We start from the raw sequence: 57,444 nt of genomic DNA on the forward strand, positions 1-57,444 counted from the left end.
GGAACGGCGTGAAGTTGGTGTGCCGGTCGAACCAGTCCTCGTTCTCGGCCCGCTTCAGGAAGCCCACCACCTTGTAGGTGACCGGCGTCATGACCACTTCCCAGGCCGTCTTCAGCACGTACTGGGCCACGGCCACCTGGATGACCTTCTCCAGCGGCCAGATGCCATAGAAGGCAATCACGTAGAACAGCGAGGAATCGACCAGTTCCCCGGCCAGCGTGGAGCCGATGGTGCGCGTCCACAGCCAGCGCCCGCCGCTCCACAGCTTCATCTTCGCCAGCACGTAGCTGTTGGTGAAGCTGCCGCAGCAGAACGCGATCAGCGACCCCAGCGCGATCCGCCACGTGTTGCCGAACACATCCTCCAGGCTCTTCTGGTAGTCCGCCATGAACGGCGCCACCGGCATCTTCAGCACCACCAGGCTCATGAACGTGGCGAAGGCCAGCGCGGTGAAGCCGGCCCAGACCACGCGGCGGTCGCGGCCATAGCCGTAGACCTCGGTCAGCACGTCGCCAAAAATGTACGAAATCGGGAAGAACAGCACGCCGGCGCCGAAGGTGACCGGGCCGATCACGGGTAGCGTGACCTGCGCCGCCTTGGCCGCGCCGATCAGGTTGGAGCAGAGCAGTACCGTGACGAAGGCCACCATGACCAAGTCGTAGTAGCGGTAGACGCGACCAGTGTGCGCGGCATCGACGGCAGGGAGGGGCGTGGCGTGAGACTCGGGCGAGGACAGGGGCGGGGGCATGGGCGGGAGCGCTTCCGGTGCGGGGGTTCGCGCGATTATGCCAGCGCGGCGCCACACGTGTCGGCAAGCCGGGCCCGCCGGGCCCGCAAAAGAAAACTCCCGGCCGGAGCCGGGAGCCAACACACCCTGGAGGATGGGAAAACCAGGTCGATCAGAGCGACAGCTTGCTGATCTTGGAGCCGTCAATCGAGGCATCGAACATCAGCCCCGCGTTGGTCTGCACGAAGCCGATCACCGGCTGCTGGCCCGTGACGGTATCCAGCTTGCCGTTCGCGCCGATCTTGGCCAGCGCCACGCTGCCGTCCACGCCGGCCGTCCAGCCGCTGGACTGCACGAACTTGTTGTAGGCCTCGGGCGTCATGAACATCAAGATCACCGCTTTCGACTGGCCGCCGGCGGTGAAGCCGAACGAGGCCGAGATCGTGCGGTAGTAGCCCACCGTGGCGCCCTTCGAGCGCAGCGCGCCGTCGCCGTACTCGCCGGCCACGACCAGCCCGCCGCCGATCACGCGCGGGAACACCAGAATGCCCTGGGAACGGTTGGCCAGCTCGCGCGAGCCGTCCACCGAGGCGTAGAGCCGGTTCAGCGCGCCGTCCACGCCGGCGTCGATTTCCTGTTTCTTGGCGGCGGCGTCCTCGGGCGTCTTGGGACCCGTGGTGGTGCAGCCCGCGGCAAAGGCCGTGGCCACGAGCAGGCCCGATCCGGTCACCCGCGTCACGAAATGGCGTCGATTCATATGCAACCTCCTGATGGGGAAAAGTACTGCATTCGACTCTTTCCGGTGGTTCGGACCGGACTTCAGCCGGCGTTAGGCGACTTCACGGTGATGGCGACCACCTCACGCACGACGATCTTCGCCATCTGGCCCTGCTTGATCTTGGTGAGGTCGATGTTCGGGTCACGGACCTTGACCGTGCGCAGCGTCTCGCGCGGGCCACGGAAGGTCACGGTGCGATTGGCGGTATCGATCTTGGTGATCTGCGCCGTGATGGTGGTGGTGATCTCGCGCATCACGCCGGGCTTGCCGCCCTCGGCCGCGCGCGAGGTGCGCTCCACCTGCTCCACCAGCGGGGTGTCCTTGCTGTCGAGCGGCTCCAGCGCCGCCACCACGGCCGCCGCGCGCGTCAGCGTGACGATGTCACCCTTGCGCACGTTGCCGATATTCTTGGCCTCGTCGCCGCCCACGATCTCGACGATATTGCCCTTCGGCCCCTGCACGAGCACGGCCTTCGAGTTGACATCGACATCGACGACCTTGCCGCTGATAACGGCTTCCTCGGCGATGCCGACCGGCGCAGGCGTCTTCTGCGCATGCACGGCGCCAGCGGCCAGGAGCAGGCTGGCAAGCAAGGCAAGGGTCGGGATGGGTCGCTGGATCATGGCTCTGAGTCCTTTCTGGCGCAATGGGCGCTGTAAGTGGAAACTGATGGAGCCATTGTGGACAACCGGCCATAAGCGGGCAATCCACTTCGAAAAAATTTGGAGCGGTGCGCGAAAACGTTTAACTGGCGGGGGCGGGCTGCAATGCGCGGTCGTTGCGCACTGCAGCAGGCCGGATTCGGCTGATTTTGTCTGGGGAGAGGCTTAGGGGACGCTCAGCGGACGCTTAGGGGACGCTTAGGGGACGCTCAGGGCGTCTCAAGCAGATCGCTGCCGGAGTCGTCCTGCGGCGTGGCGAGCCCGAAATKCCGGTACGCCGCCGCCGTCGCCACCCGGCCGCGCGGTGTGCGCTGCAGGTAACCCTGCTGGATCAGGTAGGGCTCCAGCACGTCCTCGATGGTGTCGCGCTCCTCGCCGATGGCCGCCGCCAGGTTGTCCACGCCCACCGGGCCGCCGCCGAACTTGTGCAGCACGGCTTCCAGCAGCTTGCGGTCCATCAGGTCGAAGCCGACGCGGTCCACGTCGAGCATCGCCAGCGCGGCATCGGCCGTCTCGCGGCTGATCGTGCCGTCGCCCTTCACCTCGGCGTAATCGCGCACGCGTCGCAGCAGCCGGTTGGCGATACGGGGCGTGCCGCGCGCCCGGCGGGCTATCTCGAGCGCACCCAGGGGCTCGATCACCGCGTTGAGCAACTGGGCCGAGCGTGTGACGATGCGCGCCAGTTCCTCGGCCGTATAGAACTCCAGCCGCGCCACGATGCCGAAGCGGTCGCGCAGCGGGTTGGTCAGCATGCCGGCGCGCGTGGTGGCACCCACCAGCGTGAACGGCTGCAGGTCCAGCTTGACCGAGCGGGCCGCCGGGCCTTCGCCGATCATGATGTCGATCTGGTAGTCCTCGAGCGCCGGGTACAGGATTTCCTCGACGACCGGCGAGAGCCGGTGGATTTCGTCGATGAACAGCACGTCGTTGGCTTCGAGGTTGGTCAGCAGTGCGGCCAGGTCGCCCGGGCGCTCGAGCACCGGCCCGGAGGTCTGGCGCAGGCTCACGCCCATTTCGCGCGCGATGATGTGGGCCAGCGTGGTCTTGCCGAGGCCCGGCGGGCCGAACAGCAGCACGTGGTCCAGCGCCTCGCGGCGGTTGCGGGCCGCGTGCATGAAGATGTCGAGCTGGCCACGGATCTTTTCCTGGCCGACGTACTCGTCCAGCAGCTTGGGCCGCAGGGCGCGCTCGAAGGCCTCCTCGCGGGCGGAGGCGGGGGTGGCCGAGATAACCCGTTCGGGCTGGCGCTCGGCGCCGGTGAGCTTGTCGGTTTCGATCATGGCGGTGGAATGCGGGACAGCCGTCATTCTACGCCGGCTGCCTCTCACGCTAGCCCTTCGCTAGCCCTTCGAGAGCGACTTCAGCGCCAGCTTGATGCCGTCGGACACACCCGTGCCGGCCGGCACCTGCTTGATGGCCAGCGCGGCCTCTTTCTCGGAGTAGCCCAGCGCCAGCAGGGCGTTGAGCACGTCCACGGCGCTGTCGGCGACGGGCGTGGCGCCCGGCGCGTGGCCCAGTTCGGCCCCCAGCTTGCCCTTGAGTTCCAGCAGCAGCCGCTCGGCGGTTTTCTTGCCGATGCCTGGAATCCGCGTCAGCCGGCCTGCCTCCTGCAGTGTGACGACCTGCGCCAGTTCGCTCACGGACAGCCCCGACAGCACGGCCAGCGCCATGCGTGCGCCGATGCCGGTGATCTTGATCAACTCGCGGAACGTGTTGCGCTCGGACGCCGAGCCGAAGCCGTAGAGCAGGTTGGCATCCTCGCGCACGATCTGCTGCGTCAGCAGCGTCACCGGCTGGCCCACGGCGGGCAGGTTGTAGAACGTGCTCATCGGCACGTCGATCTCATAGCCCACGCCGTGGCAGTCGACCAACAGGTGCGGGGGATTCTTCTCAAGCAGGGTGCCGGCAATGCGACCGATCATGGTGGGCAGGGTGGGGTGACGAAATTGCCGGCAAGTGTAGCGCGTGCGGGTGGCGCGCTGGCGGTTATCGCTGCGGGTTATCGCTCCGGTGCGCTGTCCACGGCGCGGCGGCCCAGCGCCGGGTCGTCGGTGAAGACGCCATCCACGCCGGCGGCCAGGAAGGCCTGGATCTCGCGCACCAGGCCGTTGGGGCTGCGCGTGGCGTCATCGCCGGCCACCCGGAACGGCTTCGGCAGGAAGCTGTTCTCGGGCCGGAACGTGTACGGGTGGACCGTCAGCCCGGCCGCGTGGGCGTTGGTCACCAGCGCGGTAGGGGCGGCCAGGGCGCCCTGGGCGTCGCGCGGCACCACGTTGCTCTTCTCGGGGCCGATGCCGTTGGCGTAGGTCGCCACTTCGCGCAGGCCCAGTGGCGTGAGCATCTCGGCGTAGTTGCGCGTGTCGCCGGCCAGGCGCCAGTCGGCGGGGCGGCTGGACGGGCTGCCAATCAGCTGTACGATCTTCACGTTCGGCATCGAGGTGCCCAGCAGCCGCTTCATCGTGCGCAACGGGCCCACTTCGAACGACTGGACGAAGACCGGCGCGCTGCGGGCGTAGGCGTTGGCCTGCAGCGCGGCGGCGACTTTCTCCTCGAGCGGCAGGCCGATACCCCGGAAGTAGCTCGGGTGCTTCAGCTCGGGGTAGATCCCCACCGGGCGGCCGCGCTTGATGGCCGCCTGCGAGGCCAGCCGCAGGATTTCGTCGAAAGTGGGAATCTCKAACTGGTCGTTCAGCTTGGCGTTGAGCGGGCGCAGCTTGGGAATGCGCTCGCGGGCGCGCAGCGTCTTCAGCTCGGCCAGCGTGAAGTCCTCGGTGAACCAGCCGGTCAGGCGTTCCCCGTCGATGACCTTGATGCGCTTGCGGTCGGCAAACTCCGCCACTTCGGCCACATTGGTGGTGCCGGTGATGTCGTTCTCGTGGCGGGCGACCAGCACGCCGTCGCGGGTCATGACGAGGTCCGGCTCGATCACGTCGGCGCCGTCCTCGATGGCCTTGGCGTAGGACGCCAGCGTGTGCTCCGGGCGCAGCGCGCTGGCGCCGCGATGGGCGATGACCAGCGCTTTCGGGGCCGGCGGGGCGGCCGGGGCGGGCGCCGGGACCGCCGCGGTGGAGGCCGCCGCCTTGTCCTTATGTGCGTGGTGCGGCGTGGCGCAGCCCGCAATCAGGGTGGCAGTGGCAAAGGCAAGGGTCAGGCGGGGAAGGAAGGACATCGCGCGGCGTTCATGGGATGGGGCGGAACGCCGATTGTACGAGCAGAGGCCGGAGTTGGCCTGTCCGGCGCCGGACTACCCGACCAGGCGCCCGCGCCGTACGCGCAGCCCCTTGCGGGCCAGGTCGGGCGCCATGCCGGCCAGCGTGCCGAGGGTATCGCCGCCGTTGGCATGGCAGATGGCCACGCCGAGCGCATCGGCCGCATCGGAACTCGGCCTGCCGGACAGCGCCAGCAGCCGCATCACCATCTCCTGCACCTGTTCCTTGTTGGCCCGGCCATAGCCGACCACGGCCACCTTCAACTGGAGCGCGGTGTACTCGAACACGGGCAGGCCATGGCCGACAAGGCCGCAGATGGCGGCCCCGCGCGCCTGGCCGAGCATCAGCGTGGACTGCGGATTGACGTTGACGAAGACCTTCTCGATGGCCGCGCAGTCGGGCGCATAGGTGCGGKCGACTTCGGAGATGCCGTCGTAAAGGGTCTTGAGCCGCTCCGGGAGGCTGGAATTGCCGTCGCTCTTGATGGTGCCGGAGGCCACGTAGGCCAGCTTGTTGCCGTGTTTTTCCAACACGCCAAAGCCGGTGGTGCGGAGGCCGGGATCGATGCCGAGGATGCGCATGGTGTTGTTTGGGCTTCGTTCGTCRTGGTGCTTTGCTAGACCACCCCTCTCCCCGACCCTCTCCCACTGAGGGGAGAGGGCCGGCGCCTCAGTATGCGCCGCCGCGTCTCAATGCCGGAAGTGGCGCGTGCCGGTCAGCACCATGGCGATGTTGCGCTCGTCGGCGGCGGCGATCACCTCGTCGTCGCGCATCGAGCCGCCCGGCTGGATCACGCAGGTTGCGCCTGCATCCACCACCACGTCCAGGCCGTCACGGAACGGGAAGAAGGCGTCGCTGGCCACGGCGGAGCCCGCCAGGGTCAGGCCGGCGTTCTGCGCCTTGATGCTGGCGATGCGGGCGGAATCCACGCGGCTCATCTGGCCCGCGCCCACGCCCAGCGTCATGCCGCCGCCGCAGAACACGATGGCGTTCGACTTCACGAACTTGGCCACGCGCCAGGCGAACATCAGATCGTCCATTTCCTTCGGGGTGGGATGGCGGCGCGTCACCACGCGCAGCTCGGACGGCTGCACGTTGCGCGCATCGGGGCCCTGCACCAGCAGGCCGCCGCCCACGCGCTTGAGGTCGTATTGGTTCACGCCCTTGCCCAGCGGAATCTCCAGCAGACGCACGTTCTGCTTGGCCGCGAACACGTTGCGGGCCGCCGTGCTGAACGACGGGGCGATCAGCACTTCCACGAACTGCTTCGCCACGGCCTGTGCGGCGGCTTCGTCCAGTTCCACGTTGAAGGCGATGATGCCGCCGAAGGCCGAGGTCGAGTCGGTCTTGAAGGCCTTGTCGTAGGCTTCCAGCGCGTTCACGCCCACGGCCACGCCGCACGGGTTGGCGTGCTTGATGATCACGCAGGCGGCGCCGTTGGCGGCATCGAACGACTTCACGCACTCCCACGCGGCGTCCGCGTCGGCGATGTTGTTGTACGACAGCTCCTTGCCCTGCAGCTGCACGTAGTTGGCCAGCGCGCCGTCCACGGCCTTCAGGTCGCGGTAGAAGGCGGCCGACTGGTGCGGGTTCTCGCCGTAGCGCATCTCCTGCACCTTCTCGAAGGCCAGGTTCAGCGTCTTCGGATAGGCGCTGCGGGCCTGGTGCGACTTGTCGGCGCCGAGGCTGGTCAGGTAGTTTGTGATTGCACCGTCATATTGGGCGGTATGCGCGAAGACCTTGGTGGCCAGGCGGAAGTTGGTGTCGTAGCCGACGCTGTTGGCGTTGGCGCGCATTTCGTCCAGCACCACGGCGTAGTCGGCCGGGTCCACGATCACGGTCACGTCGCGGTGGTTCTTGGCCGCCGAGCGCAGCATGGTCGGGCCGCCGATGTCGATGTTCTCGATGGCGTCCGGCAGCGTGCAGTCATCCTTGGCCACGGTCTGCTGGAACGGGTACAGGTTCACCACCAGCAGGTCGATGGTGGGAATCTGGTGCTCGGCCAGCGCGGCCATGTGCTCGGGCAGGTCGCGGCGAGCCAGGATGCCGCCGTGCACCTTGGGGTGCAGCGTCTTCACGCGGCCGTCCAGCATTTCCGGAAAGCCGGTGTAGTCGGCCACCTCCGTCACGGGCAGGCCGGCGTCGGCCAGCAGCTTGGCGGTGCCGCCGGTGGAAAGCAGCACCACGCCGAGCGCGTTCAGGTCGCGCGCGAAATCGACGATGCCGGTCTTGTCGGAAACGGAGAGAAGGGCTTGCTTGATCATGGCTTGGGGGAACGCTTCAAAGTAAACCGTGTTGCTGCAGCTTCTTGCGCAGCGTGTTGCGATTGATGCCGAGATAGGCGGCCGCCAGCGACTGGTTGCGCTCTGCGCGCGCCATCACGGCTTCCAGCAGGGGCCGTTCCACGGCCTCCAGCACCATGTTGTACATATTGGACGGCTCTTCGCCGTCCAGGTCGCGAAAGTAGGTATCCAGGCTGTCCCGGATGCATTGATCGATGGCGTTGCGGCTCATGCGGCAAGCAATTCCTTGTTCTTGTTGTTGTTGTCGGCGTTCTTATCTTGGCCTTCGGCCGTGGCGTCGCCGTCTTCCACATAGACCAGGCGGTCGGAAATCGCCGCCTGCTCGTCGAAGAAGGCGTTCACGGCCTCCAGCTGCGCCGTGGTGGACTCCAGCGTGTTCATCCGATGCCGGAACAGGTTCGCGCCCTTGAGGCCGCGCGTGTACCAGGCAATGTGCTTGCGCGCGGTGCGCACGCCGGTGAACTCGCCGTAAAACGCGTAGTGGTCGGCCAGGTGATGGTTCATGATCGCGCGGATCTCGGCCACCTCGGGCGACGGCAGCATCTCGCCCGTCGCCAGGAAGTGTTCGATCTCGCGGAACAGCCACGGCCGGCCCTGCGCCGCGCGGCCGATCATGATCGCGTCCGCGCCGGTGGCGGCCAGCACCTCGCGCGCCTTCTGCGGCGACGTGATGTCGCCGTTGGCCACCACGGGAATCCGGATCGACTGCTTGACCGCCGCAATCGTCTCGTACTCGGCCTCGCCGTGGTACAGGTCCGCGCGGGTGCGCCCGTGGATCGTCAGCATGCTGATGCCGGCGTCTTCCACCAGGCGCGCCACGCGCAGCGCATTCTTGTGCTCGCGGTCCCAGCCGGTGCGGATCTTCAGCGTCACGGGCACGCGGTCGCCCACGGCACCCACCACGGCCTCGACGATGCGCACCACCAGCGGCTCGTTCTGCAGCAGCGCCGACCCGGCCGCCACGTTGCAGACCTTCTTGGCCGGGCAGCCCATATTGATGTCGATGATCTGCGCGCCCCGGTCCACGTTGTAGCGGGCCGCCTCGGCCATCATCCCCGGCTCGGCACCGGCAATCTGCACCGAGATCGGCTCCACCTCGCCCGCGTGGTTGGCGCGGCGCATGGTCTTCTCGCTCTTCCAGAGCTGGGCGTTGGACGCCACCATCTCGGACACCGCGTAGCCCGCGCCCAGCTGCTTGCACAGCTGGCGGAACGGCCGGTCCGTCACCCCGGCCATGGGGGCGACGAACAGGTTGTTGCGAAGACGATGCGGACCGATCTGCACGATAGGAATAGCGAATGGAACAGGCGCACGTGACGGTTTTGCGTCACATGGCGCGTTCGGTAAACGGGTACTGGGGGAAGGCGCGAGGGCKGGATTTTACCGCCAAACGGACCGGGTTGCCCAAGAAATGAGCAAATATCATGGATGAGGGGGCGGGCCGTGCCTGCGTGGCACGGTGCCCGCCCCCCACGAGGGATCAGCGGCGCGCGCCGTACATCATGTGGCGCGCCAGCGCGTCCTTGAGCGGCGCCACGCAGGCCAGCGCTGCCAGCGACGCCCCGCGCGCATGGGCCGCCAGCGGCCCGCCGATGCCGAAGACACGCGGCAGCAGGTCGGTCACGCCGATGGTCATCGCCCGGTCCACGCGGTGGCGGCCGGCGAAGGCCTGCAACGCCTGCGGCGTGCAGCCGGCGCGCAGCGAGTCAGCCAGTGCGAAGGCATCGCGCAGGCCAAGGTTCAACCCTTGTCCGGCCACCGGATGCAGCGTCTGGGCGGCGTTGCCGACCGCCGCGATGCGGCCATCGACGGTCACCGGCGCCGCATTCAGCCCCAGCGGGAACGCGTGGCGCTTGCCCACCAGCGTGAAGCGGCCCATGCGCGAGCCGAACGCCTCGCCCAGTTCCGCGGMGAATTCGGCATCGGACAGCGCGAGCCGCCGCATGGCCGTATCGGGCGGGCAGCACCAGACCATCGCATAGCCGGCAGTGCCGTGTTCGTCATGCGGCAGCAGCGCGAGGGGCCCTTCCTCGGTGAAGCGCTCCCAAGCCCAGCCTCGCCGCGGTTGCGTACACGTCACATGGCCGATGATGGCCGTCTGCTGGTAGTCGCGCCGCCGGGAGGTTTCGGCGCTGCGCGCCAGCCGCTGCGTGCGCTGGTGGAACAGTCCGCCTTCGGCCTGCACGGCGAGGCGCGCCGTGACCGCCATGGGCAGCCCGACCTGATCGGCATGCGAGGTGCCGGTMAGCCGCACCAGCGCGGCATCTTCCTGCCGCTCGGCCTTGGTGTCCTGCGCGATGTCGTCGATGCGCGTCTCGAACTGGCGCGCCAGGCGGCCCGGCGCGGCGTCCGCGGCACGAGCCAGCGCGCGTTCCAGCGTCTGGCACAGGTCGCCATAGCGCACGACATAGCCGAGCGCCGGCACGCCGTAGTCGTCGTGATGCAGTTTCACGTGGCCAAAGCGCCCGCGCTGCGACACGTGAATGTGCTCGATAGGTTGCACCGGCATCGGCCACGCGCCAATCTGCTCGAGCAGCTGGCGGCTGCCGTGCGACAGCGCAATCGCCCGGGGGTCCCGCGCGGCGCGGGCCGGCGTGGCCGCATCGATCAGCACGATCCGCCACGGCGTGGTGCGCAGCAACTGCGCCGCCAGCGCCAGGCCGACGGGCCCGCCGCCGACGATGGCGATGTCGAACGGATCAGGGCTGGGCGCCGGACTGTGGCTGGGACTGGGAGTGGTGCTGAGGGTCACGGGGCTTGTCATCAGGAGCTTCCTCGCCGGATTGGGCCGTATCGGCCGCATTCGCCGCATTCGCCGCGGCACGCTTCCACAGCACGGCATCCGTGCGCGACTTGCCGGCGGCGGCATCGCGCAGCGCGTTGTCGAGCTTCTGCTGGTGGAAGCCGGGCAGGGCCTGGAGGTGCGCCACCAGCGCATCGCCGTTGGCGGCGTCCAGCGGGGCCACGCAGCCCTGCTTGCTCTCGGCGTCGCCGGCCAGGATCAGCCAGGCGGCGCCGGTCCACGGCGCGCGGTCGGAAACGCGCACGATCACGCGTTCCAGCGCGTCCCAGGCGAGTTCCTCGCGCTGGCCGTCAGGACGATGCACGACCAGGCGGTCGTCATACAGATTGATCACGAACGGCTCGCCCGGCACCACTTGCCGCGCTGCTGCGGGCTTGCTGGAATGCGTGTGTTGCGTGCCGCCACCGCTGAACAGCTTGCGGAGCAGGGTCTTCATCGTGCGATGTCTCCCAGGTTGTCGCGCATCAGCGCTTCGATGTCATCGGCCTTGACCGGCACGCCGCGCGTGAGCAGGTCGCAGTCGCCGGCGGTGACGACCGCGTCGTCCTCGATCCGGATGCCGATATGCCAGTAGCGCTCCGGCACGTCTTCAGCCGGGCGCACGTAAATACCAGGTTCGATGGTCAGCACCATGCCGGGTTCCAGCGGCCGCCACGGCCGCTCGCCCTCATGGCCGGCGGGCAGCGGGCCCGGCGCGCGGTACTCGCCCACGTCGTGCACGTCCATGCCCAGCCAGTGGCCGGTGCGGTGCATATAGAAGCGGCGATAGCTGCCGCTGGCCAGCACGTCGTCGAGCGTGCCTTCCTTGTTGCGGTCGAGCAGGCCGGTGTCGAGCATGCCCTGCGCCAGCACCTTCACGGCGGCGTCGTGGGGCACGTTGTACGGCACGCCGGCGCGCGTCTCGGCGATGGCGGCGTCCTGCGCGGCCACCACCAGGTCGTACAGCTCGCGCTGGGCGGGCGAGAAGCGGCCCGAGACCGGGAAGGTGCGGGTGATGTCCGACGCATAGCCGTCGAGTTCGCAGCCGGCGTCGATCAGGCACAGGTCGCCATCGCGCAATTCGGCCGGGCCGGCGCGGTAGTGCAGCACGCAGGCGTTCGGGCCGGTGGCCACGATCGAGTTGTAGGCCACGCTCTGCGCGCCATGGCGACGGAATTCGTAGAGCAGTTCGGCTTCGAGGTGATATTCGCGCAACCCGGCCCGCGAGGCGCGCATGGCCCGCACGTGCGCCTGGGCCGAGATCTCGCCCGCGCGGCGCATGATCGCCACCTCGCCGGCGTCCTTGAACAGCCGCATTTCGTCGAGGATAGTGCGCACGTCGAGCGCGGCGGACGGTGCGGCCACGCCGGCGCGGCCCTGCATGCGCACGGCGTCGAGCCAGCCGCGCACCTTCAGGTCCGTCTCGGCCGAGGCGGCCAGCGGGTAGGCCACCTGGGCGCGATTGGCCAGCAGCGGCGGGAGCAGGGCGTCGATTTCCTCCACCGAGTGCGCCTCGTCCAGGCCGAACGCGGCGCGCGCGCCTTCCGGGCCATGGCGGAAGCCATCCCAGATCTCGCGCTCCTCGTGCTTGGGGCGGCAGAACAGGATGCTGCGGTCCGCGCCGGGGCCTTCCCCGGGCGCGCCGGCCACCAGCACCAGCACCGCCTCGGGCTCGGTGAAGCCGGTCAGGTAATAGAAATAGCTGTCGTGACGATAGGGATAGTCGCTGTCACGGTTGCGCATGGCCTCGGGCGCGGTGGGCACGATGGCCACGCCGCCGCCGCCGGCGCGCAGATGTTGCAGCACGCGGGCGCGGCGGTCGCGGCAGGCGCCAAGCAGGGCGGAGTCGGGTGCGGACATGGAGTGGGTGGCGAGGTGGCGAGGTGGCGAGGTGGGGAATGATGCCGATTCTAAACCCGTCGGCGTGCGGGTGGCCCCGCTGGGAGCCTGGCTGGTGGCGCGGGCGCCTCAGGCGCCGCCGGTGCCGGTGGMGGGCACGCCCAGTTCGGCGCGCAACTCGGTATCCAGCGCGGCCAGCTGCGCCGGCGTGCCGACGTTCTCCCAACGGCCGTCGAAACGTTCGCCGGTGGCATCGCTGCTGGCAATCGCTGCGCGGTAATAGGGCGTCATCGCCACTTTCTGACCCGGCGCGATCTCGCGGAACAGGCGCGTGTCGTACAGGCCGATATTGCCGAAGGTCAGCGGCACGGCATCCCCCGCATCATCGGGCAGCCGCAGCAGGCCGTCGGCGCCCAGCGCGAAGTCCCCGCGCGGGTGGAAGGGCGGATTGGGCACCATCACCAGGTGCATCATCGGTCGCTCCGCACCGGCCATGGCGCGGGCGCGCGGCAGCAGCGCGGCGTAGTCGAAGTCGCAGAAGATGTCGCCCGACACGGCCAGGAAGATCTCGCCGGCGTCAGGGTTCGGCGTCAGTAGCGGCAGGGCCTTGGCGATGCCGCCAGCCGTCTCCAGCGCGCTGCCTTCGGCCGACCAGTGCAGGCGCACACCGAAGCGCGAGCCGTCGCCGAGCGCCGCTTCCAGCTGCTCGCCGAGCCAGGCATGGTTGATGACGATGTCGGTCAAGCCGGCGCGCGCCAGCGCCTCGATCTTCCAGACGATCAGCGGCTTGCCGCCCACGCGCAGCAGCGGCTTGGGGCAGGTATCGGTCAGCGGACGCATGCGGTCGCCGCGTCCCGCCGCGAAGATCATCGCTTTCAGGGTGTTCACAACCAATACTCCAGGGCGATCAGCGTGGCCATGCCGCCGGCAATCGTCCAGCCCACGCTGCGCGTGTAGGCGGCGATGACGATGGCCACCAGCCCGGCCACGAGCCGGGTGTTATAGGGGCTCAGGTAGAGCGCGCCGTCGTGCATCAGCAGGTCCGGGGCGATCAGCGCCGAGAGCATCGCCGCCGGCACGAACTGGAGCGCGGTGCGGAACCAGGACGGCAGCCGCACGCGGCCTTCCACGGCGATGAACGACAGCCGGATCAGGTACGTGGCCAGCCCGGCGCCCAAAAACACCCACAGCAAGGTCATCGGATTCATGCCGCCGGCTCCTTGCGCGGGCTGCGGCCCGGCGTGGGGTGCCCGCGCCCGAGCAGCAGCATGCCCGCCGCGATACCGCCCAGCGCGGCCACCATCAGGCCCAGCTTGTGCGGCAGGCCGAAGCAGGCCACCGCCAGCGCCGTGGCCACCAGCGCGGCGGCCACGTGGGCGCGGTGCTTGAGGTTCGGCACGATGATGGCGATGAAGGTCAGCGGCAGGAAGAAATCGAGCGGCCAGTCCTGCGGCACCTGCGCGCCGACCAGCACGCCGGCCAGCGTGGAGAGCTGCCAGCTCGACCACAGCGAGAAGCCGGCGCCGAAGTAGAACCAGTGGCGGTAGCKCGCCCGCTCGCCGGTATCGCCCAGGCGGCGCGTCATGGCGGCGAAGGCCTCGTCGGTCAGCAKGTAGGCCACCAGCGCCTTCCAGCGGCGCGGCAGCGGTGCCAGCGACGGGGCGATCGTGGCCGAATAGAGCGCGTGGCGCAGGTTGACCATCGCCACGGTGAAGGCGATCACCAGCGCCGGCGTGCCGGCCGCCCAGAGTTGGGTCAGGATCATCTGGGAGGCGCCGCCGAACACGATGGCGCTCATCGCGCAGGCCAGCCAGGCGGGCATGCCGGCATTGACCGCCAGCACGCCATAGATCAGGCCGAACGGCACCACGCCTAGCAGCATCGGCGCCAGCGCGCGCACGCCGGCCCACCATTCCCCGCCACGGGTGACCGGCGCGGGGCTGGGCGATGCAGGATCAGCGGGGGCGGCGCTCAAAACGTGAACCCGGCGGGGCGCTCGGTGCCTTCCAGGGCATCGAGCAGCCGCACCAGCTTGCGCAGCTCGGTGTAGCGGCCGGCCACGTTGCGCGTGTACTTGAGTACCAGCGGCAGGTTGGCGAGGTAGCCGTCCTTGCCATCCCGGTGGTACAGGCGGGCGAAGATGCCGAGCACCTTCAGGTGGCGCTGCAGGCCCATCCACTCGAAATCGCGGTAGAAGGCGCCGAAATCGGCGTTCAGCGGCAGCCCGGCCTTGCGCGCGCGCTCCCAGTAGCGGATCAGCCAGTCGAGCTGCTGCTCTTCGTCCCACTCTATATAGGCGTCGCGCCAGAGCGAGACCGCGTCATAGGTGGCCGGGCCGATCACGGCGTCCTGGAAGTCCAGGATGCCGGGGTTGGCGCCATCGGGCAGGACCATCAGGTTGCGCGAGTGATAGTCGCGATGCACGTAGACCTGCGGCTGGGCCAGGTTGTTGGCCAGCACGGCGTCGAAGACTTCGCGCAGGTCGGCCTGCTGGGCGTCGTTCAGCGTGGCGCCCAGGTGGCGGCCCACGTACCACTCGGGGAACAGGTCCAGCTCGCGCTGGAGCAGGGCGCGGTCGTAGGCGGGCAGCGTGCCGGGGCGGGTGGCCAGCTGGATCCTGACCAGCGCGGCGGCGGCGTCGTCATAGAGGCCGCGCGCGGACGAGGCGTCCAGCTTCGACAGGTAGGTCTGGCTGCCGAGGTCGGCCAGCAGCAGGAAACCCTGCGCCAGGTCCTGGGCCAGCACGGTGGGCACGGTCACGCCGGCCTCGCCGAACAGCCCGGCCACGTGGATGAACGGCCGGCAGTCCTCGTGCGCGGGCGGGGCGTCCATGACGATGGCCGTCGGATGGGCGGCATGGCCGGTGCGCACGCGGAAGTAGCGGCGGAAGCTGGCGTCGGCGGATGCCGGGGCGCAGGAGTCGGGGTCGATCGACCATGTGGCGCCGAGCCCGGCGACCCAACTCTTGAGCTGGGCGATACGCGGGTCGGAGGTTGGGTCGTGAATAAGTGCTGCCATGCCGGATTGGGTGGATACGATGCCCCGTATAATACCCGACCAGACCCGGGCGCCGGGTGGCCCCCGGGAGGGGCCTTTGTTGCCCCGCAGCCTGCTCCGGCAAGGGTTGGCGGGAAGTACGGAACCGTTCGCGGGACCGTTCCGCAGCCCGGCGCCGAGCCGACCGATAACCGTCCGCATGACCGAACAACAACGATCACCGCATCATCCGGCCACCCGACCGCCCGCGCTGCGCGGCCTGCCGCGGCGCATGCGTGCCGCTTTGCCGGCCAGCACCCTGCGTCCGCTCGTGCTGGCCATGGCGGGCCTGTCGGTGAGCGTGCACGCGCAATATGGCGCGGGCTCGGCCATCCCGAACATCGACATCGCCGAGCCGGCGGTCACCCAGACCCCCGAAGCCCCGCCGCCCGCGCCGGAAGCCGGCGTGCTGGTGCCCCGCCTGGACGAGGCGCCGCCGAAGGCGGCCACGGCCAGCAGCATGAACATCGCGCCGAGCTCGACCCCGTCGAACCCCAACGCCCCGGCCTATGTCTCGGGCGACAGCCTGACCGGCTTCAGCGAAAAGGGCGTGGCGCTCGAGGGCAATGCCGAGCTGCGCCGAGACGGCGCCGTGGTCAAGGGCGACAAGGTGACCTATGACCAGGACACCGACGAGGCCCATGCCACGGGCAACGTGCGCCTGTCCAAGAGCGGCACGCTGGCCGTGGGCCCCGAGGCCAAGCTGCGCGTGGAGGCCAACGAGGGCTACATGCTCTCGCCCGACTACTATTTCCACCAGACCGGCGGCGCGGGCAGCGCGGAGCGCATCGACTTCATCGACCCCGACCGCAGCACGATGAAGAAGGCGTCGTACACGACCTGTTCGCCCGACAACGCCGACTGGTACTTCAGCGCGAACCGCATCGACATCGACAGCGACCGCCAGGTGGGTACCGCCTACGGCGGCGTGCTGCGCTTCTTCAACGTGCCGATCGCCGGCGCGCCGGCGTTCTCGTTCCCGCTGAACGACGAGCGCCGCAGCGGGGTGCTGGCGCCGCTGATGGGGTACAGCTCCAAGTCGGGGCTCGACCTGACAGTGCCGTACTACTTCAACCTGGCGCCGAACCGCGACCTGACGCTCTATCCGCGCCTGCTGACCTCGCGCGGCGTGCAGCTGGGCGGCGACTACCGCTACCTCGGCGATGGCTACTCGGGCCGCCTGCGGGCCGAATTCCTGCCGGACGACAGGAAGGCCGAGCGTGACCGCTGGGCGTATTCGTTCCAGCACACCCAGCGGATCATTCCGGGCATGACGGCGTATGCCAACGTCAGCAAGGTGTCCGACGACCAGTATCCGGACGACCTGACGCGCTCGGTCTCCCAGTCCACGCTGCGCCAGTACACGCAGGAAGGCGGCGTGATCTACAACTGGCAGGACTTCACGTTCATGGCACGGGTGCAGAAGTTCCAGACGCTGCGCCCGAGCGAGCCGTCGTACGAGCGCGAGCCGCAGTTGAACGCTCGCTACACGCGTTATGACTTCGGCGGCTTCGATATCTCGGTGGAAGCCGACTACACCCGCTTCCGGATCCCGCTGACGTCCACCGGCTTCCAGCAGCCCGAGGGCAACCGCGCGTTCATCCAGCCGGTGATCAGCTACCCGATCATCCGCCCGGGCTGGTTCGTGACGCCGAAGGTGATTTTCAACGCCGCGCAGTACAACATGGACACCGGCACCAACACCACCGGCGCGCAGAACTCTTTCGGCCGCGCCATTCCCACGGTGAGCCTGGACTCGGGCATGGTGTTCGACCGCGCGGCGCCCGGCGTGAGCAAGCTGTTCGGCGTGAACTACACCCAGACGCTGGAACCGCGCCTGTTCTACGTCTACACGCCGTTCCGCGACCAGAGCCAGTTCCCGCTGTTCGATACTGTCCAGACAGACTTTGGCTATGGGCAGATCTTCAGCGAGAACGCGTTCACCGGTAATGACCGGATCGCCGACAACAACAAGCTCACGGCGGGCGTGACCACGCGCCTGATCGAGTCCGATACCGGCATCGAGCGCTTCCGCGGCACGCTGGCGCAGCGCGTGGACTTCACCGGCCAGCGCGTGCAGCTGACCGGTACATCCACAGATACCAAGCCGAGCTATTCTGACTTGCTCGCAGCTACCACGATCCAGCTGTTCCGCGGCTACTATCTCGATGCKGGCATCCAGTACAKCCCCGAGGACAACCGCGTGAATTACTCGAACGTGGCGTTCGCGTGGCGGCCGGAGTCGCGCAAGCTGGTCAACGTGGGCTACCGCTACCGCCGGCCGACCTCGGTGACCGATAACTCGGCCATCGACCAGTTCGAGCTGTCGAGTCAGTGGCCGATCACGCGCCGCACCTACGGTATTGGCCGGGTGGCGTTCGACCAGACCGCCAACCAGCTGGTCGATGCGCTGGCCGGCATCGAATACGCCGCCGACTGCTGGGTGGGACGCGTGGTATACCAGCGTTTCCGCAACACCACGCAGGGCTATACCGGCCGGTTCTTCCTGCAGGTGGAATTCCGCGGGTTGTCCAAGATCGGTTCCAACCCGCTGGACATGCTGCGTCTGAACGTGCCCGGCTACGAGCCTGTTACCGCACGTCCGGTGCCCACGTCCCAGTACGATCACTATGAATGACGGACCAAGATGAAACGTCGAGCTTCCAACGCGCTGTCCCGATCCAACCCCCTGTGGCACGTGGCGATGGCTGCCGTGCTTGCCGCGCTGGCCGCGCCAGCCGTGGCGCAGCTCAAGGCCCCGTCGGCGCCCTCGGGCAAGCCGTCACTTTCCGGTAGCGGCAGCGGCAGCGGCCGCACCTCGGGCATCTTCCTGCAGCAGCCCGCCCAGCAGGCCGTGCCGCCGAGCGAGCCGCAGATGGGCGTGCCGCAGCCGGGCCAGAAGCGCTCGCAGCTTGTCGATGAAGTGGTGGCGGTGGTCAACAACAGCGTGATCACGCGGCGCGAGCTGCTGGACCGCGCCGACGAGATCGAGAGCCAGCTGCGCGCCGCGCAGCGTGAGGTGCCGCCGCGCGCCGACCTGCTCGGCGAAGTGCTCGAGCGACTGGTGATGGAGCGCGTGCAGACGCAGGCCGCGCAGGACGCCGGCATCCGCGTGACGGACCAGGAAGTCGACCGCGCCATCGAGTCCGTGGCGCAGCAGAACCGCCTGACCGCCACCGAACTGCGCAGCCGCGTGGAAGCCAGCGGCATGAGCTGGACCAAGTATCGTGACGAACTCCGCAAGCAGGTGCAGGTGATTCGCCTGCGCGAGCGCGAGGTCGACTCCAAGGTGCAGGTCTACGACGGCGAGATCGACAACTACCTCGCCGCGCGCAAGGGCGGCGCCGCGCCGGCCGGGCCGACCGAGTACAACGTCGCCCAGATCCTGATCCGCGTGCCCGAAAACGCGTCCGACGCCCAGAAGGCCGAGCTGAAGACCAAGGCCGAGGGCCTGCTGAAGCAGGCGCAGGGCGGGGCGGACTTCGCCGCGCTGGCCAAGGCCAACTCGGAAGCACCTGAGGCGGCGCAGGGCGGCGCGCTCGGTTTCCGCGAGATCGGCCGCCTGCCGGCGCTGTTCGCCAACGCCGTGGTGGACCTCCAGCCCGGCGCACTGGTGCCCGAGGTGGTGGAGTCGGCCAACGGCTTCCATGTGATCCGGCTGATGGCCAAGCGCGCCGCGCCGGCCGCCGACCAGCCGCAGGCCAGCGAGCGCATCACGCAGACCCAGGTGCGCCACATCCTCGTGCGCACCGGTCCGAACATGCCCGAGGCCGAGGCACGCCGCCAGATGACGACGCTGCGCGACCGCATCACGCACGGCGGCGACTTTGCCGACTTCGCGCGCCGCTTCTCGCAGGACGGCTCGGCCCAGCAGGGCGGCGACCTGGGCTGGGTCTCGTCGGGCGAACTGGTGCCCGAGTTCGAGCAGGCCATGAACCGGCTGCGTCCGGGCGAAATCTCCGACCCGGTGGTCACCCAGTTCGGCGTGCACCTGATCCAGGTGATGAATCGCCGCGAGACCGAGGTGTCGGCGGAGAAGCAGCGCGACTTCGCCCGTTCGGAAGTCCGGGAGCAGAAGCTGCGCGCCGCCTATGATGACTGGGTGCGCCAGCTCCGCAGCGCGGCGTACGTGGAATACCGCATCAACCGCCAGCGCTGATCCGCCGGCGCCCCCGACCCCACCCCATCCATGCCCGACCCGCTCGCGCTAGCCATTACCACCGGAGAACCTGCCGGCATCGGCCCCGACATCACKATCGGGGCGCTGCTGCAGCTTGCCGGCAGCAATGGCAACCGCAACGGGCACTACCGCTTCCATGTGCTGGGCGATGCCCGTCTGCTGGCCAGCCGGGCCGCGGCGCTGGGCGTCGGCCACGCCTGGACGCGCCAGATCGGCGAAGGCGGGGTGGTGGTGGAGGATGTGCCGCTCGGCGTGCAGAGTGAGCCGGGCAAGCTCGACGCCCGCAACGGCCGCTACGTGCTGGCGCTGCTGGACGCCGCCATCGACGGCCTGCAGGCCGGCAAATACGCGGCGATGATCACCGCGCCGGTGCAAAAGAGCACGATCAACGACGCGGGCGTGCCGTTCACCGGCCACACCGAATACCTGGCCGAGCGCGCCGCCGTGCCGCGTGTGGTGATGATGCTGGCCGGCCCGCAGCCGGCCCACGACAACGCCATGCTGCGCGTGGCGCTGGCCACCACGCACCTGCCGCTGCGCGCGGTGCCCGACGCACTCGACATCCCGATGCTGGTGGAGACGCTGACCATCATCGATACCGACCTGCGTCGCCATTTCGGCATCGCCCGGCCGCGCATCCTGGTGACCGGCCTGAACCCGCACGCCGGCGAGAGCGGCCACATGGGGCGCGAGGAGATCGACGTGATCGGCCCCGCCCTGTCCCTGGCCTGCGATGCCGGCATCGACGCCCGCGGCCCCTATCCAGCCGACACGCTGTTCCAGCCGCGCCACCTGCGCGACGCGGACTGCGTGCTGGCGATGTACCATGACCAGGGACTGGCGCCGCTCAAGTACGGCACCTTCGGGCACGGCGTGAACATCACGCTGGGCCTGCCCTTTATCCGCACCTCGGTGGACCACGGCACCGCGCTCGACCTGGCCGGCAGCGGCCGCGCCGAGCACGGCAGCATGATCGAGGCCATCCGCAGTGCCATTACCATGGCTGGCCACGCCAACGGGCGCCATCACGACGGCAATGCCGGCGTGTGGCCCGCTACCCGCTGACCGCCAGCCGCAGACACCATGCGTTCAAACGTGCACCAGGGCCATGTGGCCCGCAAACGATTCGGACAGAACTTCCTGGTCGATGACGGCATCATCCACGGCATCGTCGGCGCGATCGATCCGCAACCGAATGACATCGTGGTCGAGATCGGCCCGGGCCTCGGCGCGCTGACCGACCCGCTGCTCGAGCGCCTGCCGCAGATGCAAGTGGTGGAGCTGGACCGCGACCTCGTGGACCGCCTGCGCCGCCGCTACAACGACCGGCTGGTCGTGCACGCCGGCGACGCGCTGGCGTTCGACTTCGGCAAGCTGCACGAGACCGGCCGCCCGCTGCGCATCGTCGGCAACCTGCCGTACAACATTTCCAGCCCGCTGCTGTTCCACCTGATGGACTTCGCGGACCAGGTGCGCGACCAGCACTTCATGCTCCAGAAGGAAGTCGTGGAGCGCATGGTGGCGGACCCGGGCAGCAAGGCCTTCGGGCGGCTGTCGATCATGCTCCAGGTGCGCTATCACATGGAACATGTGCTCGATGTGCCACCTGGCTCGTTCAATCCGCCGCCCAAGGTCGATTCTGCCGTGGTGCGCATGATCCCGTGGCCGCGCGGCGAGGATGGCCGGCTGCGCTCACCGTACCCCGCCTGCGACGCAGGTGTGCTGGGCGACGTGGTGACCGCCGCGTTCTCCCAGCGCCGCAAGGTGCTGCGCAACACGCTGTCCTTCCTGCGCGATCAGGTCGACTTCGACAAGCTCGGCTTCGACCTTACCCGCCGCGCCGAGGAAGTGCCCGTGGCCGAGTATGTCGAGCTGGCGCGCACCGTCGGCGACAGCGCCGCGCCCCGCCCCGCGCGCGGCGTGGCCTGAATCACGCAGAGTTTTCCGTTTTCCGAATTTTTTCGAATATTCCGAAGTTCCAGCGACGCTTATGACCGCCAACACGCTAACCGCGAAAACCGACCCGCGTCCCGTCATCCTGACCGGTGACCGCCCCACCGGCCCGCTGCACCTGGGCCACTTCGTCGGCTCGCTCAAGAGCCGCGTCGCCCTGCAGGACTCGCACAAGCAGTACGTGCTGCTGGCGGACACGCAGGCCATGACCGACAACGCCCACGATCCGGAAAAGGTGCGGCGCAACGTGCTGGAAGTGGCGCTAGACTACCTGGCCGTCGGCATCGACCCGGCCAAGACCACGATCACCGTGCAGTCGCACCTGCCCGCGCTGGCCGAACTGACGCTGATGTACCTGAATTTCGTCACGGTGGCGCGCCTCGAACGCAATCCGACGATCAAGGAAGAGATCCAGGCGCGCGGGTTTGGCCGTGACATCCCGGCGGGCTTCCTGTGCTATCCMGCCTCGCAGGCGGCGGACATCACCGGCTTCAAGGCCGTGCTGGTGCCGGTGGGCGAGGACCAGGCGCCGCTGATCGAGCAGACCAACGAGATCGTGCGCCGGATTAACCATCAGGTGGGTCGCGACGTGCTGCCCGAAGCCGCCGCGCTGATCCMCAAGCATGGCCGCCTGCCGGGTGTCGATGGCAAGGCCAAGATGAGCAAGTCGTTGGGCAACGCGATTCCGCTGGGCGCCTCGCCCGAGCAGATCAAGGAAGCGGTGCACCGCATGTACACCGACCCGAACCACCTGAAGGTGTCCGATCCGGGCCAGGTGGAGGGCAATGTCGTGTTCACCTACCTCGATGCGTTCGATCCGAACGTGGAGGAAGTGACCGAGCTGAAGGACCACTACCGCCGTGGCGGCCTGGGCGACATGGTGCTCAAGCGCCGTGTGGAAGGCATCCTGCAGGAGATGCTGCGCCCGATCCGCGAGCGCCGTGAGGAACTGGCGAAGGACCCGGGCTATGTGTTCGAGATCCTGCGCAAGGGCACGGCCGAAGCGCGCGAACTGACCCAGCAGACGCTGGAAGAGGTACGCGACGCGCTCGGAATGTTCTCGTTCCCGCGCTAAGTCGTTCGATGACAGGCGCCGCGAGCTTGATCGCGGTGCCTGTGCCTCAGCCCTTCCGGTTCACCAGCACGATCCCCAGCAGCACCAGCACCGCCGCCGCGCCGAAGCGCAGGCCGACGGCGTCGTGCATCAGCAGCACCCCGAAGGCTACGCCGAACAGCGGTGTCAGGAACGAAAACACCGACAGCCGCGACGCCAGGTACTGCCTGAGCAGCCAGAACCAGATCAGGTAGCTCGCAAACGCGATCAGCACCGACTGGTAGAACAGGCTCGCCACCACCATCCCGTTGACTTCCACCCGCCCGGCCTGACCCGCCGCTAGCGCCATCGCCAGCAGCAGCACCGCCGAGACCGCCAGCTGGTACAGCAGCGTCTTGCTGGCCGGGGCGCTTGAGAGCGAGCTGGCGCGCACGACGATGGTCGTGGCCGCCCAGAGCGCGCCGGCGACCACGCCCAGCGCGTCGCCGAGCAGCGTGCTGGCATGCGCCGAGGTGGCCGCGATGCCATCGACAAAGGCCAGCGCCATGCCGCAGAACGCCAGCACCACGCCCAGCCACTGGCCGCGCCGCAGGTGCTCGCCGGGCACGAAGAGGTGCAGGCCCAGCGCCGTGAAGATCGGCGCGGTGTAGAGGAACACGGCCATGCGCGAGGCCGTGGTGTGGCCCAGCCCAACGAAGATGCAGAAGAACTCGGCGCCGAACAGCAGCCCGGCCACCAGCCCGGGGCGCAGCGTGCCGTCGCGCTGCCACAGCGGCGTGCCGCGCCAGGACGCGAAGGCGAACACCAGCAGCGCCGCAATCGCCGAGCGCACGCCGGCCTGGAGCACGGCGCCCATCAGCGGCGCCGTCACCTTGATCACCACCTGTTGCAGGCCCCAGGCGGCGCACAGCAACACCATCAGGCCGATGGCCGTGCCGTCCAGCGGGCGCCGCGTCAGGGCTTGCGTGTTCATCGGGCTGGCTTACGGGCGCGACGCGTCACGCGTCGAATGCCGCTCGATCAGCTCGATCTTGTAGCCGTCCGGATCCTCGACGAAGGCGATCACCGTGGTGCCGCCCTTGACCGGACCGGCCTCGCGCGTGACCTTGCCGCCCGCCGCGCGGATGCGCTCGCAGGCCGCCGCGGCGTCCGGGGTTTCCAGCGCGATGTGGCCGTAGGCGGTGCCCAGGTCGTACTGGTCCACGCCGTAGTTGTAGGTCAGCTCGAGCACGGCCGTCTCGCTCTCGGGGCCGTAGCCGACGAACGCCAGGCGGTACTTGTACTCGGGGTTGTCGCTCTCGCGCAGCAGCTGCATGCCGAGCACGCGCGTGTAGAAGTCGATGGAGCGCTGGTAGTCGCCAACGCGGAGCATGGTGTGGAGGAGTCGCATGGGGAGCCCTTTTCTGGAATTCGTAGGATGGCGAGGCCGTATTTTAGTCCGGATGGCGGGGCCTCGCCGGCGGCTCCCCGCCTCGCCGGGCGTCAGAACGTCGGCAGCAGCTCGGGCGGATGCGCGCGCAGCTGGGCGCGGGCATCGCGGAACTCGGGAAAGATCGATTCCACTGTTTCCCAGAAGCGCGGGCCGTGGTTCATTTCCTTGAGGTGCGCCAGTTCGTGCGCGGCCACGTAGTCGATCATCGACAGCGGGAAATGCATGAGCCGCCAGTTCAGGCGGATCTTGCCGTCGGCGGTGCAGCTACCCCAGCGCGTGGCGGCCGAGGTCAGCGCGAAGCCGGTGTGGCGCACGCCGAGCTTGTCGGCGTAGATATCGAGCCGCTCCACCAGCAGGCGGCGCGCCTGGTGCTGGAGCCAGCCCTGCACGCGGTCCTTGATCTGCTGCTCGTCGGCGTGCGTCGGCAGCGCCAGGTGCAGCACGCGCGTGTCGGCGTCGAACAGCAGCGCGCCGGCCGGCGAATCGAGCTGGAGCGTGATCGGCTTGCCCAGGAACGGCAGGCTCGCGCCCTCGCGCCATTGCACCGTCGGCAGTATGCGGCGAGCCTCGCGGTGGCGCCACTCGCCCAGCTTGTTGAAGATCCAGCGCTGCTTTTCCAGGATGGCCGACTCGATATCGGTCAGCGTAACCCAGCGTGGCGCCGTGATCGACAGCCCGCGGTCATCCACCGTAAAGCCGATGGTGCGCCGCGACGAGCGCTTGAGCGCGTAGTGGAGCATGCGCTCGCCCACGTGCAGCGTGCGGCCGTTGGGCAGGGCGGGTGGCCAGGTGTCGGCCGGGGGCGTGTCCAGCGAGGGCGCCAGCAGCGCGGCATCCGCGGCGGAGGCAGCGCTGGGCGCAGCCTCCGCGAGCGGCAGTTCGAGCTGCGCGCCGGGGTTGTCGGGAGTGGGACGCAGCAGCTTCATGCGGCGGCTTCGCTGGGGTTGCGGCGATAGCTTTCGGGATCGATCCGGCGCATCTCGGCCTCGATCCACGCTTCCACTTCCTGGTTCAGCACGTCGGCGGTCTTGTTGGCCGACGAAATCGGCATGCCGATCGAGATCGTGATCAGGCCGGGGTATTTCAGGAAGGAGTTGCGCGGCCAGACGCGTCCGGAGTTGACCGCCATCGGGATCACCCAGGCGCCGGTTTCCACGGCCAGCCGGGCGCCGCCGCTCTTGTAGCGGGGGTTCTCCTGGCCGGCGCGCGTGCGCGTGCCTTCGGGGAACATGATGATCCAGGCGCCCTCGGCGAGCCGGTCGCGGCCCTGGCGCGCGGCCGAGGCGAACGCGCGCGTGCCTTCCTTGCGGTTGATATGGACCATCTTGAGCATGCCCAGCGCCCAGCCGAAGAACGGCACGAACAGCAGCTCGCGCTTGAACACGAAGCACAGCGGCTTGGGCATCAGCGCCACGTAGGCCACGGTTTCCCAGGCGGACTGGTGCTTGGAGAGCAGCACCACGGGCTTGTCGAGCATCGCGTCCATGCGCTCGCCGTTTTCGATGCGGTAGCGCATGCCGCAGATCAGGCGGCCAGCCCAGATCACGAGCAGGGGCCAGCCACGCACGAAGCGGAAGCGCCGGTCGGCGTTCATGAACGGGAAGGCGATGAAGCAGGCGCACGCGTAGGGCGGCGTGAGCACGATCAGGTACAGCGCGAACAGCAGGGAACGGATAAAGGTCATCAGTGTGGCCGGAATTCAGGGGGCGCTGGGCGCGGGTGACGAAGACGCCTTGTGGGCGGCATCGCCGGCAATCAGCCAGCGGGCGAACGCGGCCAGGTCGTCGTGGATGCGCGTGCCGGCGGGCAGGGTGCCCTTGTCACGCGTCTTCACGCCCTTGCCGGTMAGGACCAGATGGGGGATGCAGCCAACCGCCACGCCGGCTTCGAGGTCGCGCAGGGAGTCGCCCACCACGGGCACGCCGCGCAGCTCCAGGCCGAAGCGCTCGCCGATCTGCTCGAACAGGCCCGACTTGGGCTTGCGGCAGTCGCAGTTGTCGGCGGCCGTGTGCGGGCAGAAGAACACCGCCTCCACGCGCCCGCCGAGGTTGGCCAGCCCCTTGTACATCTTCTCGTGCATCGCATTCAGCGCGCTCATCTCGAACAGGCCGCGCCCGATGCCGGACTGGTTGCTCGCGATCACCACGCGGTAGCCGGCCTGGTTCAGCGTGGCGATGGCCTCGAGGCTGCCGGCGATCGGCACCCATTCATCGGGCGTCTTGATGAAGTGGTCGCTGTCGAGGTTGACCACGCCGTCGCGGTCGAGGATCACAAAGCGGGGCTGGGACTGTGGCATCGCAGGGCTCCGGTCAGGCGGCCAGCTTGGAGATGTCCGCCACGCGGTTGGCCAGCGTGTGCAGCGTGGCCAGCAGCGCAAGCCGGTTCGCGCGCAGGCGCGCGTCCTCGGCCATCACCATCACGTCGTTGAAGAAGCGGTCCACGGCGTCGCGGAGCTGGGCCAGGTCGCGCAGGGCGCCGGTGAAGTCGCCGCCGGCGAAGGCCGCTTCCACACCCGGACGCACGCGTTCGATGGCGGCATGCAGCGCGCCCTCGGCGTCTTCCTGGAACAGCGCCGTGTCGACCGTGCCGATGGCTTCGTCGGTCTTGCGCAGGATGTTCGTGATGCGCTTGTTGGCGGCGGCCAGTGCCTCGGCCTCGGGCAGCGCGGCKAAGGTGCGCACGGCCTCCATGCGGCCCAGCACGTCATGCAGTTGCTGCGGGCGCAGGCTCACCACGGCTTCCACCTCGTTGGTGGTGTAGCCCTTGTCCTTGAGGTAGCCGCGCACGCGGTCGAACAGGAAATCGGTGATGGCCTCGCGCGACGGCTTGACGGCGACGATCCCCGCGAACGCCTGCTCGGTCAGCGCCAGCAGGGTGTCCAGCGGCACCGCCAGCGGGCGCTCGATCAGCATGCGCAGGATGCCTAGCGCGTGGCGGCGCAGCGCGAACGGATCCTTCTCGCCGGTGGGCTGGAGGCCGATACCCCAGATGCCGACCAGTGTCTMGAGCTTGTCGGCCAGCGCCACGGCGGTGCTGACGGCACCCTCGGGCAGCGCGTCGCCGGCAAAGCGCGGGCGATAGTGTTCCGAGCACGCCAGCGCCACCTCGTCGGCTTCGCCGTCATGGCGCGCGTAGTAGGTGCCCATCGTGCCCTGGAGTTCGGGAAACTCGCCGACCATGTCGGTCAGCAGGTCGGCCTTGGCCAGTTCGGCGCCGCGCATGGCGGCGGCCTTGTCGACGGTCACGCCGTGGGCATTCATCGCGTCGGCGATGTGGCCGGCAATCTGCTGCAGGCGCTGCACGCGGTCCAGCTGGCTGCCGATCTTGTTGTGATAGACCACGTTGCCGAGCTGCGGCACGCGCGAGGCCAGCGTCTTCTTGCGATCCTGGTCGAAGAAGAACTTGGCGTCGGCCAGGCGCGGGCGCACCACGCGCTCGTTGCCGGTGACGATGGACTCGGGCGTCTCGGTGGCCAGGTTCGACACGATCAGGAAGCGGTTGCGCAGGTGGCCGGCGGCGTCGGTCAGCGCGAAATACTTCTGGTTGGTCTGCATGGTCAGGATCAGGCATTCCTGCGGCACGGCCAGGAAGACTTCCTCGAAGTGGCAGGGATAGACCACCGGCCACTCGACCAGCGAGTTCACTTCGTCCAGCAGCGCGTCCGGCATGACCACCTGGTCGGCGCCGGCTTCCTTGAGCAGGGCGGTGCGGATGCGCTCACGGCGGTCGGCATAGCTCGCCACCACGCGGCCCTTGTTCTCCAGCAGCGTGGCGTATTCCGCCGCGTGCGGGATCTCGAGGGTGCCTTCGGACAGGAAGCGATGGCCCAGCGTGACATTGCTGGCCGGCAGGCCGAGCACGGACACCGGCACGATCTCGGCGCCGAACAGCGCAATCAGGCTGTGCGCGGGGCGTACGAAGTGCACCGTGGTGCCGTCCGGGCGCTGGTAGCTCATCAGCTTCGGAATCGGCAGCTTGCCGATTGCCTCGTCCAGCGCGGCCTGGAGGCCGTCGGCCAGCGTAGCCCCCTTGGCGGTGTAGCGATGGAACAGCGCCTCGGCCTTGCCGTCGGAGGCACGCTCCAGCGTCTGCCAGTCGATCTCGGCCACGCCGACGGACTTGGCCAGCGCGGCCAGTTTCTTGCCGAGCGGGGCGGTGGGGGCGCCGTTGGCGTCCAGCGCCACGGAGACGGGCAGGACCTTCTCGCGCTGCTCGCGGTCGGGGGCGCTGCGGCGCACGCCGGTCACCAGTGCGGCCAGGCGGCGCGGCGTGGCGAACGGGGTCACGCTGGCGCCGGCCTCGAGCAGGTCGCGCGCGCGCAGGCCGTCAGTCAGGCCTTGCGMGAAGGCATCGCCCAGGCGGGCGAGCGCCTTGGGCGGMAGCTCTTCGGTGAACAGTTCGATCAGCAGCGAATCGGTCATGGGTTGCGACATGAATCGTATCCAACGGGTATGAAAGGCGCGCGCTGTCAGCAGCGCGGCGCGAGATTGGGTTCTACGCCAGACAGCAGCCACAGGCCGTTCTGCTGGCGGAATTGCAGCGTGGTGTAGGCGCACTGCGCCACCACGCCGGAGGCGCCACGGGCGCCGGCGGCCGGGAAGCGGGCGTCGATGCGCTGCTGGCGGCGGTCATAGCGGATCTCGTCGATCCGTCCGCCCACCCAGAAATCGATCTTCTGCGGCAACTGCGCCGCTGAATAATAGTTGCGGACGGTGCGGCGCGAGCGGCCGTTGCGCTCTTCCCACGTGGCCCACTGCAGCGGGTAGCGGATGGCGCTCTCGTAGGTGCGCAGCGGCACGCGGTGCCAGCCGAGGTCGCGCGAGCCGGACAGGTCGCACGAGAACGAGCGCACCAGCTGCGTCCACTGGTCGATGCTGGCCAGCGACGGCTTCCAGTGCCGGGCGATGGCCTGCTGGAGCGCCTGCGGGTCGGCCTCGCAGATATTGGCGAGGTCGGCCGGCAGGTACAGCGCCTGCGGCACCGGGGTGGTGGCCGCGCGGGCAGCCGCCTGCGCCGCGCCGGACGCCGCCAGCAGCCCGCCCAGCGTTGCCAGCGACACCACGGTCGCCAGCGCTGTCAGGCGCCTCGGCATGCGTGCGCCGCGCACGCGCGAGGTCATGCGCGGGCCCCGTTGCCGCACATCGGGAAGCCGAGCGCTTCGCGCGAGTCGTAGTAGGCCTGCGCCACCTGGCGCGACAGATTGCGGATACGGCCGATGTAGGCCGCGCGCTCGGTCACGGAGATCGCGCCCCGGGCATCGAGCAGGTTGAACGTGTGTGCCGCCTTGAGCACTTGTTCGTAGGCCGGCAGCGCCAGACGCACGCCGGAATCCTTCTTCTGGCCGTCTTCGGTGGTCTCGCCGCGACTGTCACCCACCTCGCCCATCAGCCGGCGTGCCTCGCCCTCGTGCTCGGAGAAATGGCGGAACAGGATCTCGGTGTTGCTGTGTTCGAAGTTGTAGGTGGACTGCTCCACCTCGTTCTGGTGGTAGACGTCGCCATAGGTCAGGCGGCGCGTCTCGCCGTTCTCGACCCACTCGGTCCAGACCAGGTCATAGACGTTCTCCACCTGCTGGAGATACATCGCCAGACGTTCGATGCCGTAGGTGATCTCGCCCGTGATCGGCTTGCAGTCGATGCCGCCGACTTGCTGGAAGTAGGTGAACTGGGTCACTTCCATGCCGTTGAGCCAGACTTCCCAGCCCAGGCCCCAGGCGCCGAGCGTGGGATTCTCCCAGTCGTCCTCGACGAAGCGGATGTCGTTCTGCTTGAGGTCCAGCCCCAGCGCTTCCAGCGAGCCCAGGTACAGGTCGAGGATGTTCTCGGGCGCGGGCTTGAGTACCACCTGGTACTGGTAGTAGTGCTGCAGGCGGTTCGGGTTCTCGCCATAGCGGCCATCCTTGGGGCGCCGCGACGGCTGCACGTAGGCCGCGCGCCAGGGCTCGGGGCCGATCGCGCGCAGGAACGTGTGCACATGCGACGTCCCTGCGCCGACCTCCAGATCGATCGGTTGCAGCAACGCGCAACCCTGCCGGTCCCAGTAGGCCTGCAGGGTAAGAATCATTTGTTGGAAGGTCAGCATAGGAAGACGAAAAAGAAAGCCGCCGGCAAGTGCACGAGCGGTCTCGTGCCAGGATTGCCAAACCCTGAATTCTATCGGGTTTTGGCCACAAGCCGACCGGAACAGGGGGCAATCCCGTACGTTGTGTCACGAAACGGGCCCCGGCGGCGGTGTCGGGCTTTCGCAACGGGTCGGGTAAATCCTGACACGCCATTCAGAACCCGCCGATAGGTGCCGATACTATTTTTGTATACAGTGGAACTACGCAGCCGCTTCACAGCGCGCTGCTCCCGGGCAGCCTCCTCAGGGGGACAACCGCTCATAAAAGGTGTSCGGGCAACAATAACTTTTGGGGATTGGTCATKACGCTACTTTCTCGCAAACCATATCTTGTCGCCCTGGCCGTGATGGCCGCCGCAGCTGCGGTATCGGTGGCGACCTCGGTCCTGGGCTAACCGCTCCGGGCCGTAAAGAAAACGGGCCCTCAGGCCCGTTTTTTTCATTGGCGAAGCTCACGCCGCTACGGGCGTGCCCGCCGCCGCGCGCCGAACGCCAGCGCAAGCACGATCAGGCAGGCCGCCAGCGCCGGCACATTGCCCCATCGCACAAAGGGGGTGAGCCCCTGCGTACCCTGCACCGTGGCCGCGAGCGTGCCGAGCTGGAAGGTCGGCAGCCGCGCCTGCACCGTGCCATCTGGCTTCACCACCGCCGTCATGCCGGTATTGGTCGCGCGCAGCATCGGGCGGCGCGTCTCTAGGGCGCGCATCCGCGAGATCTGGAGATGCTGGTCCAGGGCGATGGTGTCGCCGAACCATGCCAGATTCGTCACATTTGCCAGCATATTGGCCGGTGACGGCTGCTGGCGCAGGGTGGCGGCGATTTCCTCGCCGAACAGATCCTCGTAGCAGATGTTGGGCGCGACATGGATGCCGCGCACCGGCACCGCCGGCTGGTCCAGCCCGCCGCGCCGGAAGTCGCCGAGCGGCATCTTCATCATGTCCACGAACCAGTGGAACCCGAACGGGATGAACTCGCCGAACGGCACCAGATGGTGCTTGTTATAGCGGTAGAGCGTGGGCTGCTCCGGGCCGATGGCGAACACGCTGTTGGTGAAGTCCACCGGCGAATCGGCCCCGGCCGCGCCGAACAGCACCGTGGTGCCGGTCGATTCCATATGCCGGCGCACTGCCTGGGCGATATCGACCGGCAGTTCCTGGAGGATCACCGGGAACGCGGTTTCGGGCGTGACCACGAGGTCCGCCGGCTCCGCCGTGATCAGGTCGCGGTACAGCTCCAGCGAACGCTGGATGCCCACCGGCTCGAACTTGATGTCCTGCGCGACGTTGCCCTGCAGCAGCCGCACCGAGATTGGCTCGCCCACCGGCGTGGTCCAGGCGATGGGCGTCAGCGCGAAGCCCAGCGCGGGCAGGCCGATGACGAGGGCCAGCGCGGTGACGAGGCCATGGCGCGATGCGGTGTCCGGCGTGGCGTCCTGCGTAGCCGAGCGGCGCAGGGCGGCGCGTACCGCCGTCACCAATAGCGCGGCTACAACCGCAGCCAGCGCGGTAATGCCGTACACGCCGATCAGCGGGGCGAAGCCGGCGAGTGGCCCGTCGGTATGGGGATAGCCGCTGCCCAGCCACGGGAAGCCCGTGAAGACCACGCCGCGCAGCCATTCGCCCAGCGCCCAGGTGGCGCCGAACGCCAGCGCCGGCAGCACGCCGTGGCGTCCGCGCTGGGTCAGCCAGTGCCAGACGCCGCCCGCCAGCGCGGGCCAGATCGACAGATAGCCGGCAAACAGCACCACGGCCAGCCCGGCCATCCAGGCCGGCATCTCGCCGTAGACATGCATGCTGATATAAAGCCACCAGATGCCGGACAGGAACCAGCCCAGCCCGAACGCGTAGCCCGTGGCGGCCGCCGCGCGCGGGCGCGGGGCATCGGCGAGCAGGGCGACCAGCCCGGCCATCGACAGGATCTGCAGCCACCACCAGTCATGGGGCGCGAACGCCTGCGTATGGGCGACGCCGAGCGTCGCCGCCATGAGCAGCCGGAACACAGCGGTAGCGGACCCGGCGCGCTGGCCGGTTTGCCGGGCGCTCGCCGTGCGGGCGGCGCCGGCCTGGACTTCGCGCGTCATGCGTCGGCCACGGCCAGGTGGTCGGTCGCCTCGCGGCGCACCTGGAGCAGGTGCACCTGCCGTGCGTCGGCGCGCAGCACTTCGAAGCGGAGCGGCGGCAAAGTGATGATTTCGCCACGATGGGGCACATGCCCCAGATGATTGGTCAGCAGGCCACCCACGGTGTCCACGTCGTCATCGGGGAAGGCGGTACCGAAGGCCTCGTTGAACTGCTCGATCTCGGTCAGCCCGTGCACGCGCCAGGCGCCATCGGCGGTCGGCAGGATGTTGTCGTGGTCCTCGTCGAGGTCGAATTCGTCCTCGATGTCACCCACGATCTGTTCGAGCACGTCCTCGATCGTCACCAGCCCCGCCACGCCGCCGTACTCGTCCACGACGATGGCGATGTGGTTGCGGTTGATCCGGAACTCGCGCAGCAGGATGTTGAGCCGCTTGGACTCGGGGATGAACACGGCCGGGCGCAGCGTTTCGCGCAGGTCGAACGTGTCGTCGGTGTAATAGCGCAGCAGGTCCTTGGCCAGGAGGATGCCGATGATGTTGTCGCGGCTGCCTTCGTAGACCGGAAAGCGCGAGTGCGCCGTCTGCTGCATATAGGGGATAAACGTCTCGGGCGCGTCGGCGATGTTGACGGCGTCCATCTGGGCGCGGGGCACCATGATGTCGCGGGCGGTCAACTCGGAGACCTGGAATACACCCTCGATCATCGAGAGCGAATCGGCGTCGATCAGGTTGCGTTCATGCGCTTCCTGCAGCACTTCCAGTAGTTCGGCGCGCGTGTCCGGCTCAGGGGAAATGAAATCGGTGAGGCGTTCGAGAAGGGACCTGGGGCGATCCGCCTGCTTGTGATTGGCAGGTTTCGAACTGGGATAGGGGTCGTTCATGTCGCGGCTTAGCGCGTGGTGGAGATCGTCTGAAGCATACACTAAAAGGATTCCAGCCCCGTGACAGGGGGTGCCGTGGCGCACGCAGGTGGCGCACACGGCACTTCACAATCCTTCGCTTCAGCGATCCTCGCGCACCGGCAGGTACGGGTCGGCGTAGCCGAGCGCCTGGAGCGTCTCGGTCTCGATCGCCTCCATTTCCTCGGCCTCGCCGTCATGCTCGTGCTCGTAGCCCTGGGCGTGCAGCGCGCCATGGACGATCAGGTGCGCGTAGTGGGCGTCGAGCGGCTTCTTCTGCGCCTTGGCCTCGGCCTCCACCACTGGGCAGCACAGCACGATGTCGCCGGTCACCGGGTCGTCGGCGTGCTCCGCGTAGGCGAAGGTCAGCACATTGGTCGCGTAGTCCTTGCCGCGATAGGTGCGGTTCAGCGTGCGGCCTTCTTCCTCGTCGACGAAACGGATGGTCAGCGCGGCATCGGCGAACAGCGCCGAGCGCACCCATTTGCCGATCTGCTTGGCGGAGGGCAGGCCGGTGCGCTTGCGCACGCCATCGCCATACTGGACGTCGAGTTCGACCTCAGGCGGCGAGGCCGGGGTGCCGGTGGTGGTCACAAGTGGCGTAGCCGTCACGGCGACCGACACGGCGTCGTGGTTGTCCGGCCGCACCAGCAGGCCGGCCTGCTGGCGGGTATCGGTGTGTTCGGCCAGCAKGGCCACCACGCCGTCGGCGGCCTGGGACAGGTCCACGGTCAGGCTGCGCCCATCGGGCAGTTGCACGCGCAGCGCGTTTGCGGCGCTCTTGCGCGCGCGGCCGTCGGCATCGAACAGGATGAGGCTGGCGGCGGGAGACTTCTTGGTCAAGATCAGGCGTCCTTGTGCTGGGCGTGGAATTCGTCATACGCATCGACGATGCGCGCCACCAGGGGATGGCGCACGACGTCGGTGCTGGTAAAGCGCGTGAACGCGACGCCGCGTACATCGCGCAGCACGTGCTGGGCTTCCACCAGGCCGCTTTTCTGCCCGCGCGGCAGGTCGATCTGGGTGGTGTCGCCGGTAATCACGGCCTTGGCGCCGAAGCCGATCCGCGTCAGGAACATCTTCATCTGTTMCGGCGTGGTGTTCTGGGCTTCGTCGAGGATGATGAACGCGTGGTTCAGCGTGCGGCCGCGCATGTAGGCCAGCGGCGCGACTTCGATCATCTGGCGCTCGAACATTTTCTGCGTGCGATCGAAACCGAGCAGGTCGTACAGGGCGTCGTAGAGCGGGCGCAGGTAGGGGTCCACCTTCTGGGCGAGGTCGCCCGGCAGGAAGCCGAGCCGCTCGCCGGCCTCCACGGCCGGGCGGGTCAGCACGATGCGCTTGACGGCATCGCGCTCGAGCGCGTCCACGGCGCAGGCCACGGCCAGGTAGGTCTTGCCCGTGCCGGCCGGGCCGATGCCCAGCGTCAGGTCGTGCGCGAGGATGTGGCGCAGGTACTCGCGCTGCGTGGCGGTGCGGCCCTGCAGCCCGATGCGGCGCGTGTGCAGCACCGGGGATTCATCCAGCCCGCGCGGGTCTTCCTCGCCATTGGCGTAGCCGCTGGCCGTGGTCTCGGGCAGGTAGGCGCCGTGCGCGGAGATCTGGCGCGATTCCACCAGCCCAAGCTGGATGTCGTCGATCGACAGCGACACGCGCGAATCGTTATAGAAGCGCTCCAGCGCCAGCGCGGCGTCCTGGGCGCGCGCGCCGCGCACCGTCATGCGGTGGCCGCGGCGCTGGATCGTCACGTCGAGCGCCTGCTCGATCTGGCGCAGGTTCTCGTCGAGCGGCCCGCACAGGTTCTGGAGCCGCGCGTTGTCGTCCTTGGGTGCGACGAATTCCGCCGTCTGGATTTTCATGGAGGTCCTTACTGGCGCACCACGATCTCGCCGCGCAGCGAGTGCGGGAATGCCTGCGTGATGCTGACATCGACCATCTGGCCGATCATCTGGTCGCGCCGCGCCTGCGGTACGCCGGGCAGCGCGAAGTTKACCACGCGGTTGTTCTCGGTGCGGCCGTGCAGCTCGGTGGGGTCCTTGCGGGCCGGGCCTTCCACGAGGATGCGCTGGACCGTGCCGACCATGCCCTGGCTGATGCGCTGCACGTTTTCCTCGATGGTGGCCTGCAGCCGCTGGAGGCGGCGCAGCTTCACGTCATGCGGGGTGTCGTCGTGCAGGTTGGCCGCCGGCGTGCCGGGGCGCGGGCTGAAGATGAACGAGAACGAGGTGTCATAGCCGACTTCCTCGATCATCGACATCAGCTTCTCGAAGTCGGCATCGGTCTCGCCGGGGAAGCCGATGATGAAGTCGGACGACATCGACATGGTCGGCCGGATCGCCCGCAAGCGGCGAATAATGCTCTTGTACTCGAGCGCGCTGTAGCCGCGCTTCATCGCCATCAGGATGCGGTCCGAGGCGTGCTGCACAGGCAGGTGGAGATGGTTCACCAGCTTGTCGCAGCGCTCGTACAGCTCCACCAGCCGCGAGGTGAACTCCTTCGGATGGCTGGTGGTGTAGCGGATGCGCTCGATGCCGGGGATCTCGGCCACGTATTCGATCAGCAGGGCGAAATCGGCGATTTCCGTCGTACCGCCCATCGCGCCGCGATAGGCGTTGACGTTCTGGCCCAGCAGCGTGACTTCGCGCACGCCCTGGTCGGCCAGGCCGGCCACTTCGGCCAGCACGTCCTCGAACGGGCGCGAGACTTCCTCGCCGCGCGTGTAGGGCACCACGCAGTAGCTGCAATACTTCGAGCAGCCTTCCATGATCGAGACGAACGCGCTCGGGCCGTCCACCTTGGCGGGCGGCAGGTGGTCGAACTTCTCGATCTCGGGGAAGGAAATGTCGACCTGGGACTGGCCGGTGCGGCGGCGGCGATCGATCAGGTCCGGCAGGCGGTGCAGCGTCTGCGGGCCAAACACGACGTCCACGTAGGGCGCGCGGGAGACGATGCTGGCGCCTTCCTGGCTGGCCACGCAGCCACCCACGCCGATCACGAGGTCCGGCTTGGCGGCCTTGAGCGCCTTCATGCGGCCCAGCTCGGAGAACACCTTCTCCTGGGCCTTCTCGCGCACGGAGCAGGTGTTGAAGAGGATGACGTCGGCGTCTTCGACGTTGTCGCAGGGCTCCATGCCCTGCGTGGCGTTGAGTACGTCCACCATCTTGTCCGAGTCATACTCGTTCATCTGGCAGCCGTACGTCTTCACGAATACTTTTTTCATGGTGCCGGTCTCAGTGGTTTACCTGGGGGCATCAGGGTTTGCTTCTGCTTCTGGGGACAACGCGGCCGGGGGCGGGCCGCCTGCTGCGTGTTTTTCAACTTAATGCGAGGCCTTCCATTCCTTCACCTCGGCATCGGTCAGCACCCAGGCGGTCTGGAGCTGGCCGTAGAGGTCCAGCTTGTAGCGCACCGGGAGCTTCTTGCCGGCGATGACCACCGGGTTCAGCAGCTGCGTTTCCGTGCTGAAGACCCGCAGGCCGGGCGCCGTGGCCACCGTCTTGCTGTCGAGCTTGKCGGTCAGCGGCGTGGAGGCCGTGGGCATCGCCATCACCATGCGCGCCATCGGCGCATCGGCCGGAATCACGCGGACCGGGGTGCCGGCCACGGGCACGTCCTGGGCCAGCGCGGCCGCGCCGGGCAAGGCCAGGGCGGCGGCAACCACCGCCAGGAACACGGACTGACGCGTCAGGGAGAACCGCAAGGACATGATGACTCCGGCTTCGGGTGACTGGTGAGGGGAATGGCGCCGTCCGCGCGACATGCGCACGGGCCGGGCAACCCGGCATTCTACCCGCATCGCCCGCCTTGCACCCCCTTTGGGAGGGTGCCGGGCGCCTGATGTGGCGAGATCCGGACACCCCCGGCGGCCCGGGGCGGGGGGGCGATGGGGTGGAGCCGGCGCCACCCCATCGCCGGCAGGGTATGGGGAGGGCGCCGGGCTGGTACACTACGGCCCTTCTCCCACCGGAGGCGGGGGCAATCGGCCCGTCCCACCGGGACCTGACCCCCTTCGGGGTGCTTCAGGTTCGGTTTCCTACCCATGCCGCCCTGCGATTGGCGCAATCCCTTGCGTGACGGGCGGCTGAAGCGTCATTTCATGTCTTTTTCCGATCTAGGCTTGTCCGACAAGCTGGTGCGTGCCGTGGCCGAACAGGGCTACACCACGCCGACCCCGATTCAGGCGCAGGCTATCCCTGCCATTCTCAAAGGTGGCGACCTGCTCGCCGGCGCCCAGACCGGCACCGGCAAGACCGCGGGCTTCACGCTGCCGATGCTGCAGCTGCTGGGCGAATCCGCCGCCCACAATCCGGCCCCGCGCGGGGCACGCCAGCCAGTGCGCGCACTGGTGCTGACCCCCACGCGTGAGCTTGCCGCCCAGGTGGAGGAGAGCGTCCGCAACTATGGCAAATACCTGAAGCTGCGCTCGATGGTGATGTTCGGCGGCGTGGGCATCAACCCGCAGATCGAGGCCCTCAAGCGCGGCGTCGATATCGTCGTGGCCACGCCGGGCCGGCTGCTCGACCACGTGTCGCAGCGGACCATCGACCTCTCCCAGGTAGAACTGCTGGTGCTGGACGAAGCCGACCGCATGCTCGACATGGGCTTCATCCACGATATTCGCAAGATCCTGAATATCCTGCCGGCCAAGCGCCAGAACCTGCTGTTCTCGGCCACGTTCTCGGACGATATCCGCGCGCTGGCCGACCGCCTGCTGAACAACCCCGCCTCGATCGAAGTGGCTCGCCGCAACACCACGGCTGAAACCGTGGCGCAGCGCGCCTACCCGGTGGACCGCGAACGCAAGCGCGAACTGCTGGCCCACCTGGTGCGCGAGGAGGACTGGCACCAGGTGCTGGTCTTCACGCGTACCAAGCACGGCGCCAACCGGCTGGCCGAGCAGCTGACCAAGGACGGCCTGTCCGCGCTGGCGATCCACGGCAACAAGAGCCAGTCGGCGCGTACGCGCGCGCTGTCCGAGTTCAAGGCCGGCACGCTGCGGCTGCTGGTGGCGACTGACATCGCGGCGCGTGGCATCGACATCGACCAGTTGCCCCACGTGGTCAACTTCGACCTGCCGAACGTGCCCGAGGACTATGTGCACCGTATCGGCCGTACGGGCCGCGCCGGCGCCGAGGGCGAGGCGATCTCCCTGGTCTGCGTGGATGAGCACGGCCTGCTGCGCGATATCGAACGATTGATCAAGCGCCAGATCGAACAGACCGTCCTGCCGGGTTTCGAAGTGGACCCGAGCATCGTGGCCGAGCCGATCCAGAAGGGCCGCCAGCAACGTGGCGGCGGTGGTGGTGGCCAGGGCGCAGGCCGTGGCCAGCGCCCGCCGGCACAGGCCAAGCCCCGGGGCGAGGGCGGCGACCGCCGTCAGGAACGCGCCCCGAAGCCCGCCGCACCGCGCCCGGAAGGCCAGCGCCAGGACGCACCGCGCAACCGCCCGGCCCAGCCGGCGCGCGGCGCCAACGGGAACGGCAATGGCAACGGCAACGGTGCCAACGGCGGCAACCGCGGTGGCCGACAGGCTGCCGGCAACGGTGGTGGCAACGGTGGTAACGGTGGTAACGGCGGCGGCAATGGCCGCGGCGGCAACGGCAACAACGCCCCGCGCCCGGCGCAGGACGCTGCCGGCGCGCCGCCCGCGCGCAACCGTMGTCCGGCGTCGCAGGCAGCGCTGCTCGGCGGCCGCAAGCCCTGAGCGGCACGCGCCCCATGACAGCGCCCGTCGACGAGGATGTGCCCTATGCCGGCCTGACGCCGGAGTGCATCCTCGACGCCCTGGAAGCCGCCGGCTTCCAGCCGGACGGGCGCCTGCTGGCGCTCAACAGCTACGAGAACCGCGTCTGGCAGATCGGCATCGAGGATGCCGCGCCGGTCATCGCCAAGTTCTACCGGCCGGGCCGCTGGACTGACGCCGCCATCCTCGAGGAACACGCGTTCGTCCAGCAACTAGCCGATGCCGAGATCCCGGCGGTGCCGGCGCTGTCTGCCTCGCTCGGCGGACAGCCGCCTGCCACGCTGCTCGTACACGACGATTTCCGATTTTCCGTTTTCCCGCGCTGCGGCGGCCGCGAGCCGGCGCTCGACCGCGCCGAGACGCTCACGTTGCTGGGCCGCTTTATCGGGCGCATCCACGCGGTGGGCGCGTCGGCGCCGTACCAGGCCCGTCCCACGCTCGACGTGGAGACCTTCGGCGTGGTCCCGCGCGACTACCTGCTCGCCCACGACTGCATTCCCGCCGACCTGCTCGCGCCGTGGCGCGCCGCCGTGGACCTGGCCCTGGACGCCGTGCGTCGCTGCTACKACCGCGCCGGTGATATCCGCCTGCTGCGGCTGCATGGCGACTGCCATCGTGGCAATGTGTTGTGGATCGATCCGGAAGACGCCCGCGGACGCGGCGCGCCGGGCCCGCATTTCGTCGATTTCGACGACAGCCGCATGGGGCCGGCGGTGCAGGACCTGTGGATGCTGCTCGAAGGCGACCGCGCGGCGATGCAGGGCCAACTGGCCGACATCGTGGCCGGCTACGAGGATTTTGCTGAATTCGAGACGCGCGAGCTATGGCTGGTGGAGGCGCTGCGCACGCTGCGCCTGCTGCACTACAGCGCCTGGCTGGCCGCGCGCTGGCGCGATCCCGCTTTCCCGGCCGCGTTCCCGTGGTTCGGCACGGCGCGCTACTGGCAGGACCGCATCCTCGAATTGCGCGAGCAGATCGCGCTGATGGACGAACCCCCGCTCTGGGGGTAGGCCAGCCGATCAGGCGGGGCGGCGATCGCCCTTGACCATCATCACCGGGCAGTCGGCCTGCGCCAGCACGCGGCCCGCCACGGAACCAATCACCGCATCGAAGAACGACCCCCGGCCATKGGTGCCCATGACGATGGCATCGGCATGGACCGCCCTGGCGTGCGCCAGGATCTTGTCCGGCGCGAAGCCGCGCAGCGGGTGGCGCTCGAACGGCACGCCGGCATCGCCAAGGATCTTGCAGACGGAGGCCATGGCCTTCTCGCTTTCATCGTGGTGCCAGGCGTCGATGGTGTCCTTGTTGACGAACGCGCGCACCTGACCCGTGACTTCGGGCGAGACGTGCACCACGTGCACGGTATAGCCCGGTTGCAGCAGCCGGCCGGTGGCCAGGAAGTGCGCGGCGGCATCGCTGAAGTTCGATCCATCGGTGGCAAGGATGATTTGGGGCATGGCGGCGATCTCCGGTTGTGGCATGACACAGGTGTCACGCATCCTCATCAGATTGGCAGATGTGCGGGGCTCGCCTTTCAACTTAGGTCAAATTCAGACGAAATTTTCAGGATTTCACGATTGTCATGTCCGTCGCGATGTGATTTGCCTATGTCATCCGCGCGCCCCGGGCGGACACAAATCCGCAGGAGCTGAAATTTCCGCATCGATACACGGAAGTTTCGCAGTGTCATTGCCGACGTTTCCGCATCCTGCACGGAAACGGACGGCCTATGCTCGGGCATCACTCAACTGTAGGAGCCCGAGCCCATGCCCACCGCCCTTGTCGTGGATGATCACCCCGCGATCCGGCTTGCCGTMAGAAGCCGCCTCACCGAGGACCTCGATTTCGACACCGTCACGGAAGTGACCAACGGCGCGGACGCCTTGCGCGTGCTGCGCGACGCCATCGCCGACCTGATCGTCGTGGACCTGAGCCTGCCCGGCGTGCCGGGCGAGGCGTTGCTGGCCGAACTCGTATCGCGCCATCCCGGCACCCGGGTGCTGGTGCTGTCCGCGATGACCGGCGCCGGCGAGCGCGCCATCCATGGCGGCGCCCATGGGTATGTCGACAAGGGCGACGGCCTGCACGCACTCACGCCGGCCCTGCGCGCCGTCATGCAGGGCTTCGCGGTGTTTCCCACGCACCTGCTGCCCACGCTGCGGCGCCTCTCGGCCGTGGCCGGCGACCCCGCGCGCATTTTGAGCCGGCGCGAACTGACGGTATTGCGCATGCTGGCCTMGGGCCATACCAATAAGGCGATATCCGAATTACTGGAAATCAGCAATAAAACCGTCAGCTCGCACAAGGCAAATATCATGAGCAAACTGAAATTCAAATCGCTGATTGAACTGGCAGAGTTTGCGCGACGACATCACTTGCTGTAAGTCCCGACGTGATGGGGGCGCTCCGTGATGAATCTTTCTTGAGTCTCGCGACGCACGATTGACTTCGATTTATCCGGCATCTATATCAGCAGTGCGCGGAAATATCTTTTTGCTGTTTCTCACCGCGAGCGTTGGAAACCGATTTATCAGTGAATGCCGATTCAGCGATTTCCAAGTAAATCCGGCGAGATTCCCGCGCAATTCAACGACCTGCAATGCGAACCCGATAGATCCGGACAAGGAGATGTCATGCCTGCTCGTCTTTCACGTGTCATGGCCATCGCGGCCGTGCTGTCACTGCCGGTGCCACAGCTGGCAGGGGCGGCCACCAAGACCGGCACGTTCCTCGTGAGCGCCGTGGTGGTCAGCGATTGCGACATCCGTAGCACGCCGAACCTCGCCTTTGGCGAAGTGGGCGCGATCAGCCAGCCGGTGGATGTGACCACCGTCATCATCGTGGCGTGCACGACCGGCACCGCCTACACGATCGCACTGAACGCCGGTGACGGCACCGGTTCCACGGTGCCGGACCGGCGCATGAGCAACGGCACGAATTCGCTGAAATACCAGTTGTACAGCGACACCGCCCGCACGGCGGTCTGGGGCCAGACGGTCGGCACGGACACCGTTGGCGCCACCGGCAACGGCAATGACCAGGAGCGGACGATCTACGGCCGCATGCCACCCCAGACCATGCCGGCGGCGGGCACCTACCAGTCGCTGGTGACCGTCACTGTCCAGTATTGAGCCGCGCGCCTAACGGCACCTGCCGCGCCATCTCCACCCGACCCCCTGTCGGAGACACAACATGACAAGAACACTCCTGGCGACTTTTGCGCTCCTGCTGGCGATGCCCTTTGCGAACGCGGCGACGATTCACGTCAAGCCGACCATGACGCTGATTCCACCCGGCCAGTCCGCCGCCGTCATCACGCTGACCAATCAGGGCGATACGCCGCTCAACGCGCAGGTGCGATTGTTCGGCTGGGACCAGGTGGGGGGCGAGGACGCGCTGTCGCCCACCAACCGGCTCGTCGCCAGCCCGCCGATGCTGACGCTGGCGCCGCGCCAGACGCAATCGATCCGGCTCGTGCGCACGGAGAAGTCGCCGKCCACGCAGGTCGAGGCGTACCGAGTGCTGGTGGACGAGGTCCTGGACAGCAGCCAGCCCCGGCCGACCGGCGTGACGCTGCAGATGCGCTACTCACTGCCGGTGTTCGTGCTGCCGCGCGAGAAGCTCAAGCCCGCGCAGGTCACGGTGACGGCCTCCGCCGACGGCAATCTGGTGAAGCTAGGCGCCGTGAACCGTGGCGAAAGCCACGCGCAGGCCACCGACGTCTCGTTGGTATACCGTGGCGGCGGCACCAGCCCCGTGGTGCCCGGCCTGCTCGGCTACGTGCTGCCAGGCAAGTCGATCGAATGGAGGCTGCCACTGCCCGCCGATGCCGCGGCCAAGGGCCGGCCCACGCGCGTCAAGATGATGATCAACGGCCGCGAGATGCTGGTCGACCTCTGATGCCGACCGTGCCCGCCCATGTCAAAACCGCCCCGTGGAGGTGCCGCCGCCCGCGCACCCCGCAAGCTGGCGCTCGCGCTGCTCTGCGGCGTTGCGATGGACCTGATGGCCGGCGCGCATGCGTGGTCGCAACCGGTGCCGGAGGCCGATGACGGTGCCTCCACCGCCTTCTACCTGCAGGCGGCTGTCAACGGTGTCGAAAAGGAGCTGATMGTTCGCGTCGACCGGCGGGCCGGTGTGCTGTACATGGCCGCCGGCGAGTTGGAGGAACTCGGCGTCCGCGTCGACGACCTGCCGTTCGGCCCAGACCAGCAGATCGCCCTGGACGCCGTGCCTGGCCTCGGCTACGACTACGACGCCGCCGCCCAGCGCATCGCGCTGCGCGTGCCCGAGGGGCTGCTCAGGGCCCAGCGGCTCGGCGCCGAGCCGCCCGTGCTGCCGCCGGTGCAGTCCGGCACCGGCCTGGTGGTGAACTACGCGTTCAATCTCCAGACCACGCGGCTCTCGCTGGACGAGCAGCGCGCGGCGCAGCGCAAGCCCAGCCCGCTGCAGGGCTCGGGCACGCACGGCCCGCAGCCGCTGCTCGGCGAGCAGGCCTTCGCAGACAGCTACGACCGCCTGAACCGGACCTTGTCCCTGTCGAGCGAGCTGCGCTTCTACGCGCCGTTCGGCGTGTTCCAGAACTCGGGCGTCACCACGCTGCACGAGGGCCAGACCGAGTACCTGCGCCAGGACACCTACTGGACCTACGAGGACCCCCGCCGGCTGATGAGCTACACGATTGGCGATTTCGTCTCCGCCGCCTTGCCGTGGTCGCGGTCGGTGCGCATGGGCGGGATCAGCGTGGCGCACAACTTCAACACCCGCCCGGACCTCGTGACCTACCCGGTGCCGTCGCTGGGCGGCAGCGCGGTGGTCCCGACCACGGTGGACCTCTATCTCAACGGCTTGCGCCAGTTCTCGGCGCAGTCGTCGGGCGGCCCCTTCGTGATCGCCACGCCGCCGGCCCTGACTGGCGCGGGCACCGCCACGCTGGTCTACCGCGACCAGCTGGGGCGCGAGGTGATCGTCAACCGGCCGCTGTATGTCGATTCGCGGCTGCTCGCGAAGGGGTTGTCGGAGTACGCGGTGCAGGCCGGCTACGCGCGGCGCAACTATGGCAGCTTGTCCTTCGACTACGCCGGCTCGCCCACCGCCACGGCCTCGGGACGCTATGGCGTKACCGACGCCGTGACCGTGGAAGCGCATGCGGAGGCCGCCAGCGGCCTGCGCAACGCCGGCATCGGCGGGCTGGTGCAGCTCGGGTACTTCGGCGTGGCGAACGCGGCCATCTCCGGCAGTACAGGCGATGCCAGCGGCATGCAGTTCAGCGGCGGCTACCAGTACATCTCGCGCGCGTTCAGCTTCACGGTGCAGGGCATCCACGCGGCGAACCAGTATCGCGATCTCGGCACGCTCGAGGGCGTGCCCGTGCCGGAGAATCAGCTGTACATCACGCTCAGCGTGCCGCTGACGGCGCGCCAGACGCTGTCGGTCAGCTACTCGCGCCAGGATGCGTCGTTCCTCGGTGGCTCGCGCATCGTGTCGGTCGGCTATACGGCGGCCATCGGCTCGCGTTTCAACATCTTCGCCAACGTGTTCAAGGACTACGACCAGCAGCAGACCGTCGGTGCCTTCATCGGCGTGACCATTTCACTCGGCAACAGCGTGAGTGTCGGCACGAATGCCAGTTCGTACGATGGCCGCAAGAGTGTCTCGGTGTCGGCCAACCGGCCCGTCGACTACGACAAGGGCGGTTTCGGCTGGAACGTGCAGGCCGACGCCGGCAGCGAAAGCTATCGCCGTGGCCTGGGCCGGGTGGACTATCGCGGCCGCTATGGCGACGTGACGGCGCAGGCCGAGCACATCAACTCGGGCAGCATCGAGTCGAACCATGTCTCGCTCTACGGGGCGGGGTCGCTGGTGGTGGCGGATGGCGCGCTGCTGGCCGGACGGTCGATCTACGACGCCTTCGCCGTGGTGTCGACCGACGGCCTGCCCGATGTGCCGGTCCTGCGCGAGAACCGGCTGGTCGGCAAGACCAATGCCGGCGGCCGCCTGCTCGTGCCCGACCTGCTGCCGTACGATGGCAACCGGATCGCCATCAGCACCCTTGGACTGCCGGCCGAGGCCAGCGTGACGACGGACCGCCAGGTCGTGGTGCCGCCCACGCGTGCCGGCGTGACAGTGCGCTTCCCGGTCACGCGCTACGAGGGCGCTACCGTGCTGCTGGTCGATGGTCAGGGCCAGCCGCTGCCGGTGGGGGCGCATGTCGTGCTGGAAGGGAGCGATGCCACGGCCGTGGTCGGCTACGACGGCGCCGTGTTCCTCCCCGCGCTGCAGCCGGACAACCGGGTGACAGTGACCTTTGGCGACAGGACCTGCACGGCGCAGGTGCCCTATGCCCCGCGCGATGTGATGACCACCATCGGCCCCTTCCCCTGCGTCCTCCGGGAGCGCCCATGAACACCGGCCTGGTTCGCCGTCTGGTCCACCACCTGCTGGCCTGCGGGCTGTTCATCTGGCTGGGGTGGGCGGGCAGCGCGTACGCCATCGACTGCACCGTCACGATGAGCGATATCGAGTTTGGCGATGTCAACGTGCTGACCACCACGCCGGTCAGTGTCAACGGCGAGGTGAAAGTCGAATGCACCGACATGACGACCAAGTTCGCCCGTGTCTGCCTGAGTTTCGGCGCGCCGGGCGGCGGTACGGTGGCGAATCGGACCATGGCCGGCGCGACCTCGACGCCGCTGGCGTACAACCTCTACCAGAACGCGTCGCACACCACCCCGTGGGGCTCCGTGTACTTCACGCCGCCGCAGTCCCGGTCGGTGACGCTGCAGGCCGATTCATTCGGCATGGCCACCGCCACGGTGATGTACTACGGCTACATGCTGCTGCCGCAGGCGACGGTGCCGGCCGGCAGCTATACCGCGATCTACACCACCGCGGACACGAACATGAACGTGCAAGGCTATGTGTCCACGCCACCGGCCTGCTCGACGAGCATGCCGCAAGGCACGTCCTGGACTTTCACCGTCCGCGCGACGGTGGTGTCGGACTGCAACATCACGGCKACCAATATCGATTTTGGGCAGATCGGCCTGATCAGCGGGCCCGTGTCGGCCAACGGCAACATCGGCGTGACGTGCACGGCGGGCACGGCCTATTCGCTCACGCTCAACAACGGCACGGGCGCAGGGGCCACCCCAACCGCGCGCAAGATGACACGCGATGGCGGCACGGAGACCCTGACGTATGGCTTGTATATCGATGCCACGCACAACATCGCATGGGGAGATGGTACCGGTGGTGCGACCGTCCTGATGGGTACGGGCAATGGCTTGACCAACCAAAACACKGTCTACGGCCAGGTGCCACCGCAGGCCGGGGCAGCGCCGGGCCTCTATCGCGACACGATCATCGTCACGATTACGTACTAGTTCACGTACTCGCTCACATACCAGAGGCGGGCAGCGACAGCGTCGCGACGGCGCCACCGCCGGGGCGGTTCTCCACGGCGATGTGGCCATGGTGCAGCGCCGCCACCTCGCGCACGAGGCACAGCCCGAGGCCGGTGCTCTTGTCCCGCCCATTGGGGCGCGGCAGCGAATAGAAGCGCTCGAACAGCCGCCCCTGCGCATAGGCGGGGATGCCCGGGCCATCGTCGGTAATGCGGATGTCGATCATCCCGGCCGCGCCGGGCAGGACGGCGATGTCCACCGTGCCGTGCGCCGGCGAGAAGTCGAGCGCATTGTCGAGCAGGTTGGCCAGCGCCTGATGCAGCAGGAACGGGTCGCCGCTGACCACGGGCGCCCCGAATCCCTCCGGCCGCGGCTGGCGGTGCAGCGTGATGCCGCGCTGGCGCGCACGCGGCTCGCACGCCTCCACGATCGCCTCCAGCAGCGGCAGCAGCGCCACCGGCTCGCTGGCATCGAGCTGCTGCTTCTGCTCCACCGCCGCCAGCATCAGCAGCTTGCCGATCATCAGTTCGAGCCGCCGGGTCTGGCCCTGGATATTGGCGGCGAAGCGGCGCCGGTCGTCGGCAGGCATCTCCTCCTGCAACAGTTCCGCCGCCCCGCCGATGGCCGCCAGCGGGCTTTTCATCTCGTGGGTCAGCGTGTGGATGTAGTGCTCGACGTACTGCTTGTCCTCCAGCCGCAGCCGCATCGTCTCCACGGCGCGGCCCAGCTCCGCCAGTTCGCCGGCGCCGCGCAGCGGCATCTCCGCGCGCTCGCCGGCGGCCACCGCGCGGGCGTAGCGTTGCAGCCGGCGCAGCCCGTGCACCAGCCACAGCGTGCACGCCAGCCCGATCACGAAGGCGCAGCCCATCAGCAGCAACCCGTGGAGCAGGATTTTCTGTCGGCTGCGGTCGATGAACGGCGCCATCACGCGATTCGGCTTGGAGACGGTCAGCACGCCGATGATCGGACCGCCATGGGGCGTACCGCCTGCGTCATCGGCCCGGATCGGCGCCGCGACGTGCATCACGGTACTGTCCTCGTCGTCCGGGTCGGTACGCGTGCTGCGGGCGCCGTACTTGCCCTGCAGGGTGCGCGCCACATCGTTCCAGCGGGAGTGGTCGGCGCCCGCGGCGGTGCCGGCGGAGTCGAAGCGCACGATGCCCCGGCTGTCGGTGATGGTCACCCGATAGTGGATGGTGTCCTTGTGCACGCCCCAGATCGTCGCGTCTACCGGCACGCTGGCCAGCGTGGCCACGCGCCGCGCGAACGCGCCATCGCCGATGTGGCCCTGCTGCATGTCGTCGGCGGCCAACAGGGCCAGCACCTGGGCGGTGTCGGCCAGCGTGTCCTCCATCGCCTGGCGCACGCCCGGCTTCACCTCCTGCACGAACACCCGCAGCGTGAGGAACGCGGCCAGCCCCACGATCAGGAAGAAGCCGAAGAAGATGCGGAGTCCGATATGCATGCCGGCCGGGCGCTCAGGGATCGAGCGAGTAACCCATGCCGCGATGGGTGCGGATGGCATCGAACGTGGCATCCACCGCGCGCAGCTTGGCGCGCACGGTCTTGATATGGGTGTCGACGGTGCGGTCGATGGTGTCGGCGGCGTCGTGCCAGACCATGTCCATCAGCTGGGCGCGCGAGTAGATGCGCCCCGGCTGCGCCACCAGCAGCGCCAGCAGCCGGTACTCGTAGCGCGTGAGGGCCAGCCACTGGCCGTGGAAGGCGATGCGCGCGCCGGCGGCATCGTGGGTGAACCGGGCGGGTTCGGGCGCCGTGGGGGGTGCTCCGGCGCGACCGCCGGCACGGCGCAGGATCACCCGCACCCGGGCCGCCAGTTCGCGCGGCGAGAAGGGCTTGACCACGTAGTCGTCCGCGCCGATCTCCAGCCCGACGATGCGGTCGATCTCCTCGTGCCGCGCCGTCAGAAAGATCACTGGCACGTCAGAGAACGTGCGCAGCGTCCGGCAGACCTCGAAGCCGCTCATGTCCGGCAAGCCCACGTCCAGGATCACAAGGTCGGCCGGTGCCGCGCGCAGCCGCTGGAGGGCATCGCCGCCCAGCACGAGGTGCTCGGCCTGCATGCCGTCGGTGCGCAGTGCATAGAGGATGGTGTCGGCGATGGCGGCTTCGTCTTCCACCACGACGACGGTCGGCGGGTTCATTGGTTCCGGGGGCTCTGGGATGCTGGAATGCAGGGATTGGCGCGATCTTATCAGGCGTGCACCCCACGCCGATGGAAGTAGACCCGCTCGGCGGCCAGCCGCAGCGGCGCGGAATGGAGCAGCACCTCGAACGGCCAGTCGAACTGCAGGCGGTCGAACACCCAGCGCAGCGCGCGCTTGGTCAGGAAGCGTGGCGCGCTGGCCGCCGCCACCCGCTCCGGCGCCGGCCCGCCGTGGAGCAGGTGGGCGGCCATGGCCTCGCCGATGGTCTCGCCGTGGCGCCATGCCGAATGGATTCCGCCTGCCGTCACCGGTGAGACCACCCCGGCTGCATCCCCAGTCAGCATTACCCCGGGTCCGGCGATGGGCGCGACCGGCCCGCCGCACGGAATCAGCCCAGCCCGCGTGGCGCCGGGCATGGCGTCGTCCGGAATTTGCAGCAGATGGCGCACGCGCTGCAGAAAGCCGTCGATGTCAGGCGCACGCGGGCGGCGCGGCGTCTGGCGCAGGGCCAGCCCGGCTTGCACGCCGGTCGGGTTCTGCGTCACCCAGCCGATATAGCCTGGCGCGAAGCGCTTGCTGACGAAGCAGTGGAGGGCGCCCGGCTCGGGCAGCGTCATGCCGGGAAACTCGTACTCGACGCCATAGAGGAAGTCGTGCACGCGCCCCAGCCCGGCCGTGATCGCCACGCGCGAGCGCACCCCGTCCGCGCCGACTAGGTAGCGCGTGCGGCCCACCCCGGGCACGCGCCAGCCGCCCTCGCAGGGCTGGGCGCCCGTGAACGCGGTGCCGAGGCGCAGGTCCACGCCATGGCTCACCAGTTCAGCGGCCAGCCAGCGCATCAGGCGCGGGGTATCGGTCGTCAGGAAGTAGTAGCCGGGGGCGCGCAGCGCCAGGTTGCGCAGGCTGGGCGCGTAGAGCCGCACCTGTTCCACGCGGTGCAGGCAGTCTGCCGGCGCGTGGCGCAGCCAGGTCTGCTCGGCGGCCTCCTTGACGATGATGCCGGTGGTGTGGAGTTTTTCGCCCGGATCGACCTTGCGCTCCAGCACCACCACGCGCAGGCCGGCCCGCGCCGCCGCCAGCGCACAGGCCGCGCCCGCGAAGCTGGCCCCCACGATCACCACGTCCGCATCGAAATTCGCACCGGCTGCCGTCATGTCACTGCTCCTGAAGTTGGACGGAGCGAGTGTCGCCAGCGACGGTGAAGCCGGTATGAGGCGAATGTGTGGCGTGGTGCAGCGCCACCGCGATGGCCGTCGCGCCGGCAGGCGCCACGGCCTTGCTACCGGCCGGCCCAGAAGCGACGCTGCGCCGCGGCGATCTCGGCCTCCATCTCCGGCACCGGGCCGATCAGCTCCACAGCCTTCTGGCAATGATCGAACACATAGCGCGACGGCACGCTCATGGTCGGGTTCTCCGCGTGGCTGCCCGTGTACTGCAGCAGCGCATGCTCGGTCATGCCGAACACCACCCGGCCGATATTGGCCCAGTAGGCCGTGCCGGCGCACATGCAGCACGGCTCCACGGTGGTGTAGAGCGTGCAGCCCCACAGGTAGTCGGCCGGGAAGTTGGTGGCGGCCACGCGTGCGAGCGTGGATTCGGCGTGGTTCACCGTGTCGATGTTGCACTGCTCCAGCAGCACGGTTTCCTGGTCCGGACCGACCAGGATGGCGCCGAACGGGTGGTGGCCCAGCGTCACGGCGCGCTCGGCCACCTGCTGGGCGCGGCGCAGGTGGCGGCGGATCTGTTCCGGCGTGGGCGGCAGGCCCTGGGCGGGCAGGGTAGTGGGTTCGGGCGTGGTCATAGACATGGTCATGGTCTCCGCAGGTCTTCGTGAGGGCATGGCTCGGAGGGGCAGCAAGGCGTCGGTCAGGGCCTGCGGGCAGGCCAGTTGCGGCACGTGGCCGCAGTCGAGCGAAATCCGGTGGGCGCCCGGCGTGAGCGCCTGCATGCGCCGCTGGAGCGGCAGCGTGACGGAGCGGTCCTGCAGGCATTCGACATAGACACGCGGCACGCGGCCGAAGCGCGCGGGGCTGAGCGCGTTGCGCATGTCGCGGCCTGTGTCTGGTTGGGGGCAGAGCCGCGCGGCGGCGGTCTGCGCGGCCTCGGGCGGGCAGTCGTGCAGGAAGATCTCGCGCGCGGCGGCGGGCGGCACGCGGCTGGTGGTGCCATCGGCATCCCATGCGAGGAGCGGCACGATGCCGGTGTAGTGGAAATCGGCATCGGCGGCGCGGCATTGGGCGATCACGTCGCCGAAGCTGACCCCGGTGGGCAGCATCATGCCGGCGAGGTAGACCAGCGCGCGTACGCGGTCTGGCAGGGTTTCGGCCACCTGCGAGGCGGTCAGGCCGCCGCCGCTGTGGCCGAGGACGACTGCGGGCGCGTCCAGCGCGGCCAGCAGTGCGCACACGTGGGCGGTGTAGCCGGCGAGGGTGGCGTCGGCTTTCCTTTCGGGGCTGCGGTCGTTGCCGGGCAGGTCCACGGCGTGTACCTGCCAGCCGGCGGCTTCGAGCATCGGCTGCCAGGCGGCGAAGGCCCAGCTGCCTTGCCAGGCGCCATGGATCAGCACGATGTGGGGGCGTTGCATCGACATGATCGGGTCAGCCGTAGGTGCGCCGGTAGCAGTCCATCAGGTGCTGCTCGACGGTCACGGGCGGGTACTTGGCGGCCTCGCCTTCGGCACGGCAGGTCGGCAGGCACGCCACCTCGTGCAGCGGGTTGCCGGTGAAGAAGAACGGCACCGAATAGCGCTCGCGGCCCGAACGGTTGATCACGCGGTGCAGCGTGGAGACGTAGCGGCCATTGGTCCAGCGCGCGAACAGGTCGCCGATATTGACGACGAAAGCGCCGGGCACGGGCGGGGCATCGATCCAGCTGGCCTGGAGGGCGTCCCAGACCTGGAGGCCGCCGGTCTCGTCMTGGAGCAGCAGGGTCACGCCGCCGAAGTCGGTATGTTCGCCGCAACCCTTCTCACCGGGCTGGGGCTGCGCGGGTTGGGGCGGGTAGTGCAGCAGCCGCAGGGTGGCGGAGGCGTCGTGCAGGTAGCCATCGAAATGGTCCTCGGGGAGGTCCAGCGCCAGCGCCAGCCCGCGCACGACCGTGGCGCCCAGCGCGTACGCCTGCTGGTAGTACGCCTCCATCACGTCGCGGAAGGCCGGCAGGGTGGCGGGCCACTGGTTCGGGCCGGTGTTGAAGCGGCCGGCCAGCACGCGCGGGTCATCGGCGGCAATCTCGGCACCAATATAGAGGCTCTCCTTCAGGTCCGGCGGCGCGCCGGCTTCCAGCGTCTGGGCGCGCAGCGGCTCATAGCCCCGGTTGCAGGGCGAGAGGCGCTTGTCCACGGCGAGCTTGTCGGCCATGCTCAGGTCGAAGAAGCGCTGGCTGGCCGCGAACACATCGCGGATCAGCGCCGGGTCGATGCCGTGGTTCGTCAGGTAGAAGAAGCCGCGATGCGCGCAGGCATCGTGCAGCTGCGTGGCCACGGCGCGGCGCGCGGCGGGCTCGGCGCTGTGCAGTCCGGCGATGTCGATCAGGGGCAGGCTGAGGGAGGCGGGGGCGGTGGCAGTCACGGTGAGCGGCGGGCCTCGAAGGCTGGGCGACGGATGCAACCCAGTCTAGGGAGGGGCCACTGCGCTGGATAGCGCCGATTTTTGCGCGGGGTGATGCCGAAATGCGAGCACCCCGGCGGGCCGCCCGGCGCACTGCCGGGGCGGCTATCGGCTCATGCACTCAAGGCGTGCGCGAGTGGCTCCGTCGATGCCTCGCTTTGGCGCGCCGGGGCACGGTCGCGGTGCGGCGCGGTGGGCTTGCGCAGCGCGAGGGCTTCGTCGCGCTCGCGCGCCTCGATGGCCTCCGCGGCAATCCGGATGAAGGCGTCCAGCGCCGGCGGCGGCGTGCGGCCGGCGCGCACATAGACGCCGAGTTCCGAGCAGATCGGCGCGGGGGTGTCCAGCGGCACGTGCACCAGCCGCCCGTCGCGCAGTTCGCGCTCGAGGCCCAGCCGGCTCTGGAAGAAGATGCCCACGCCGCGCTCGACGAGGCCCTTCGCCAGTTCGATCGACGAAGTTTCCAGCAGCACCTGCAAGGCGCGCTTGTGATGGGCGAGCACGGGCTGGAGCAGTTCATGCATCGACAGTTCCGGCCGGGGCAGGATCAGCGGGTAGGCCGCGCATTCGGCAAAGGCCACGTGCGGCAGGCTGGCCAGTGGATGGCCGGGCGGCACGATGGCGCCCAGCGCGAAACGCGACACCATGCACTGGCGCAGGCCGTCGTGGCGGCGGATGGAGAAGCCGATGCCAAGGTCCGCCTCGCCATCGATCACGGCCTGGGCGGCCTGTTCGGAGCCGCAGATGCGCACGTCGATCTGGATAGTGGGGTAGCGCCGGTGCATCTGCGTCAGCATGGCGGGCATCAGGTCGGCATTCAGCCCCTCCACGGCCGCCACGCTGAGCGATCCGCGCCGCACGCCGCGCAGCAGTTCCAGCTCGGTGGCCAGGCGCTGCTCGTCCTGCAGCACGGTGATCACGTGGCGCGAGAACACCTCGCCGGCCGGGGTCAGGCGCAGGCCGGTGGCCAGGCGCTCGAACAGCGGGCTGCCGATCTCTTCCTCGAGCTGCAACAGCTGGCGGTTGATGGCCGACGAGGCCACGTGCAGCCGCCGCGCGGCTTCGCGGATGGAGCCGCAGCGGCGGATCATGTCGAAATACTTGATGGCGCGGGCGTGGATGTGCATGGCCGGATCGAGCATGCACCGTGCCAGCGCGGGGGGCGGCACCCGGTTCGCCCCCTTGCCGATCAGCGGTCGGCGCGGACCGGACCGTACTCCACCGGCACCCAGCTGTAGCCGCGCGCATCCTTGCGGATGTGGCCCAGGCCCGGGAACGGCATGTGCGCGCCGGCAATCAGCCAGCCCTTGGCGGCGGCCTGCGCGAAGACGGCCTTGCGCGTCTTGATGGCCTGCTGCTGGTCCGAATCGAACTCGATCGACACCTMGGGGTGGGCCATCTGCACCGAATGGCTGTGGACGATATCGCCCCACAACAGCAGCGTCTGGCCCTTCGACGTCACCAGATAGGAACTGTGCCCCGGCGTGTGGCCCGGCGTGCCGAGCACGCTGAAGCCGGGCAGCGGCTGCGCCCCGTMGGCGTAGGTGTGGAGCGCGCCCTTGGCCTTGTAGGGCGCCACGGCGTCCTGGGCCATCTTGAAGAACGGCTTCTTGTCCTCGGGGGCCTGCTGCGCGGCGGCGTCGCTGAGCCAGTAATCGGCATCCTTCTGCGAGGCCCAGACCGTGGCATTGGGGAAGACCGCCGTGGTGCCCTGGGTCAGGCCGCAAGCGTGGTCGGGGTGCAGGTGGGTCAGGAGCACCGCGTCCACGTCCTCCGGCTTGTAGCCGGCGGCGCGGATGTTGTTCACCAGCCCACCCATGGTCGGGCCGAAACACTGCGCCGCGCCGGCATCGACCAGCACGAGCTTGTCCTGCGTATGCACCAGGAAGCCGTTGACGGCAGTCTGCACGCCGTTCTTGTCGACCACGAACATGCGCGCCATCAGCGACTGGAGATCCTTGGCCTGCATGCCCTTGAGGAGCTTGCTGCCGAGATCGACATAACCGTCATAGAGGGCGGTGACGACCACGTCGCCAACCTGCTGGCGATAGAAGCCGGGCACCTGCTCCTTGACCTGCGCGGGCGCGGCCGTGGCGGCAAGACTGGCAAACATCAAGCCGGCCAGCGCGGCGCGAACCAGCCGGCGGGCGGCCTTGGGGGCAAAGGCGAGGGATTTCATCGGGGACAGATCCTTCCTGGATGGGAGTGGAAGCGAATAGGACAGGCAAGTTGCCGGAGGCCCATTCTAATGATCTGTCGGAAAATGCGCGCTGAGGGTCACGCAGGGGGGGCGGAAGGCGGCCCAAAGCAAAAAGCCGCAATCCCGTGAAGGACTGCGGCTTTTCTAATAGATGGTGGCGAATCAGGGATTCGAACCCCGGACCTGCGGATTATGATTCCGTCGCTCTAACCGACTGAGCTAATTCGCCAACGAAGACCGCAATTATACCCACGGATTGGAGCCTGTCAACACCCTCGTGACAGTTTTATGCAAGCTTCCGCAGGCTGCCCAAAAAAATGGCAGATCCGAAGATCTGCCTGAGAAGGAGCGACCGGCCGTGTACTAGCTTTGCGGTGCCGGTCTATCCTGAGCGCGGTTGCGCAGCGCTGGCCTGAATCTGAATCTGGCTCAGTCGTTGGCGTAGATATCCACGTCCTTGGTTTCGCGGACGAACAGCGCGCCGATCACGAAGGTCATGGCGGCGATGATGATCGGGTACCAGAGGCCGTAGTAGATATTGCCGTTCTGGGCCACCAGCGCGAACGAGATGGTGGGCAGCAGGCCGCCGAACCAGCCGTTGCCGATGTGATACGGCAGCGACATCGACKAGTAGCGGATCCGCGTCGGGAACATCTCCACCAGCATCGCAGCGATCGGGCCGTACACCATCGTCACGTAGATCACCAGGATGACCAGGATCACCAGCACCATGATCGTGTTCATCTGGGCCGGGTCAGCCTTGGTCGGATAGCCGTGGGAGGCCATCGAGCCGGACACTTCCTTCTTGAACGCGGCGATCCTCCCCTTGCTCTCGTCGTCGAACGCGCCCTTCACGACGGTGGCGTCGAACGCCTTGATCTCCTTGTCGCCGATCTTCACCGAGGCAGGCGTGCCGGCCGGGGCGTCGATCACTTCATAGCTGGCCGATGCCTGGGCCAGCGTGCGCTTGACGATGTCGCACGAGCTGCGGAAGTCGATTTCGCGGGCGATCGGGCTGCCCTGGAACGAGCAGGTCTTCGGGTCGGCCGTGACCACGATCTGCGCGGTCTGCTGGGCACGCTCCAGCGCCGGGTTGGCGTAGTGCGTGAGCGCCTTGAACAGCGGGAAGTAGGTCAGCACGGCGATGGCGCAGCCGATCATGATGATCCACTTGCGGCCGATCTTGTCAGACAGCGAGCCGAAGAAGATGAAGAACGGCGTACCGATCACCAGTGCGCCGGCGATCAGCAGATTGGCCGTCTTGGCGTCAACCTTCAGCACCTGCGTCAGGAAGAACAGCGAGTAGAACTGGCCCGTGTACCAGACCACGGCCTGGCCGGCGGTCAGCCCCAGCAGCGCCAGGATCACGATCTTCATGTTGCGCCACTGGCCGAATGCCTCGGTCAGCGGAGCCTTGGAGGTCTTGCCCTCGGCCTTCATCTTCTGGAACGCCGGCGATTCGCTCATCGACAGGCGGATGTAGACCGACATGCCGAGCAGCAGGATCGAGAGCAGGAACGGGATACGCCAGCCCCAGACGTCGAAGTTCGGGCCGGTCAGCTCGCGCGTCAGCAGGATCACGATCAGCGACAGGAACAGGCCCATCGTCGCGGTGGTCTGGATCCAGGCCGTGTACGCGCCGCGCTTGCCGTGCGGGGCGTGCTCCGCCACGTACGTAGCCGCGCCGCCGTACTCGCCGCCGAGTGCCAGGCCCTGCAGCATGCGCAGCGCGATCAGGATGATCGGGGCCGCCCAGCCGATGGTGGCGTAGCCGGGCAGCAGGCCCACCAGGAAGGTGGACAGGCCCATGATCAGGATGGTGACCAGGAACGTGTACTTGCGGCCGATCATGTCGCCCAGGCGGCCGAACACCAGCGCGCCGAACGGGCGCACCAGGAAGCCCGCCGCGAAGGCCAGCAGCGCGAAGATGAACGCCGAGGTCGGGTCCAGGCCCGCGAAGAACTGCTTGGCGATGACCGCCGCCAGCGAACCGTACAGGTAGAAGTCGTACCACTCGAATACCGTGCCGAGCGAAGAGGCCAGGATGACCTTCCTCTCTTCGCGCGTCATCGGCGTGTTTTGTGCACCGCCCCCCGGCACTGCCACGTTTTGCGCGTTTGCCATTATTGTCTCCTCCGTCTCATCGAAAGGTTCCCCGTTGTCAGCGGCCACGCGTGTGCGGACCGCTGCATCGAAGTTGAAGAGGATTGTGGGAGGTGAAACTTACTGCGTTCTGACAGAAATGACGGGAATGGCGCCTAAATCGTCGGGGTATACGCTAGCGGGCGGAACTTCCCCCGAGGCGCCCGGGTTGCTGCGCTGCGGTTGGGCGCGGCACCGGGCGGGCCACGCGGTACGGCGGGGCGGGAATCTTGCTATGCAGCATCGGCCCCGGCAGGGGCTTGCGGGGGAGGTGGAGCGACGTGCGGGACGGCTTCGGCCCCGGCCGGCGGGGCAGGGTGGCCGTCAGGTTCGAACTCGTGGTCGGCGCGGTTCATGCGCCAGGCGTAGAGCGCGGCCATCGCCACGTAGACGATCAGCGCCCCCTGGGCGCCCACCCAGAACGAGAAGGGCCAGCCGAAGAAGTCGAAGCGCAGCTCTCGCGCGTACCAGCTCACCACGAACGACACCACGAACCACACTACCAGCAGCGCGCCGATCCAGCGCCGGTTGTGGCGCCACGCGCGGCGCTCCTGCGGCGACATGCGGTCGCGCGGGGGCTTTCTCATGCCGGCTCCCCGGTGCCGGTGCCGTTCTGGGCGCGGCGCAGTGTCACGCGCAGCCGCGTGCCGGCCAGCCGGGGCGACGGCTGGTAAACGTGATCGTCGATGGCCACCTCGCCGCCATGCTGCTGCACGATCTCGCGCACGATGGCGAGGCCCAGCCCGCTGCCCTCGGTATTGGTGCCGAGCACGCGGTAKAAGCGCTCCATCACCCGTTCGCGCTCGGACGGGGCGATACCCGGCCCGGTGTCCTCCACATCGAGATAGGCGAACGGCTCGAACGGGTCGGCGGCCACGCGCACGGTGGCATGGCCGCCGGACGGCGTGTAGCGGATCGCGTTGTCCAGCAGGTTGTTGAGCATCTCGGTCAGCATCAGGCGGTTGCCGGTGATGGTCACCGGGTGGTCGTCGGCTTCCAGCCCCAGGTCGATGCGGCGCGCCCACGCCTGCGGCAGCCAGTCCTTGACCACCTCACGCGCCAGCGCGGTGAGGTCCAGCGGCGCCATGCCGCCCGCGCCGGCCAGGTTCTCCATGCGCGCCAGCGA

General features: G+C 68.4%; 54 protein-coding genes, 1 tRNA gene and 1 pseudogene (2 of these 56 only partly in view). 12 read left to right on the plus strand and 44 right to left on the minus strand.

Translation table 11 applies throughout. The annotated features are described in order from the left end of the window. The 17 genes from AC1EJR_RS13360 to AC1EJR_RS13440 all read right to left on the minus strand — a co-directional run. Positions 1-649: the 5' portion of a queuosine precursor transporter gene (locus tag AC1EJR_RS13360; protein WP_255370731.1), read on the minus strand. 14 nt of this gene lie to the left of the window's left edge; the window shows 649 of its 663 coding nt (coding positions 1-649); it begins with the start codon at positions 647-649; its stop codon lies beyond the left edge, outside the window. Between the two features lie 250 nt (positions 650-899). Further along, the gene (locus AC1EJR_RS13365) at positions 900-1,484 is read right to left on the minus strand and encodes a BPSL1445 family SYLF domain-containing lipoprotein (protein WP_092291905.1); all 585 of its coding nucleotides are present in this window, start codon (positions 1,482-1,484) and stop codon (positions 900-902) included. Between the two features lie 62 nt (positions 1,485-1,546). Next, on the minus strand, positions 1,547-2,128 hold the full coding sequence (locus AC1EJR_RS13370; RefSeq protein ID WP_092291907.1) for a hypothetical protein: 582 nt from the start codon (positions 2,126-2,128) through the stop codon (positions 1,547-1,549). A gap of 248 nt (positions 2,129-2,376) precedes the next feature. Further along, positions 2,377-3,447, minus strand: a complete 1,071-nt coding sequence (gene ruvB / locus AC1EJR_RS13375; protein WP_477147188.1) for a Holliday junction branch migration DNA helicase RuvB — start codon at positions 3,445-3,447, stop codon at positions 2,377-2,379. A 60-nt stretch (positions 3,448-3,507) separates the two neighbouring features. Continuing rightward, on the minus strand, positions 3,508-4,089 hold the full coding sequence (ruvA, locus tag AC1EJR_RS13380; protein WP_092291909.1) for a Holliday junction branch migration protein RuvA: 582 nt from the start codon (positions 4,087-4,089) through the stop codon (positions 3,508-3,510). Between the two features lie 77 nt (positions 4,090-4,166). Then, positions 4,167-5,336 (minus strand): glycerophosphodiester phosphodiesterase, encoded by a 1,170-nt coding sequence (locus AC1EJR_RS13385; protein WP_477147189.1) that lies wholly within the window; start codon positions 5,334-5,336, stop codon positions 4,167-4,169. Positions 5,337-5,411: 75 nt separating this feature from the next. Next, complete coding sequence (gene ruvC, locus AC1EJR_RS13390; RefSeq protein WP_477147190.1) at positions 5,412-5,957, minus strand: crossover junction endodeoxyribonuclease RuvC; 546 nt, start codon at positions 5,955-5,957, stop codon at positions 5,412-5,414. A gap of 108 nt (positions 5,958-6,065) precedes the next feature. Continuing rightward, positions 6,066-7,640, minus strand: a complete 1,575-nt coding sequence (gene purH, locus AC1EJR_RS13395; protein ID WP_092291915.1) for a bifunctional phosphoribosylaminoimidazolecarboxamide formyltransferase/IMP cyclohydrolase — start codon at positions 7,638-7,640, stop codon at positions 6,066-6,068. A 16-nt stretch (positions 7,641-7,656) separates the two neighbouring features. Further along, on the minus strand, positions 7,657-7,890 hold the full coding sequence (locus tag AC1EJR_RS13400; RefSeq protein ID WP_092291917.1) for a Fis family transcriptional regulator: 234 nt from the start codon (positions 7,888-7,890) through the stop codon (positions 7,657-7,659). Beyond that, positions 7,887-8,963 carry a tRNA dihydrouridine synthase DusB gene (gene dusB, locus AC1EJR_RS13405; protein ID WP_092291919.1) on the minus strand — a complete coding sequence of 359 codons (1,077 nt, stop codon included), beginning with the start codon at positions 8,961-8,963 and terminating at the stop codon, positions 7,887-7,889. Before dusB ends, AC1EJR_RS13400 begins: the two co-directional genes overlap by 4 nt. A gap of 196 nt (positions 8,964-9,159) precedes the next feature. Next, positions 9,160-10,443 carry a UbiH/UbiF/VisC/COQ6 family ubiquinone biosynthesis hydroxylase gene (locus AC1EJR_RS13410; RefSeq protein ID WP_477147191.1) on the minus strand — a complete coding sequence of 428 codons (1,284 nt, stop codon included), beginning with the start codon at positions 10,441-10,443 and terminating at the stop codon, positions 9,160-9,162. Beyond that, positions 10,379-10,918, minus strand: coding sequence for a hypothetical protein (locus AC1EJR_RS13415; protein WP_255370716.1), 540 nt, complete (start codon positions 10,916-10,918; stop codon positions 10,379-10,381). The genes AC1EJR_RS13410 and AC1EJR_RS13415 overlap by 65 nt, the downstream gene beginning before the upstream one ends. After that, a complete protein-coding gene (locus tag AC1EJR_RS13420; protein WP_092291923.1) occupies positions 10,915-12,321 on the minus strand; it encodes an aminopeptidase P N-terminal domain-containing protein in 1,407 nt (468 codons plus the stop codon). Before AC1EJR_RS13420 ends, AC1EJR_RS13415 begins: the two co-directional genes overlap by 4 nt. Before the next feature lie 108 nt (positions 12,322-12,429). After that, the gene (gene murU, locus AC1EJR_RS13425) at positions 12,430-13,179 is read right to left on the minus strand and encodes an N-acetylmuramate alpha-1-phosphate uridylyltransferase MurU (protein WP_477147232.1); all 750 of its coding nucleotides are present in this window, start codon (positions 13,177-13,179) and stop codon (positions 12,430-12,432) included. Positions 13,180-13,184: 5 nt separating this feature from the next. Further along, positions 13,185-13,508, minus strand: coding sequence for an AzlD domain-containing protein (locus AC1EJR_RS13430; protein ID WP_092291925.1), 324 nt, complete (start codon positions 13,506-13,508; stop codon positions 13,185-13,187). Continuing rightward, positions 13,505-14,182 carry an AzlC family ABC transporter permease gene (locus AC1EJR_RS13435; RefSeq protein ID WP_477147233.1) on the minus strand — a complete coding sequence of 226 codons (678 nt, stop codon included), beginning with the start codon at positions 14,180-14,182 and terminating at the stop codon, positions 13,505-13,507. Before AC1EJR_RS13435 ends, AC1EJR_RS13430 begins: the two co-directional genes overlap by 4 nt. An 89-nt stretch (positions 14,183-14,271) precedes the next feature. Beyond that, entirely contained in the window at positions 14,272-15,318 is a 1,047-nt protein-coding gene (locus tag AC1EJR_RS13440) for an aminoglycoside phosphotransferase family protein (protein WP_441591711.1), read from the minus strand. Positions 15,319-15,496: 178 nt separating this feature from the next. On the opposite strand from AC1EJR_RS13440, the gene AC1EJR_RS13445 reads away from it, so the two are divergent. From AC1EJR_RS13445 to trpS, 5 genes are all read left to right on the plus strand, one after another. Next, the gene (locus AC1EJR_RS13445) at positions 15,497-17,974 is read left to right on the plus strand and encodes an LPS-assembly protein LptD (protein ID WP_477147192.1); all 2,478 of its coding nucleotides are present in this window, start codon (positions 15,497-15,499) and stop codon (positions 17,972-17,974) included. 9 nt (positions 17,975-17,983) lie between these two features. Continuing rightward, on the plus strand, positions 17,984-19,495 hold the full coding sequence (locus AC1EJR_RS13450) for a peptidylprolyl isomerase (protein WP_454756816.1): 1,512 nt from the start codon (positions 17,984-17,986) through the stop codon (positions 19,493-19,495). A 30-nt stretch (positions 19,496-19,525) separates the two neighbouring features. After that, the gene (pdxA, locus tag AC1EJR_RS13455) at positions 19,526-20,581 is read left to right on the plus strand and encodes a 4-hydroxythreonine-4-phosphate dehydrogenase PdxA (protein ID WP_092291935.1); all 1,056 of its coding nucleotides are present in this window, start codon (positions 19,526-19,528) and stop codon (positions 20,579-20,581) included. Positions 20,582-20,599: 18 nt separating this feature from the next. Next, complete coding sequence (rsmA, locus tag AC1EJR_RS13460; RefSeq protein ID WP_092291937.1) at positions 20,600-21,445, plus strand: 16S rRNA (adenine(1518)-N(6)/adenine(1519)-N(6))-dimethyltransferase RsmA; 846 nt, start codon at positions 20,600-20,602, stop codon at positions 21,443-21,445. 61 nt (positions 21,446-21,506) lie between these two features. Beyond that, a complete protein-coding gene (gene trpS, locus AC1EJR_RS13465; RefSeq protein WP_477147193.1) occupies positions 21,507-22,544 on the plus strand; it encodes a tryptophan--tRNA ligase in 1,038 nt (345 codons plus the stop codon). Positions 22,545-22,590: 46 nt separating this feature from the next. Here the strand turns inward: trpS and AC1EJR_RS13470 are convergent, their stop codons facing one another. The 14 genes from AC1EJR_RS13470 to AC1EJR_RS13535 form a co-directional block, all read right to left on the minus strand. Continuing rightward, positions 22,591-23,496, minus strand: coding sequence for a DMT family transporter (locus AC1EJR_RS13470; RefSeq protein WP_092291941.1), 906 nt, complete (start codon positions 23,494-23,496; stop codon positions 22,591-22,593). Positions 23,497-23,505: 9 nt separating this feature from the next. Continuing rightward, entirely contained in the window at positions 23,506-23,913 is a 408-nt protein-coding gene (gene gloA, locus AC1EJR_RS13475; protein WP_092291943.1) for a lactoylglutathione lyase, read from the minus strand. A gap of 92 nt (positions 23,914-24,005) precedes the next feature. Further along, positions 24,006-24,881 (minus strand): M48 family metallopeptidase, encoded by an 876-nt coding sequence (locus tag AC1EJR_RS13480; protein WP_092291945.1) that lies wholly within the window; start codon positions 24,879-24,881, stop codon positions 24,006-24,008. Beyond that, a complete protein-coding gene (locus AC1EJR_RS13485) occupies positions 24,878-25,639 on the minus strand; it encodes a lysophospholipid acyltransferase family protein (protein ID WP_092291947.1) in 762 nt (253 codons plus the stop codon). Before AC1EJR_RS13485 ends, AC1EJR_RS13480 begins: the two co-directional genes overlap by 4 nt. Positions 25,640-25,654: 15 nt before the next feature. Beyond that, entirely contained in the window at positions 25,655-26,251 is a 597-nt protein-coding gene (gene gmhB, locus AC1EJR_RS13490) for a D-glycero-beta-D-manno-heptose 1,7-bisphosphate 7-phosphatase (RefSeq protein ID WP_092291949.1), read from the minus strand. 13 nt (positions 26,252-26,264) lie between these two features. After that, positions 26,265-28,388, minus strand: coding sequence for a glycine--tRNA ligase subunit beta (glyS, locus tag AC1EJR_RS13495; RefSeq protein ID WP_477147194.1), 2,124 nt, complete (start codon positions 28,386-28,388; stop codon positions 26,265-26,267). A 35-nt stretch (positions 28,389-28,423) separates the two neighbouring features. After that, entirely contained in the window at positions 28,424-29,074 is a 651-nt protein-coding gene (locus tag AC1EJR_RS13500; RefSeq protein WP_441591719.1) for a hypothetical protein, read from the minus strand. Continuing rightward, positions 29,071-30,036, minus strand: coding sequence for a glycine--tRNA ligase subunit alpha (gene glyQ, locus AC1EJR_RS13505; protein ID WP_092291953.1), 966 nt, complete (start codon positions 30,034-30,036; stop codon positions 29,071-29,073). The genes AC1EJR_RS13500 and glyQ overlap by 4 nt, the downstream gene beginning before the upstream one ends. A 499-nt stretch (positions 30,037-30,535) precedes the next feature. Then, on the minus strand, positions 30,536-32,155 hold the full coding sequence (gene lnt / locus AC1EJR_RS13510; protein WP_477113354.1) for an apolipoprotein N-acyltransferase: 1,620 nt from the start codon (positions 32,153-32,155) through the stop codon (positions 30,536-30,538). Beyond that, positions 32,152-33,036, minus strand: a complete 885-nt coding sequence (locus AC1EJR_RS13515) for an HlyC/CorC family transporter (RefSeq protein WP_092291957.1) — start codon at positions 33,034-33,036, stop codon at positions 32,152-32,154. Before AC1EJR_RS13515 ends, lnt begins: the two co-directional genes overlap by 4 nt. A gap of 120 nt (positions 33,037-33,156) precedes the next feature. Beyond that, positions 33,157-33,897, minus strand: coding sequence for an rRNA maturation RNase YbeY (gene ybeY, locus AC1EJR_RS13520; protein ID WP_477147195.1), 741 nt, complete (start codon positions 33,895-33,897; stop codon positions 33,157-33,159). A gap of 2 nt (positions 33,898-33,899) precedes the next feature. Then, a complete protein-coding gene (locus AC1EJR_RS13525) occupies positions 33,900-34,913 on the minus strand; it encodes a PhoH family protein (RefSeq protein ID WP_477147196.1) in 1,014 nt (337 codons plus the stop codon). A gap of 8 nt (positions 34,914-34,921) precedes the next feature. After that, the gene (miaB, locus tag AC1EJR_RS13530; RefSeq protein WP_441644822.1) at positions 34,922-36,274 is read right to left on the minus strand and encodes a tRNA (N6-isopentenyl adenosine(37)-C2)-methylthiotransferase MiaB; all 1,353 of its coding nucleotides are present in this window, start codon (positions 36,272-36,274) and stop codon (positions 34,922-34,924) included. 99 nt (positions 36,275-36,373) lie between these two features. Further along, complete coding sequence (locus tag AC1EJR_RS13535) at positions 36,374-36,760, minus strand: hypothetical protein (RefSeq protein WP_477147197.1); 387 nt, start codon at positions 36,758-36,760, stop codon at positions 36,374-36,376. A 390-nt stretch (positions 36,761-37,150) separates the two neighbouring features. Here AC1EJR_RS13535 and AC1EJR_RS13540 point away from each other — a divergent pair, with 390 nt between their 5' ends. Together AC1EJR_RS13540 and AC1EJR_RS13545 are read left to right on the plus strand one after the other, a co-directional pair. Continuing rightward, on the plus strand, positions 37,151-38,758 hold the full coding sequence (locus AC1EJR_RS13540) for a DEAD/DEAH box helicase (RefSeq protein ID WP_477147198.1): 1,608 nt from the start codon (positions 37,151-37,153) through the stop codon (positions 38,756-38,758). A 14-nt stretch (positions 38,759-38,772) separates the two neighbouring features. Beyond that, the gene (locus tag AC1EJR_RS13545; protein ID WP_477147199.1) at positions 38,773-39,807 is read left to right on the plus strand and encodes a serine/threonine protein kinase; all 1,035 of its coding nucleotides are present in this window, start codon (positions 38,773-38,775) and stop codon (positions 39,805-39,807) included. A 9-nt stretch (positions 39,808-39,816) separates the two neighbouring features. On the opposite strand, the gene AC1EJR_RS13550 is transcribed toward AC1EJR_RS13545, so the two are convergent. Beyond that, entirely contained in the window at positions 39,817-40,257 is a 441-nt protein-coding gene (locus AC1EJR_RS13550) for a universal stress protein (protein WP_477147200.1), read from the minus strand. 309 nt (positions 40,258-40,566) lie between these two features. Here AC1EJR_RS13550 and AC1EJR_RS13555 point away from each other — a divergent pair, with 309 nt between their 5' ends. From AC1EJR_RS13555 to AC1EJR_RS13575, 5 genes are all read left to right on the plus strand, one after another. After that, complete coding sequence (locus AC1EJR_RS13555) at positions 40,567-41,184, plus strand: LuxR C-terminal-related transcriptional regulator (RefSeq protein ID WP_477147201.1); 618 nt, start codon at positions 40,567-40,569, stop codon at positions 41,182-41,184. A gap of 249 nt (positions 41,185-41,433) precedes the next feature. After that, positions 41,434-41,931: a Csu type fimbrial protein gene (locus AC1EJR_RS13560; protein WP_092291973.1), complete on the plus strand. Its 498-nt coding sequence runs from the start codon at positions 41,434-41,436 to the stop codon at positions 41,929-41,931. Between the two features lie 61 nt (positions 41,932-41,992). Continuing rightward, positions 41,993-42,700 (plus strand): fimbrial biogenesis chaperone, encoded by a 708-nt coding sequence (locus AC1EJR_RS13565; RefSeq protein ID WP_477147202.1) that lies wholly within the window; start codon positions 41,993-41,995, stop codon positions 42,698-42,700. An 18-nt stretch (positions 42,701-42,718) separates the two neighbouring features. Next, positions 42,719-45,205 carry a fimbria/pilus outer membrane usher protein gene (locus tag AC1EJR_RS13570; protein ID WP_143093863.1) on the plus strand — a complete coding sequence of 829 codons (2,487 nt, stop codon included), beginning with the start codon at positions 42,719-42,721 and terminating at the stop codon, positions 45,203-45,205. Then, positions 45,202-46,185 carry a Csu type fimbrial protein gene (locus AC1EJR_RS13575; protein WP_477113357.1) on the plus strand — a complete coding sequence of 328 codons (984 nt, stop codon included), beginning with the start codon at positions 45,202-45,204 and terminating at the stop codon, positions 46,183-46,185. The genes AC1EJR_RS13570 and AC1EJR_RS13575 overlap by 4 nt, the downstream gene beginning before the upstream one ends. A 13-nt stretch (positions 46,186-46,198) precedes the next feature. Here AC1EJR_RS13575 and creC read toward each other — a convergent pair whose 3' ends face one another. The 12 genes and pseudogenes from creC to AC1EJR_RS13635 form a co-directional block, all read right to left on the minus strand. Next, positions 46,199-47,671: a two-component system sensor histidine kinase CreC gene (gene creC, locus AC1EJR_RS13580; protein WP_477105524.1), complete on the minus strand. Its 1,473-nt coding sequence runs from the start codon at positions 47,669-47,671 to the stop codon at positions 46,199-46,201. Positions 47,672-47,684: 13 nt separating this feature from the next. Then, on the minus strand, positions 47,685-48,371 hold the full coding sequence (gene creB, locus AC1EJR_RS13585) for a two-component system response regulator CreB (RefSeq protein WP_092291979.1): 687 nt from the start codon (positions 48,369-48,371) through the stop codon (positions 47,685-47,687). A gap of 50 nt (positions 48,372-48,421) precedes the next feature. Beyond that, complete coding sequence (locus AC1EJR_RS13590; protein ID WP_092291980.1) at positions 48,422-49,528, minus strand: NAD(P)/FAD-dependent oxidoreductase; 1,107 nt, start codon at positions 49,526-49,528, stop codon at positions 48,422-48,424. Between the two features lie 125 nt (positions 49,529-49,653). Next, complete coding sequence (locus tag AC1EJR_RS13595; protein WP_092292155.1) at positions 49,654-50,181, minus strand: nucleoside deaminase; 528 nt, start codon at positions 50,179-50,181, stop codon at positions 49,654-49,656. A 66-nt stretch (positions 50,182-50,247) separates the two neighbouring features. Beyond that, a pseudogene (locus AC1EJR_RS13600) lies at positions 50,248-50,964 on the minus strand (alpha/beta fold hydrolase); the annotation flags it as partial. A 7-nt stretch (positions 50,965-50,971) separates the two neighbouring features. Further along, the gene (locus tag AC1EJR_RS13605) at positions 50,972-51,940 is read right to left on the minus strand and encodes an isopenicillin N synthase family dioxygenase (protein WP_477147203.1); all 969 of its coding nucleotides are present in this window, start codon (positions 51,938-51,940) and stop codon (positions 50,972-50,974) included. 152 nt (positions 51,941-52,092) lie between these two features. After that, positions 52,093-53,103, minus strand: coding sequence for a LysR family transcriptional regulator (locus AC1EJR_RS13610; RefSeq protein ID WP_092292159.1), 1,011 nt, complete (start codon positions 53,101-53,103; stop codon positions 52,093-52,095). 62 nt (positions 53,104-53,165) lie between these two features. Continuing rightward, entirely contained in the window at positions 53,166-54,155 is a 990-nt protein-coding gene (locus AC1EJR_RS13615) for an MBL fold metallo-hydrolase (protein WP_477147204.1), read from the minus strand. A 173-nt stretch (positions 54,156-54,328) separates the two neighbouring features. Then, a tRNA-Met gene (locus AC1EJR_RS13620) sits at positions 54,329-54,405 on the minus strand. Positions 54,406-54,605: 200 nt separating this feature from the next. Beyond that, the gene (locus tag AC1EJR_RS13625) at positions 54,606-56,300 is read right to left on the minus strand and encodes an MFS transporter (RefSeq protein ID WP_477147205.1); all 1,695 of its coding nucleotides are present in this window, start codon (positions 56,298-56,300) and stop codon (positions 54,606-54,608) included. A 251-nt stretch (positions 56,301-56,551) separates the two neighbouring features. Beyond that, on the minus strand, positions 56,552-56,905 hold the full coding sequence (locus AC1EJR_RS13630) for a DUF4212 domain-containing protein (protein ID WP_092291985.1): 354 nt from the start codon (positions 56,903-56,905) through the stop codon (positions 56,552-56,554). Beyond that, positions 56,902-57,444, minus strand: partial view of a sensor histidine kinase N-terminal domain-containing protein gene (locus tag AC1EJR_RS13635; protein ID WP_477147206.1) — the 3' end only. Its footprint extends 1,038 nt past the window's final position; 543 of the gene's 1,581 nt are visible here — the last part of the coding sequence; its start codon lies off the right edge, out of view — the gene reads right to left on this strand; its stop codon occupies positions 56,902-56,904. Before AC1EJR_RS13635 ends, AC1EJR_RS13630 begins: the two co-directional genes overlap by 4 nt.

This window comes from Cupriavidus sp. 05T42, assembly GCF_056396345.1.

What these genes read in the sequence shown, in the direction of transcription:
- AC1EJR_RS13365 (WP_092291905.1), bottom strand. Translation starts at nt 1,484, where the DNA reads ATGAATCGACGCCATTTCGTGACGCGGGTGACCGGATCGGGCCTGCTC.
- AC1EJR_RS13370 (WP_092291907.1), bottom strand. Translation starts at nt 2,128, where the DNA reads ATGATCCAGCGACCCATCCCGACCCTTGCCTTGCTTGCCAGCCTGCTC.
- ruvA (WP_092291909.1), bottom strand. Translation starts at nt 4,089, where the DNA reads ATGATCGGTCGCATTGCCGGCACCCTGCTTGAGAAGAATCCCCCGCAC.
- purH (WP_092291915.1), bottom strand. Translation starts at nt 7,640, where the DNA reads ATGATCAAGCAAGCCCTTCTCTCCGTTTCCGACAAGACCGGCATCGTC.
- AC1EJR_RS13400 (WP_092291917.1), bottom strand. Translation starts at nt 7,890, where the DNA reads ATGAGCCGCAACGCCATCGATCAATGCATCCGGGACAGCCTGGATACC.
- AC1EJR_RS13415 (WP_255370716.1), bottom strand. Translation starts at nt 10,918, where the DNA reads ATGAAGACCCTGCTCCGCAAGCTGTTCAGCGGTGGCGGCACGCAACAC.
- AC1EJR_RS13420 (WP_092291923.1), bottom strand. Translation starts at nt 12,321, where the DNA reads ATGTCCGCACCCGACTCCGCCCTGCTTGGCGCCTGCCGCGACCGCCGC.
- AC1EJR_RS13430 (WP_092291925.1), bottom strand. Translation starts at nt 13,508, where the DNA reads ATGAATCCGATGACCTTGCTGTGGGTGTTTTTGGGCGCCGGGCTGGCC.
- AC1EJR_RS13440 (WP_441591711.1), bottom strand. Translation starts at nt 15,318, where the DNA reads ATGGCAGCACTTATTCACGACCCAACCTCCGACCCGCGTATCGCCCAG.
- AC1EJR_RS13450 (WP_454756816.1), top strand. Translation starts at nt 17,984, where the DNA reads ATGAAACGTCGAGCTTCCAACGCGCTGTCCCGATCCAACCCCCTGTGG.
- rsmA (WP_092291937.1), top strand. Translation starts at nt 20,600, where the DNA reads ATGCGTTCAAACGTGCACCAGGGCCATGTGGCCCGCAAACGATTCGGA.
- AC1EJR_RS13470 (WP_092291941.1), bottom strand. Translation starts at nt 23,496, where the DNA reads ATGAACACGCAAGCCCTGACGCGGCGCCCGCTGGACGGCACGGCCATC.
- gloA (WP_092291943.1), bottom strand. Translation starts at nt 23,913, where the DNA reads ATGCGACTCCTCCACACCATGCTCCGCGTTGGCGACTACCAGCGCTCC.
- AC1EJR_RS13480 (WP_092291945.1), bottom strand. Translation starts at nt 24,881, where the DNA reads ATGAAGCTGCTGCGTCCCACTCCCGACAACCCCGGCGCGCAGCTCGAA.
- AC1EJR_RS13485 (WP_092291947.1), bottom strand. Translation starts at nt 25,639, where the DNA reads ATGACCTTTATCCGTTCCCTGCTGTTCGCGCTGTACCTGATCGTGCTC.
- AC1EJR_RS13500 (WP_441591719.1), bottom strand. Translation starts at nt 29,074, where the DNA reads ATGACCTCGCGCGTGCGCGGCGCACGCATGCCGAGGCGCCTGACAGCG.
- glyQ (WP_092291953.1), bottom strand. Translation starts at nt 30,036, where the DNA reads ATGCTGACCTTCCAACAAATGATTCTTACCCTGCAGGCCTACTGGGAC.
- lnt (WP_477113354.1), bottom strand. Translation starts at nt 32,155, where the DNA reads ATGACGCGCGAAGTCCAGGCCGGCGCCGCCCGCACGGCGAGCGCCCGG.
- AC1EJR_RS13515 (WP_092291957.1), bottom strand. Translation starts at nt 33,036, where the DNA reads ATGAACGACCCCTATCCCAGTTCGAAACCTGCCAATCACAAGCAGGCG.
- AC1EJR_RS13560 (WP_092291973.1), top strand. Translation starts at nt 41,434, where the DNA reads ATGCCTGCTCGTCTTTCACGTGTCATGGCCATCGCGGCCGTGCTGTCA.
- creC (WP_477105524.1), bottom strand. Translation starts at nt 47,671, where the DNA reads ATGCATATCGGACTCCGCATCTTCTTCGGCTTCTTCCTGATCGTGGGG.
- creB (WP_092291979.1), bottom strand. Translation starts at nt 48,371, where the DNA reads ATGAACCCGCCGACCGTCGTCGTGGTGGAAGACGAAGCCGCCATCGCC.
- AC1EJR_RS13590 (WP_092291980.1), bottom strand. Translation starts at nt 49,528, where the DNA reads ATGACGGCAGCCGGTGCGAATTTCGATGCGGACGTGGTGATCGTGGGG.
- AC1EJR_RS13595 (WP_092292155.1), bottom strand. Translation starts at nt 50,181, where the DNA reads ATGTCTATGACCACGCCCGAACCCACTACCCTGCCCGCCCAGGGCCTG.
- AC1EJR_RS13610 (WP_092292159.1), bottom strand. Translation starts at nt 53,103, where the DNA reads ATGCACATCCACGCCCGCGCCATCAAGTATTTCGACATGATCCGCCGC.
- AC1EJR_RS13630 (WP_092291985.1), bottom strand. Translation starts at nt 56,905, where the DNA reads ATGAGAAAGCCCCCGCGCGACCGCATGTCGCCGCAGGAGCGCCGCGCG.